Below are 55752 nucleotides of genomic sequence, written 5' to 3'. Positions count from 1 at the left end.
CCGGTCGCGGACAGGAACTGCTCGACCTCGCGGATGTCGGTCGCGAAGATCGACGACGACAGGCCCTGCGGCACGTCGTTCTGCAGCGCGATCGCCTGCTCCAGTGTAGTGTAGCGGAGCACGTAGAGGATCGGCGCGAAGGTTTCCTCTCCCACGCAATCGGCCTGGTGAGTCATCTCAACGAGCGCCGGGCGGGCGTAGAAGGACGCATCGCCGTTCACATCGACGCGGCCGCCGCCGTGGACGCGGCCGCCGGCCGCCCGCGCCGCCTCCAGCGCGCGTTCCATACCGGCGAACGCCTCGCCGTCGATCAGCGGGCCGACCAGAGTGTTCTCCTCCCGCGGATCGCCGACTGCGATCTTCGCATAGACGGCGGCGAGCTTGGGCACGAGCGCATCATAAACGCTCTCGTGCACCAGCAGCCGGCGCAGCGTCGTGCAGCGCTGGCCCGCGGTGCCCATTGCGCCGAACGCGACCGCACGCAGCGTCAGGTCCAGGTCGGCCGACGGTGTCACGATCGAGGCATTGTTGCCGCCCAGCTCGAGAATCGCGCGGCCGAAGCGACGCGCGACACGCTCGCCGACGATCCGTCCCATCCGGGTCGATCCGGTCGCCGAGATCACCGGCACGCGCGGATCGTCGACCAGCGTCTCGCCGATGTAGCGGCCGCCGACGATCAGCGTCGCCAGCCCCTCCGGCGCCTCGTCGCCGAACGCCGCCGCGGCGCGCGCGGCCAGCGCACTGACAGCCAGCGCGGTGAGCGGCGCCTTCTCCGACGGCTTCCAAACCACGCTGTCGCCGCAGACGAAGGCCAGCGCCGCGTTCCAGCTCCACACCGCCACTGGGAAGTTGAACGCAGAGATCACCCCGACCGGGCCGGCCGGATGCCATTGCTCGGTGATCCGGTGGTCGCGGCGTTCCGACGGCAGGCACTGCCCCTGAAGCTGGCGCGACAGGCCGACCGCGAAGTCGCAGATGTCGATCATCTCCTGGACCTCGCCAAGCCCTTCCGACAGGACCTTGCCGACCTCGATCGACACCAGTCGGCCGAGATCGGCCTTGGCGCGGCGCAGCTCCTCGCCAAGCAGGCGGACGAACTCGCCACGACGCGGCGCCGGCACCTGCCGCCAGGTGCGGAACGCCTGTTCGGCACGGGCGATCTCTCGGCCCGCTTCGGCGATGGTGGTTTCGCGGACATGGGCGAGCGTCTCCCCCGTGATCGGCGAGCGGACCGTCAGCGACCCGCCATCCAGCCACGACGGATCGACACCGAGATTGGCGAGGAGAGCGCGAGTTTCAGTCGCGAGATCTTGGGTCATGGGCGTTCCTTTGCAATGTCGATCATTGGGTGTCCGAAGATTAGAAGCGTGTGGCGATCGCATGGGCAATCTGCGCCCCCGCCTCATAGAAGGCGCCCTTCAGGGCGCGGAACGGAGCTGCCCGTACCGCGGTTTGCGGCAATGCGAGCTCGTCCAGGCCCACTTCGCCCAGCGCGATCCTCGCGAGATCGCGTCCGAAGCTGGTGCCCGGCGCGATGCCGCGCCCGTTGTAGCCGCTGATCGACACGATGTTCCGGTGGAGTGCATGCAGGCGCGGCAAGGCGTCGTCGGTCATGCCGATCGTGCCGTACCAGGCGAAGTCGAATTCGATGCGGCCAAGCGCGGGAAACAAGCGTGCCAGCTCTCGCCGCGCCCACCGCGCGTGCACGCGCGTCCCGCCGGAGCGCAGCGCGCCGACGCTGCCGAACACTAGGCGGCCGGCGGCGTCCAGGCGGAACGACGAGAGGATAGACTTCGTGTCCCATGCCCCCTGACGCTCGGGCAGGATCACGGCGCGAAGATCCAGCGGCAGCGGCGCCGTCGCAAGGTTGAAATAGGGCAGCGGCACCTGCTCGCGGGCCAGTGTGCGCCAGGGCCCCGTGGAATAGGCATCGGTCGCGACGATCACCCGCGGCGCGGTGACGCTGCCGCCGGGCGTCGTGATCCGCCACCTGTCGTCGAGGTCTTCGAAGGCGAGCGCCGGCGATCGCGTATGAATTTCGGCGCCGTGGCGGATCGCCGCTGCCGCCAGTCCACGCGCATAGGCCAGTGGCTGGATCGTGCCGGCGCGGTGATCGAGGAGCACCGCCGGAAATGCGTCGCTGCCGGTCAACCGCGCGGCCTCGCGCCCTTTGAGCAACTCGACGGGGGCGCCGCGGCGACGCCACTGGCGCGCGCGTTCGGCCAGATCGGCGGCACCATGCCGGCCCGCGGCGCAGTGCAGCGTACCCGCGCGAACTGCCTCGCACGCGATGTCGTGGCGGGCGATCAGGTCGAATACCAGCCCGGGACCCTCGCCCAATTGCCGCACCAAACGCTCGCCGCGATCCTCGCCCATCGCCTCCAGCACGGTGTCGGGCATCACCCACAGGCCGGCGTTCACCAGGCCGACGTTGCGGCCGGCTCCGCCGAAGCCGATCTCCGCAGCATCCAGAATTACGGGCCTGGCGCCGGCAAGCGCCAGGTGCAGCGCCGCCGAACAGCCGGTATAGCCCGCACCGACGATAACGACGTCGGCGCGGATCGCGCCGGACAGGGGGGACGTCGCCGGCCCGGCGGGGGCCGAGGCCTCCCACAAGCCATGACTGCTCTGATCCCCGATCATTCCTGCCCCGCCTTTACCGCATGCATCATGCGGAATAGGAATATTGTCGATCCAGCCGTAGGTTGGCAAATGATGCTTTCGAGAGAGTTGGTTCCAATCTGGAATGACATGAGCACACCGCGCCGATTCTATCCGCCGACATCGCTGCTCCGCGCCTTCGAGGCCGCGGCGCGCAGCCAGAGCTTCACGCTCGCGGCACGCGAACTCAACCTGACGCAAAGCGCGGTCAGCCGCCAGATCGGGGCGCTGGAGGACATGCTCGGCGCCGCGCTGTTCCATCGTGAGAAGCAGAAGGTGCGACTAACCCTGGCGGGCGCAGCCTATGCGCGCGAGATCCGCGAAGCGCTGACCCGCATCTCCAGCGCGACGCTGGGCTTCCGCGCGAACCCGACCAGCGGATCGCTTCATCTTGCCGTGCTGCCGCTCTTCGCCGCGCGCTGGCTGGCGCCCCGGCTGCCGGCGTTCGCGGCCGCCCACCCCGACATCACCGTCAATCTGACGACACGCCTGACACCGTTCGACTTCCGCGCCGACACGGTCGACGCGGCGATCCACTTCGGCCAATCCGACTGGCCAGGCGCGGACGCCGCCCGGCTGATGACCGAAACAGTCCTGCCGGTCTGCACGCCTCTGCTCAAGGCTAGGCTCGGCCTCGCGACGCCGGCCGATCTCGCCGCCGCGCCGCTGTTGCACCTGACCTCGCGGCCGGACGCCTGGGAACGCTGGTTCGGCGCGATGGCGATCGATGCCGGCCAGGTGCGCGGCATGCTGCTGGATCAGTTCACCCTTGTCCTCGAAGTCGCGCGCGCCGGACTTGGCGTTGCTCTGCTGCCGGGCTTCCTGATCGCGCCGGAACTGGCATCGGGCGAACTGGTCGAGGTGGTGGATGCGCCGGCGACCGGCGCCGACGCCTACCATTTCGTATGGCCGCATACGCATCAGGCGCATCGTCCGCTCGAGTTTTTTCGCAGTTGGATTATCGCCGAGGCGCGACGTTCGACCGATCCGCGGCCGCCGTTAACCTCGAACTAGTGCACGCGAGCTTCCTGTGAGCAGCACATGTGCGATTGCCGGCAAAGCCCGTTCGCCGGGCGGTGAGGCCGCGCTATCGACCGCACGTAGCGAAAAAAGTGCCAATTTTCTGACTGGTCAGCCCCGTCTAAGGACCGGCGCCTTTGGAGCTTCATCCACCGTTAATTGGAAGATGTCCGGGCGTGCGTAGTGCCCGGCAACGTCGAAATCGTATTTGCCGCGCGCCACTTCACCAAGATCGATGTCGGCATAGAGAATGGTTTCGCCAGAAAAGTCTGGTCCTGCGATGATCAGTCCATGCGGATTCACGATCACGCTTCCGCCGCGCATGAGCACGATTGTAGGATCGTCACCCAATGCACATTCGTAGTCGTCTGGGAAGGCTCCGCGCGTGATATGCTGGCAAGCGCTCAATACATAGCAGCGCCCCTCCAGAGCGATGTGCTGCATGCTTGATGCCCAAGTATCGCGATCGTCGGCGGTCGGTGCGCAATAAATGCTGACTCCCTTGTCGTACATCGCCAAACGCATTGCCGGCATATAGTTTTCCCAGCAGATCACGGCGCCTATCCGCCCCAGCGAGCTTTCAAAAACCGGCATCGTTGAGCCGTCCCCGAAGCCCCATATCAGGCGCTCCGCAGCGGTGGGCATCAATTTGCGATGCTTGCCTATGCATCCCGTCGCTCCATCAAAGAACAATGCGGTGCAGTAGAGCGTGCCGCCAGCACGTTCGAGGCATCCAAGGACGATGAACATGCCCGTGTCGGATGCCGCCTCGGCGATCAAGGCAAGCTCGGGTCCGTCCAGATCAACCGCGCCTTGAAAATAATCTCGAAAAGCGTCCCGGCCCTCCGGGCGGCGCAGCCCTACCGGCGCACCAAAAGATGCACCTTTAGGATATCCGCCGATAAACACCTCCGGGAAGACGGCAAGCTGTGCGCCGGCCTCCGCGGCCTCGCGTATGAGTGCAGCCGCTTTCACGGCCGACGCCATAGCGTCGAACGGAACTGACGCCGCCTGAACAACGGCGGCTTTGTAACCAGTCATCGAATCTTCCTTTTGGGCCGCAGTGGACGGGCGGGCAATACGGTGGCTTCGAGCGTTGTCCTAAGCTTTCGAGCGAGAACGGGTGCGGTATGCTAAAGGCAGCCTTGCCGTTCAAATAAAAAGATCAAGTCCGAGCCGCGGTCCTGACCGTGATGGAGGGACTGGTCGTTTTTTGGGTGCGCAGCACTGCTGTGCACGTTCACCAAGCCGACCAGCCCTTCTCAAGCAGAAATGCCATCTTGGAGACTCGTCACGCTGGCGAAGACGATCAGGACGGCCATGATTGAATGCGAAAGCCTCCCAATCCGTCTCATACGACCCAGATATATTGATAGTCTGAAAGATTATTCAGAAGAATTATATATTATTTCAGATTGTGGCGTCGGTCGGCGCTGCGGGAAAATCAGAACACGTAACCCGGTGCCATTCGGTGTCCTTGGCCGTGAAGCCGCTCGCATCCTTGTAGGTCTTGCCTTCGGAATCGCGCTTCGGGCGGCTGGTGCCAAGGCTGAAGCTGGCGATGTCCGTTCCGCTTTCGGTCGAGCGGAGAACGGGGTCGGCGCCGAGATTGCCGACGAGAAGGACGATGTTGGTCATGGACTGTCTCCTGCATTTGCGCCGCCGGGACCATCCCGACGACAGCCCGCAGTCGGCGAGGCGGAAGCGGCGGGACGCACCGCAGGGGAACCCCGGCCCAGGCTGGCGCGGGCAGCCCGAAGGGCCACACGGGCCTTGCGGCCGCGGGTTGCGGGCCGCCGCGGCGGAGCCAGAAGGGGCCCACGCATGCCGGGCTGCAACACCAGCTGGGCCGAACGGACCGGTTCGGCTTTTTCTCTCTGCGCGTCGCCGCCGAGCGAGCAAGGCCGCGGCGCTCATGTCGTCAGCACCGGTGGCCCCGCCAGTAGCGATCCCACCGCGCCGCCATGCCGCTGTCGACCATGGCGCAAGACAGGTCGACACCTTCGGCGGTGGCGCACCAGGCCGCCGTCCGGCTTCCCCGCCCGTTGCCGTCCGAGCGGCATGTCAGTGGTGCGCCGCGGACGAGAACATGGCCCTCACGGCTCCTGCCGACCGGCTGTCCCAACAGGCTGGCGAGGTGATCGCGCGCCGCCTGAGCCGGGGCTCGAGGGCACGGATGGCCGTCTCTGCAACTTCCGTCCATTTCCCGCGCCGCAATGCCGGCGAGCCGTATCCTGGGGCCTTCTGCGCACCAGATCGGACCGTCGCCGTCCCACACGCGGACCGGCGTGCACGTGAAGGTCGATCCGGCGGCGACGATCTGGAGTGCAAGCAGCAGGGTCATCCGACTATGTTATCGGACACAGCCGGGTAGCCGAAATTGTCACGGCCTCCTGTCCCTGGAGGGTGTCGTAGACGCAGATCCGGTTCATGCCGTCGATATGGTCGCGCTGGAGGAATCGCGCCGCCGGTGGGTTTCCTATTCCAAGCATCGGCGCCGGCTCCCGCGGAGGCATCCTGGACTGGTTCTCTTCGACCGCGTCGGCCAGCCTGCGCTGGATCCGTGCCACATCCTGGGCCTGAAATTGCCTCTGCACGCATTCGGCGTGCTCCGTCGTCCCCTCGACGAAGCCGAACTGCGTGCACTCGTTCTTCGCAGTCTGGATCCAGTGTTTCGCGCATCCCGCGATCGGAATCGCCAGCGCGACAAGCAGAAGCTGTGCTTTCATATGCCTTCCCCTGCGGAGCAGGCTGACGCAATTCCCGCCCCGTGTCGAGACGCAGCGCCGGTTTGGCTCTCTCGGAGCCGGCTCGTCAGGGTGAAGGAAGCGCCTGCGCCCGTATGCCCCACCGCCTACGCGTCCGTAGCTTGTTGGCTTCCTGGATCCTGTACGCGCGGGCAGCCTCGTACCGGTCGAGCTCGGCCCATGTGACCGGCAGCGCCGGCGCATCCCGCTTCGGGCGAGGGCATGATGGTCGTGGAAGTGCGCTGATTGCCACAGATCGGCAAAGAAGACCGGATCCTCGCCGAGAAAAATCTAGCGTCCCGCGGTCTGGCTCTGCGTCGTCCTTAGGTCGCAGCCGTCCACGTTGATCGTTTTCCGTCGCGCGTCGTCTCACCTCTCCAAGTCCGATGATCTGCTCAGCCACGAATCGCGCGAGCTCCTGGCGGGCGCGCTTCCGCCGCCCTCACGGGCTTATCCGATCATGGAACTCTTGCGCCCAGCCAGCTGGCCAGGTTGAGCACATATTGCCGGGTGTGGATGATCGCGACCGGGTCCCTGACGAGCCCATCGCCTGGAGGCTCCGAGACAAAGCTCGGGCATCCCGCACGAACGTCCCAATTGTAGTCGGCGAAATGGTGGAACGTACTCTGGGCGATCGCACGGCCTCCGCCAGGCCCAGCCTCGAACGCGACCGCGATGTTGAAGGGATGGCCAGTCGCCTTGCTGCGTCCGGTTGCGATGACACGGGCATCCGAGCTCTCTGGCGCGCGCACGCCGCCCTCGTGCGGATGGGCCGGCAGGAAACGGATCATTCGATCGGGCGAGGCCGGGAAGAGCAGCACCGGGTGGACGGGGCTCACGGCTTCGATCTCCTGATAGTCGCCATTGGCGCCCGAATGGAAGTTCGGCCAGGAGATCTCGCGGGTATAGGGGTCATCGCGCATGCGTTGCGCCAGATCCGGCTCGTTGCGGGAATGGAAGAAATGCGCGGCGCCAACACCGCCAAGGGTACAGATGGACGATCCCAGATCCATGTGGTCGCGTGTCACCATGAGGCCACCGCCCGACTGCCGGAAGCGCGAGATCGCCTCACAATCCTGCGGCGTAAGCCCGTCGCCGGTGTCGACGGCAAACAACCAGAGCTGGTCGAAGTCGCTGTCGTCCAACGTGGACAGCACCGGGTCAGGCGCGTCAGGCGGGCTGCGGTCCCGTGCAGTCACATCGTACAGCTTGCAGCCATCCGCTCCGCGAACATCCGCGAGAAGTTCGGCAAGCCTGCCGAACCGTGCGACCGACCAGTCATCTTCCGTCGGAACGATCGTGGTCTGCAGCAGGATCCTGATCCGGGCACGGTGCATCTCTTCATCCTTGTGCGGCCTGGTGTTCGAGCAAGCCGGACAGGTTGGGTGCTCGCCTGCCACTTTGTTGGCCGTAAGGGGAAACCGGAAAAACCCTCACGTTCACCATCTCTGTCGCGTCCGATTAACACGGCTTGCGACCCGAATATGATCCCGCCTTCCTCCGCAATAAATCACACCTTGGGATGCCAGTTCTCGGCCAAGGGCAGACCCCACCTCTTCCTCAGCCCAGGGGCGCCCGTCGCGGGGCTCGCGCGCTCTACAATATCGCCACTATTATGATGGCCTGCTGACCTTTCTCGGTCGGGCAGGTGTCTCAGGCTTCCTGAAGCCGCAACATAGGGACAGAGTGATTTCGGCCGATCGTCCGGACAAACTATTCGACCGCCTCTGATTCTACACGCCTCCGCAGAGCTCAGGTTGGCTTGGGCGCCAGTGAGGCCGGCGGCCTCGAGGCCGACCACTGCCAGTGCCGACTTATCCCCAGGTCCATGGCCGGCCAGCCATTGGCGTGCGCATCCGGCTCTTCGGACAATCGCCATAGGCTCCTTCAGCAACGATCCTGCAGCTGTTCGCAAAGACGGGAGCAAGCCGCACAATGGGAATTCTGACAAACAAGATCGCCTTGGTCACCGGAGGCACGAGCGGAATCGGGCTCGCCATCGCCGAGACATTTGCCGGCGAAGGCGCGCAGGTCATCGTCACGGGACGGCGCCAGAGCGCGATTGACGCTGCGGTCGCACGGATCGGGCACGGCGCGATCGGCCTGCAGGGGGATGTCGCCGACCCGGCCCATCATGAGGCAGTGGCGCTCGAGATCGACCAACGTTTCGGCGGGCTCGACATCTATATCGCCAATGCCGGGGTCAACACGATCCGGCCGTCGGCGAACGTTCCGGAAAGCGAATATGACGTGCAGTTCGCGGTCAACACACGCGGTACGTTCTTCGGCGTGCAGAAGATGGGGTCGATCTTGCGCGACGGCGGCGCGATCGTCGTCACCGGATCGCTGGCAAGCGCCAAGGTGCTCGACGGCCATACCGTCTATGCCGGCACGAAGGCGGCGCTCGGGGCCTTCGTGCGCAGCTGGGCGATCGAGTTCGCACCGCGCGGCATCAGGGTCAACATGCTGAGTCCGGGACCGACCGAAACCGAGATCCTCGAGAAACTTGGCGTAACCCCCGAGCAGCGTCCCGCCTTCGAAGCGGCCATGGCGGCGGCGATTCCGCTTGGCCGGATGGGAAGGCCGGAGGAGCTCGCCACTGCGGCCCTCTTCCTCGCGTCCGATGCGGCCAGCTTCGTCACGGGCATCAACCTGCCGGTCGACGGCGGCATGGCATTGCGGTGACGCGCGCCCTGACGATCGCCGTCCTCGGCGGCACCGGGCTCGTCGGCAGGATGCTCGCGGAAAGACTGGATCAACTGGGACATGAGGTCGTCGTCGCGGCGAGGTCGACGGGTGTCGATCTCGTATCCGGGGAAGGGCTCCAGCGGGCGTTGATGGGCGCCGACGTGGTCGTCGACGTCTCCAATCCCGGCTATACCAATGCCGACGAGATGCGGCGCTTCTTCGAGGGCTCTAGTGCCAATCTCCTTCGGCGGGAACGCGAAGCCGGAATTGCTCATCATGTCGCGCTGTCCGCGGTCGGGGCCGCGCGGTTCCACAGCGGCTATTTCCTTGCCAAGAAGGCGCAGGAGAAGATGGTGCGCGCCTCCGCGCTCCCCTTCACCATCCTGCGCTCGACGCCCTTCTTCGAATTCATCTATGCGATCGTAGACGCCAATGGGAATGGCGATGACATCCGCCTGCCGCCGGCCGCGGTCCAGCCGGTGGCTGCCAGCGACATCGCCGACATGCTCGCACGCATCGCGCTGTCGGAACCGGCAAACGGAGTTGTCGAGATCGGCGGCCCCGATATCGCCACTCTGCCGACGCTGGCAGCGCTGGTCCTGACCGCGAACGAGGATCCCCGGCGCGTCGTGACGGATGTGAACGCGCCGTTCTTCGGGGCGCGGATCGGCGGGGGATCGCTGATCTGCTGCGCCCGTCCGCCGTCCGCGCCGACGCATTTCGAGGACTGGCTGCGGCAGTCCCTCGCAGTCTAGCAGGCGTCAGGCTGTCTCGCCGATCCTGACCAGAGTTTCCTCGTCGGCCAAATTGTCGAACCAGATCGCGAGCACCGTGCGCATCATCGGTTCGTTGGTCGCTTCCGCAAACAGGGTCAGCGATGCTTGCAGCTTCCTGGCGTCGACCCTCCCGAACATTCCGTCAGGACTGGTGTCCACCAGCCGCGGCAGGGACTCGACGCATTCGCGATAGCGATTGCCGAGCAAGGGGAAGGCGAGCAAGGCGCGCGCCTCGTCGAGGCTGACAATGGCAAACCGGCTTGCAAGGTCTTCGCCTGTCATGCGCGGGAATATGAAGTCCATATAGGGCGTGCACATCGCACCCCGCCGAAGCATGGCAAGCGCGTCCTCATAGACATCCTCCTGCGCGTCCAGGAAACGCTGCAGATCATATTCGTCGGTCATCCCAGGCTCCGAAACAAAGTTTGCCCGTGTCGGGCACGAGACCATCTTCTGCATCGGGGAGCGGGACGCATCTGTACGCGGGGAGATCGCGCCCATCCCGAAGGGGGAGGCTCCCGGTTCGGACCGTGGGCCATGCACGGCACGAGGCGACGCTCACCTATACCTGTGGCCAGGCTGACAGAGGCCTTGGCTGAATAGGCATCAGCGTCCGCCTTTCCCATCCTGCCTGGTACGAAAACGCGAACGGAGGAACAGAATATGCGCGCGCTCATCCAGCTCCTCGTGGCGGCCGTCCTTTCCCTTGCGACGACCGCGAACGCCCAGGCCTCGGCTTCGTCGGACCAGCCCACCATCGTCCTGGTGCACGGCGCCTTCGCCGAATCGTCCAGTTGGAACGATGTGATCACCTCGCTGAAGGGCAAGGGCCATCGCGTTATCGCGGCGGCAAATCCGCTCCGTAGCGTCAGCGGAGACTCGGCGGAGATCGCTTCGATCGTGCGGGCGATCGAAGGGCCGGTCATCCTCGTCGGCCATTCCTATGGCGGGGTCGTCATCACCGAGGCGGCCGAGGGCGCCGCCAATGTGAGGGCGCTCGTCTATGTCGCGGCCTTCCTCCCGGAGCCCGGAGAGTCGAGCCTCGGTTTGTCCACGCAACTCCCCGGCAGCACCCTGGGCGCGGCGCTGATGTCGGTCGCGCTGCCCGGCGGAGGCCAGGATCTCTATATCCGTCCCGAACAGTTCCACGCGCAGTTCGCCGCCGATGTTGCGCCGGCGCGCGCGGCCTTGATGGCGGCGACCCAGCGGCCCGTGACCCAGGCTGCACTCGTCGAGCCGTCGCGCCACGCGACATGGCGGTCCTTGCCCACCTACATGATCTACGGCTCGGCGGACCGCAACATTCCCCCCGCCGTCATGAGGTTCATGGCGGAGCGCGCCGGCTCGCGGCGGACCGTCGTGATCGAGGGGGCGTCCCACGCCTTGATGCTGTCCCACGCGGAGGAGGTCGCCAGGCTGATCGAGGAGGCGGCACAGGCGCGATGAGCGCCGCGCTTGACGGCATGCAAATCGGGAGGAACCGCGATGACCTTTCCCTGGGCGAAGCGCTATCAGCCAAAGCATCCGCTGATGCGCTGGCTGGACGAGAGGCTGCCGATCCCGCGCTTCGTGTTCGGCGCGACCGGAGCGGGCTACCCCGTGCCGCGCAATCTCAACTATTTCTGGAACTTCGGGGTGCTCAACGGCGCGGCGCTGGCTCTCCAGATCGTGACCGGGATCGTGCTCGCCATGCACTATACCGCGACCACGGCGACCGCATTCGCCAGCGTCGAGCACATCATGCGCGACGTCAATTTCGGATGGTTCATCCGCTACGCGCATATGAACGGCGCGTCGCTCTTCTTCGTTTCGATCTACATCCACATGTTCCGCGGCCTCTATTACGGCTCCTACAAGGCGCCGCGCGAGATGGTCTGGATGCTGGGGCTGGTCATCCTTCTCCTGCTGATGGCGACGGCATTTCTGGGCTATGTGCTGCCGTGGGGGCAGATGAGCTTCTGGGGCGCCAAGGTGATCACCGGCCTGTTCGGCGCCATTCCGCTGGTGGGCGAACCCATCCAGACTTGGCTGCTCGGCGGCTACGCGCCCGACCAGGCGACCCTCAACCGCTTCTTCGCGCTCCACTATCTGCTGCCCTTCGTGATCGCGGGCGTCGCCATCCTCCACGTCTGGGCAATCCATATCCCGGGTTCCAACAATCCGCTTGGGATCGATGTAAGGAGCCCGCAGGACACGGTGCCCTTCCATCCCTACTACACCGCCAAGGACGGCTTCAGCGTGGGCGTCGCGCTGACGCTCTTCTCGGTCCTGCTCTTCTTTTATCCCAACGCGCTGGGGCATCCGGACAATTACGTCCCGGCCAACCCGCTCTCGACGCCGGCGCATATCGTGCCCGAATGGTATTTCTGGCCGTTCTATGCGATCCTGCGCGCCTTCACCGTCGACTTCATCCTCCCGGCCAAGCTGTGGGGCGTGCTGGCGATGTTCAGCTCTATCCTGCTGCTCTTCTTCCTGCCCTGGCTCGACACGTCACGCGTGCGGTCGGGCAACTACCGCCCGCTGTTCAGGAAGTTCTACTGGTTCGGCCTCGTGCCATGCGTACTCGTGCTGGGCTATTGCGGCGGCGCCCCGGCGGAAGAACCATGGGTAATGATCTCTCAGGCCGCGACGATCTATTACTTCGCGCATTTTCTGATCATCCTTCCCCTCATCGCCAAGTTCGAAAAGCCGCTTGACCTGCCAAACTCGATCACGGCCTCGGTCCTCGGCCACAGGTGAGGACCGCTCCTAGAGTTCGATGATCCCACGCCGCGCCGCCACCGTCACTGCGTGGGTACGATCGGCGACGTCGAGCTTGGCGAAGATGTTCTTGAGGTGCGCCTTGATCGTTTCCTCCGAAAGGGAGAGGGCGCGGGCGATTTCCTTGTTGGCCTTGCCGATCGCGACCAATCGCAACACCGCGGTCTCGCGGTCGCTCAGGGCCTCATCGACGACATGAATCGCGATCTCCGCCGCCACGTCGCCCTGGACATGGCGCCGACCGCGATGGACATTGTGGATGGCATCGAGCATCTCGGTCCGCAGGCCGCTCTTTAGCAGATAGCCGGTCGCCCCTGCCTTCAACGCGCGCACCGCCTGCACGTCCCCGGCATAGGTCGTTAGAACAAGGATGCGGGCATCCGGAAACTCGGTCCGGATAGCCGTGATCGCCTCGACGCCGTTCATGACCGGCATCTGGAGATCCATCAGCGTCACGTCCGGGCGGAGCTCGCGGAAGCGATCAACCGCCTCGGCGCCGTCACGCGCCTCGCCGACCACGATCATGTCCGGGCGATCCTCCAGGACCGAGGCGACGCCCTCGCGCAGCACCGGGTGATCGTCGACGATGAGGATCCGGATCGGCGTTGAGCCCTTGTCAGGCATGGCTCGGTTCCTTCAACCAACGAAACAGCGATGGAAACAGGCGCTTGGCCGGAGCATAATCGGCGAAGGCCAGGCGGCCCGGCAGGGTGACCGTTACAGCGGAGCCCAGGCCGGGCGCGGTGTCGAGCGAAAGGGTGCCGCCGATACGCTCCGCTCTCTCGCGCATACCAGTCAGGCCGAAATGGCCGGGCCTGTGCCCCTGCGCCAGCACATCCTCGGCGATGCCGATTCCATCATCGCGCACTTCGACACCGAGCTCGCGGACGCCGAACCGGATCGTGATCTCCACGGACTTTGCGGCGGCATGACGGACAACGTTGAACAATGCCTCGTCGGCAATCCGGCCCAGTTCCACCGAAACGAGCGGATGAACCGGCCGCGGCCTGCCTTCGACGACGATGCGCACCGGTACCTCAGGATCAAAGCCGACCTCCGCAGCGCGTTGACCAAGCAACTTCGGCAGGTCGCTCGAGCCCTCGGCGACCCTGAGGTCCTGCACACGATCTCGTCCCTCCGCGATCACCTCATCGGCGCGCTTCAGCGCGGCCTCGAGATGAGCTCTGGAATCTGCGCCGACAGGCATTCGATTGGCCACCGACTGGAACCTCAGCACCAACCCTTGGACGCTCTGAAGCAATGTATCGTGCAGCTCGCGAGCGATGCGCTCGCGCTCGCCAAGGCGCTCCTCGAGCCGGCTGCGGATCGCGGCTGTGACTCGGGCCACGCGCAGTCGATAGGCGAACCAGAGCAGAAACAGCGCGGCAAGAACGCACAGCGCAACGAACCACCGCGATTGCAGGAAGGTTGGCGGGATCACGAACTCGACGGTGGCACTTTCTTCATTCCAGACGCCGTTCTCGTTGGCGCCGATCAGGCGGAAGCGATACGTGCCCGGAGCCAGGTTGGTGTAGAATGCCTGGCGGCGCGTGCCCGCCTCGATCCAGTCCGCATCCTGACCCTCGATCCGGTAGCGCGCGCGTGCCGCGCGCGGGTTCGAAAAGCTCAGGACGGCAAAATCGATCTGGATGTTCGATGTGCCCGCCGGCAGCGTCACGCTCGTCGGGTCGCGGTACACCCTGTCGGCCGTGAGGGCGCTGACCGAGACCGAAGGGGGTGCCCGACTTCGCGTCACCTCGGCCGGATTCAGCCACAATGTTCCGGTCTGGGTGGCGATCCAGAGCCTCCCGTCGCCGCCGCGGACGATCGCGCGCCGGCTGTGCGTGTGCGGTCGGCTCCTCAGCCCGTGGGCTGGGCCGAACAGCTGCATCGGCGGAACATATCCCCGCCTGGCAAAGGCACGTTCCAGCTCCGCCGTCGAAACGCGCAGGATTCCTGCGGGACTTGCGAGCCAACTCTCGCCGGCGGGCGTCTGGACCATGCCGTTCACGCCGCTGAACAACGGCACGGTGCGGGCCGAGATGGTTTGCAATCTTCCGCCCCGCAATCTGGCCAGGCCGAATCGGCCGGCGATAAACAGCGTGTCACCTGCTACGGGGTAGAGCGTTGTGGCATTGGGCTCGTAGCTGCCGAAAGGAATCGGGACCGAGCTGCGCCGCCGGCCATCGAGCCGGCTCAAGATGCGGTCGTTCCATTGGACGAGGATGCGCCCATGGCCATCGGTCGCCATCGACTTGGGTACGAACGCGCCGCCCGCCGATCCGAACATCCGTTGCCAGCGGCCGCCCCTGTAGCGGGCCATCCCGCCCAGTGAGGCCGTGACCCAATAGTGCCCCTCAGCATCGAACGCGCAATCGTAGATCGTGACGTCGACGGGCGCCCGTTGCGGGAGGCGGCGCAGCCTGCCGTCCCGCCAAACCACGACCTCCTTGTCGTCCGTTCCAATCCAGATTGCTCCGTCGGGAGCTTCGCAAAGGGTGCGTGGCTCGACGGGAGTCCTGAAGATTGGCTCGGGATCGCCGCCGGGCCTAACCCGATAGACGCTCGATGCCTGTCCGATATAGACCGTGCCATCCGACGCCTGCAGGAGCAGATCGCCAAAGGCTGCCGTGTCCGTAAGCTGCGGCTCGAAGCGCAAGGTGGCTGGCCAGAATCGGTCGAGGCCGTTGGCGGTGGCCGCCCAGACATTGCCTTCGGCATCCTGGAATATCTGCGCCACGATGTTCGATGAGAGGCCTTCCCGGGAAGTGAGGCGCTCGACCCGGGACATGGCTTCGGCCGGGGAGGCGGCGCCCCGCGGATCAGGCTGCGCCACGCGCTCCAGTCCGTCGTAATACGTGGCGATCCACAGGTTTCCCTCGCGATCGAATACCGGCCAGCCGCGGATCTGGCCCGTATCGGTGCGGTAGGGATGGCGCAGCTTCGGAGGGTTCCCGCGCCCGCCCGGGCCCGTAATGGGATAGGTGCCGCGCCGCTCCGTCAGCCAGATCCGCTCCTCCGGATCCAAAGAGAGCCGACCTAGGGTGCCAAGCTCGCGACGAACGAACTCGAACCGACGGGCACCCGGCGCGAGCCGCGCGACAGAGCCGGTAAATGATAGCCAGACCACCCCCTCGCGCGTGACGACCATGCTGAAGGGATTGTCGAGCGGCGCGCCCGCTTCCGTTCCGAACGACGTCCATTCGCCATTGCGAAACCGCATGAGCGGCAGTCCTATTCCCTCGGTCAGCACCCAGACGGTCCCGTCGCGGGATTCATGCATCGCGCTGATACGGTGCGGCGCCGGCGGCGCTCGCAGGAACCGAAGCTGCCCGCCGCGGTATACCGCAAACCGCCTGGAGCGTTCGAAGTTGGTCCAGACTTCGCCGTTGCGCCTGACGAGAAGCGCCGACGGCGCACCATGGGCAACAAGATCGATCGCGGTGCTGATCGCCTCGAAGCGCAAGCCATCGAAGCGGAAGATTCCGGCCGCGGTCGCGATCCAAAGATAGCCGCGACGGTCCTGAGCGAGGGCCGTGACCGGCCGCGGCGCGTCGCTTTCCTCGCTCCAGCGTTGATGCGTGTAGTGGCCCAGGCGACGCCCCCGATCGGCAGCCGGTGCGATGATCGGTTGCAGCACTATTGCCGCAACGAGAAGCGCCCTGATCAGCCGCATCGCCGGTCCCGCGATCCCCCTTGAAGCCTCCGACCACCCACAAGCCCGGGTCGCCCCTTCGCCGCGGGCGGGCGCGAATGCTACCCCCGAATGGGTGATCGGAACATCCCCAGACCGGAGGCTGGCCGCGGGCAGCCGGGCCGCTATCGCCTCCGAGATGATTTCACGTTATCCGGATGGCGCCGCCGGCGCCGCCCTGCTGCTGCTGCGATTCTCGCTCGCGTTGATCGTCTATGCTGCCATTGTCCGCATCTGGCCGGCGCCGGCAAGCTGGTGGCCGGCGGCCATTCCGTCGGCCGCTCTCGCTCTCGCGCTGGCGACCGGGTTCGCCACTCGGGCGGCGGCGCTGCTCCTGCTGGTGATGCTGCTCGCCAATCTGTTTGTCACCAGGGGCGAGATACTCACCTTCATTGCCGCGTGCAGCGGCGCAACCGCAGCGCTCGTCCTCGCTGGACCCGGCGCCTACTCGATCGACGCCCATCGCTTCGGTCGGCGGGTAATTCGCCTGGACGCGCGCTCACCTGATCGGGGAGGCCATGGCTAACCGACTTCGGGATAGCGCGGCGGTGCCCCTCATGAGATCCTCACCATCCCGCTTCCACTCGCAGGAGGTCGCATCATGTATCATGGATCGCAATCGATGAGCCGTGGGGAACAGCCCTGGTTCGCCTCGGCGGGCCATGTCGGCATTGCGCAGTCCGCAGCAGCGGACGAGCACGAGCACCCGATCGTACTGGTCGTCGATGACGATGTTGCGGTGCGCCGGGCCCTCATCGAACTCATGGAGTCGGTGGGACTGGAAGCGGCGGGCTTTGCGTCGGCACGCGAGTTGATGGAGGTCAATCTTCCGGACCGTCCCGGCTGCCTCGTGCTCGACGTGCGCATGCCGGGCGGGAGCGGCCTGGACCTGCAGCAACAGCTGGCCCTTCAAGGCTTCGCGAAGCCCGTCGTCTTCCTCACCGGCCACGGCGACATTCCCATGTCGGTTCAGGCCATGAAGGGCGGCGCCATTGACTTCCTCACCAAGCCCGTGCGCGATCAGACCCTCCTCGACGCGGTGATGATGGGGATCGAACGCGACACCGCGCAGCGGCGCGAGAGCCGCGTGATTCACCGCCTCATCGAGGACCATTCGACGCTGACATCACGGGAGCGTCAAGTGATGCGATCGGTCGCGCTGGGCCGTCTCAACAAGCAGATCGCCTATGATCTCGGGATCAGCGTGGTGACGGTGAAGCTCCACCGGAGCAGTGTCATGCGCAAGATGCGGGCGAAGACGATCGGGGACCTCATTCGCGCATGGGAGCTGCTTCCGCCGCAGATACGGGAGAGTGGAGCGACCTAGACCATGGTATGGTTACATTCCCCCCTTGATTCAGCGACGTTCGAGTCCGGCCATGCTGGCTGCTTCGTCGAGGGCTCGTTGCTTGTCCAATCCGCCACTGATCGCGATCGTGGATGACGACCAAGCCGTTCGCGAAGCGCTTTACGACCTCTTGCAGGTCGAAGGCCTGACGGCGCGAACCTTCGACAGCGCCGCCGCCTTCATTACCGCATGGCGCAGCCGCGAATTCGACTGCCTCATCACGGATGTGCGGATGCCGGGGATGGACGGCATGGCCCTTCAGCAGCATTTGCGCGCCTCCGGCTCCGCCATGCCGGTGATTTTCCTCACCTCGTCGACGAACGAGGCGACGCGCACCAGGGCGATGCTGGAGGGCGCCAGCGCCTGGTTCTCCAAGCCTGCAGCCGACGATGCGCTGCTCAACGCCGTGAAATGCGTGCTGGACCCTCAAGGGAGGAACTTGCCGGAGGCCTGACATGGGGATCATGCTGCCCTCTTCTCCGCCGCACCCGCTCCCCGGACGGGAGCCCGTGTCGAGCAAAACCGAGCTCGAAACATGTGACGGCGCATGCTGGGCGCTCGACATTTCGGGCGTCCGGGCTCTGATCGCCGCGATCGCTTCGGGGGCTGGCCCGTGCGACTGGGTACGGCGACTCCTGACGGGGACCCTGATCGCGGACGTCAACCAGCGCACGGTTCACCTGGTAGGACCCTATGACGGACGGGACTGCATGATCGGCCGGCCGGTGGCCGCATTCTGGCCGGCCGAGGCGCGTGAGGCGTTGGCGGAACTGATCATGGCGGCCGTGGCCAATCATCCCGCCGGCTCGCCGACACGGCGGGAGATCACTTCGCTGATCTTTTCAGATCCGGTGCTGAGCGCGTGGACACCCGTGGACGGCAGCCGCTCCGACGTCGTCTTCCTGTCGGTTACCGGCGCCCCGACCGACGAGCGCTCACTGTGGACGCTTTGTGCGAGTGACGAACGCTATCGCAGCCTCATCCACTATCTGCCCATTGCGCTTCTGCAGGTGGACTCTACCGCGATGACCGCGATCTTCGAGGAACTCCGGTGCAAGGGCATCACGGACATCGCGGCCTATCTCGACGAGGCGCCCGACCTGCCCATCCATTCGAGGAAAATCGTCAAGGTAACCGACGCAAACCGGAATGCCGTGCACCTCTTCGGCGTCAGCAGCGCCGACGAGCTGATCGGCCCGGTCGATTTTCTGTTCCGAGCCTCGCCGGGGACGGCCAATCGGGTGATCACGGCCCATTTCGAGGGCCGGCGCACTTATACCGAGCTGATGAAGGTGCTGACCCACGACGGGCGGCTCCGCGACATCGAGCTGTCGGTGACCTATCCAACCGCGCCCCAGCGGCTCGACGTGACGCTGCTCAGCCTCGACGACGTTACAGACCGCCTGCGCACCGAAGCGCAATTGCGCCAGCTCCAGACCGATTATATCCGCGCGGCCCGGATCTCGACGCTCGGCGAGCTCGCCACGTCGATCGCGCATGAGGTCAATCAGCCGCTCTCCGCGATCGTCACCAACGCCGAAACCAGCCTAAGGTGGCTCTCGCGCGCTGATCCGAACCTGGCCAAGGTGGGTCAGCTCATCGGACGAATCGCAGAGAGCGCCCGGCACGCCAGCGAGATCGTGCAGCGCATCCGCGGGATGGCCGCGCCCCGCGCGCCGGAATGCGCCCCGCTCGACCTGAACCAGGTCGTGGAGGAGGCGCTGCTGTTCGTCCGCCACGAATTCGATGCACGCGCGATCGGTTTGTCGCTCGACCTCGGCGCTTGTCTTCCGGGCATCTTGGGGGATCGAGTCCAGCTTCAGCAGGTGATCGTGAACCTCCTCGTCAACAGCATCCAGGCGATGAGCCAGAACAGCGCCCCGAACGCTGGGGTTGCGATCGCCACCATGGTCGGTGCCGACGGCGCAGTGCGGTTCGTGATCCATGACGGCGGACCCGGGATCGCGCCGGAGAACCTTGATCGCGTGTTCACCGGATTCTTCACCACGAAGGATGAGGGCGTTGGGATCGGACTTGCCATCTGCCAATCGATCATTGCGGCGCATGGCGGAACGATCACCGCGTCCAATCACCCGAACGGGGGCGCGCTCTTCCAATTCAGTTTGCCTCCCGCTGCGGGGAAGTGACCCGGCGCGTCCGGCGGCCCGCTCGAGCCGCCGGACGTTCATCCCGTCAACTCTGCAGGAAGGCAAGGAGATCGGCGTTGAACTGGTCGGCATGCGTTGCGGTAAGGCCGTGCGGCGCGCCCGCATAATAGATTGTCCGCGCGCCTTTGATGAGCTTGGCCGACCTGTACGCGGTATCCCTGATCGGCACGATCTGGTCGTCGTCGCCATGGACGACGAGCGTCGGCACGTCGAACTTCTCGAGGTCCTGGGTGAAGTCGGTCGCGGAGAAGGCCTTGATGCAGTCATAGGCATTCTTGAGGCCCGCTTGCATGCTCATCAGCCAGAACTCGTCGAGCAGGCTCTGCGGGACCTGCGCGCCGGGCCGGTTCGCGCCGTAAAAGGGAACCGCGAAATCCCGGTAGAATTGCGAGCGGTTGGCGGCGATGTCGCGGCGGAGGCCGTCGAAGACCTCGATCGGCAGCCCCTCGGGATTGGTCGCGGTCCTGAGCATGATCGGTGGTACCGCACCAAGCAGCACCGCCTTGGCGACGCGGCCGGTGCCGTGCCGACCAATGAAGCGAGCGACCTCGCCGCCTCCGGTCGAATGGCCGACCATCGTCGCATCCTTGAGGTCCAGCGCTTCGAACAAGGCGGCGAGATCGTCGGCATAGCCGTCCATGTCGTTCCGCGCCGCGGTCTGTGCGGACCGGCCGTGACCGCGCCGGTCGTGCGCCACGACGCGGAAGCCGTTCTGCGCCAGGAACTGCATCTGGTTGCCCCAGGCGTCCGAGTTCAGAGGCCAACCGTGCGAAAGGGTAACTACCGGGCCTTCGCCCCAGTCCTTGTAGTAGAGTTCGTGTCCGTCGCTAGTGCTAATCGTCGGCATTGTCTGGCTCCTGAGCTGGAGGGGAGCGCCGGGGCTCAGCGCCGCCTGGCGGCCTCCTTAGCTATGGGCGAGCTGCTCCAGGTGCGATCGGCCGCTGGGCTATTTTGGGGCAGGCGGGGGGCCAGGGCGCGCCGGCCGCGGGGTTGATCGCCCAACTCGCTCGGCAAGGTTGTCGGCTTCGACCGACCGGGGTCGCCAAGGCCAACGGACCATGCCGACCTGTACCGAGGACGAGGGTGGCTGCGTCCCGGGCGCACATCCGCTGCCCTAGCGCACGATGGCGGCCGGTATGCGTTCGAGCAATCCTCCCTCTCATTGCTGAACCAGCGGGCGCCGCGGCGCACCGTCCAACGACGAGGTGAATTCATGAAGATCGTGGTGATCGGCGGAACCGGTCTGATCGGATCCAAGGTAGTCGAGCTCCTGAGCCGGAGCGGCCATGAGGCGCTCGCCGCCGCCCCCAATACCGGCGTCAACACGATCACGGGCGAAGGCCTTGCTGCGGCGCTTCGAGGCGCCGAGGTGGTGATCGATGTCGCCAATTCACCGTCATTCGAGGCGCAGGCGGCGATGGACTTCTTTCGGACCGCCGGCCTCAACCTCACTGCCGCGGAGCAGGAAGCCGGCGTCAAGCATCATCTGGCGCTCTCCGTCGTGGGCACGGAGCGGCTTCAGGACAGCGGCTATTTCCGCGCCAAGCTTTCGCAGGAGCGGCTGATCCAGGCTTCGCCCATCCCTTACACGATCATCCACGCCACCCAATTCTTCGAATTCCTGCGCGGCATCGCCCAGTCGGGAACCGAAGGCGACACCGTCCGCCTGCCGCACGCGCATTTCCAGCCGATGGCGGCGCAGGACGTCGCGGCCGCCGTTGCCGATGCCGCACTGGCATCACCCGTGAACGGCACGATCGAGGTGGCCGGGCCCGCCGTCTTCCGCATCGACGAACTCGTCGCCCGCGTGCTGGAATTCGACATGGATCCGCGCCGGGTGATCGCCGATCGGCAAGCGCCCTACTTCGGGGTCAGGCTGGACGAGAATTCGCTGATGCCGGGCCCTTCCGCCCGCCTCGGCACGACCGACTTCGGCTGGTGGCTCGTCAACGTCCCGCCGCCGCCTTCATGGAGGTGAGTCCACCGCCCGTCACCGCAGCAAAGGAGTCGAAGATGCTGAAGCGGACCTGCCTTGTCACGGCTGCAATTCTGGGGCTCGGCGCCTTGGCGAACGGCACCTTCATGCTGGTGTCGCCCGCCGCCTGGTATGTCTCTGTACCGGGCGTCACGACCACCGGCCCGTTCAACCAGCACTTCATCCGCGATATCGGCATTATCTTCCTGTTCCTCGGCGCTGCGTTCCTGGCGGGCGCCGCGCGGCCGACCTTTCGCGTCATGCTCTGGGGCGGGGCGACGCTCTGGCTCACCTGCCACGCCCTCTTCCATTTCTGGGAGGTCGCGGTCGGCATTTGCGGCCCGACGGCGCTCATCCGCGATTTTCCCGCGGTCACGCTGCCCGCGGTCCTCGGCGCGCTGCTGACGCTCTGGGCCGCCGTCGACACACGTTCCAGCCGCGTCCGCGCCGCGCAAATCGCCTTTGCCTACAATCGTACACGCTGAGGAGACCATTGATGACCCCCCGCATGAACTTCTTTCAGGCCGCTCCGGAAGGCGCAAAGGCAATGATGGCCGTCGAGGCAAGCATCGAGCAGAGCGGCATCGAGCACGGCCTGCTCGAGCTGGTGCGCCTGCGCGCCTCGCAGATCAACGGCTGCGCCTTTTGCATCCACATGCACGTCAATGACGCGTTGAAGCATGGCGAAAATGACATGCGCATTCACCTGCTGGCCGGCTGGCGCGACTCCCCGCTGTTCACCGTTCGCGAACGCGCCGCCCTCGGCTGGACGGAAGTCGTGACGCGGGTCGCCAAGACCCATGCGCCGGACGAGGCCTATGCCGAGTTGCAGAGCCAGTTCAGCGGCAAGGAGATTGCCTATCTCACGTTGCTGATTGGGGCGATCAACCTTTGGAACCGGGTGCAGATCGGCCTCCGCGCCGTCCATCCGATCGGGGAGCCGGCGGCCGCAGCCGCCTGACCGCCGGCGGATGCGGGGCTTGCGACCCCACCCTTGAGGCGCGCCCCGCATCCGTTCGCGAGGAGGACGATATGACGTTCGATCAGGCTCCCGCCGGTCCGGCGATGGCCCATCGCCCGCCCGGGCGCGACGATGAAGTTGCCGGACACCAACCCACGGACCATGGTTCGCAGTCCAAGGCCGGGACCGTCCACGACCTTGGCAACTTTATCCAGCTCGCCTCCTCCGCAGTCGCCATACTGAGCCGCAGCCCCGACCTGCGCGGCGGGAATCTGGCGTCGCTGGTCGCCAGCGCAAAGATGTCATTGGACAGGGCCGGCGCCCTGGTCAGGCAGGCGCTCGGCCACGCTTGGCAACGATCCGAAGCTTCGCCGACCGCGAGTCTGGCCGACTGCGTGGCGGAGGTCCAGGCGGTGATATGCGGTGTCGGGCCGTCCGACCTGAGTTTCGATGTCCGGCTCGAGCCGGACCTCCCGCGTCTCTCCTGTGACCCGCTGGGCCTGCAGTGCGCGCTGCTCAACCTCGTCTTCAACGCGCGCGATGCCATGGCGGGCCACGGCGTGATCCGGTTGCGAGGGCGACGTGACGCCCGCGAGGCGGTGCCCCTGCTCGAGCTGGAGGTCATCGACACCGGCATCGGGATGACGCCGGAAACCGTCGCACGCGCCTTCGATCCGTTCTTCACGACGAAGTGCGACGGCCTGGGCGGCATCGGCCTCCCGATGGTCGAGCGGTTCGCGAGGGAGTGGGGCGGCGAGATCGTCATCGAAAGCGAACCGGGATTTGGGACGACCGTGACTCTGCGACTGCCTGTCGCCGCCGCACCCGTGCCCTGCCCGCCCACCTCAATCCCAATGGAGTGAAGCCGATGAAACTCTATTATGCACCGGGCGCCTGCAGCCTCGCCAGCCGCATTTCGCTCCATGAAGCCGGCGTACCGGCAAAGTTCGAGCGGGTCGATCTGCGCACCAGGATGACCCAGCAGGGCTATGACTATAACAGCATCAATCCAAAGGGCTATGTTCCGGCCTTGGAGCTCGACGACGGGGAGACCGTCACGGAAAATCTTGCCGTCCTGTCGCTGATCGCAGACCAGCATCCTGCGCTCGGACCAGGTGGGCAGCTCGGACGGACGCGGCTGCTCGAGATGCTCGCCTTCATCTCGACGGAGCTGCACAAGAGTTTCAAGCCCTTCTTCCATCGCGAAGCGAGCAGCGCGGAGCGCGAACGCGCGGCGGAGGCAATCGCCGACCGGCTCACCTACCTGTGTGATCGTATCGGAGCGCTCTATCTGTTCGGTGCGCGGTTCACAGTCGCCGACACATACCTGTTCGTCACGCTGCGATGGGCAATGGCATTCGGTATTCGCGTCCCATTGTCCCTGCTTGGCTATTTCGAGCGGGTCGAAGCTCGCCCCGCCGTGCGCCGCGCGCTCGCTGAGGAAGGACTGGCCGTTGCTCGGCCGCTGCCGCACTCGGAAATCGAGCGGACCGCAACCGCCGCAGCCTAGTCGAGGAGCGCAAGCCCATCATGGCAAGGATCAGAGGCCTGAGGCACCTCGGTGCGCTGCTTTGCCTGGCTGCCGTGGTCGTCTCCCTTTTCGCCTGGAGCTGGGCGCGATCGGATGCTGCAACCACGGACAACGCCTATGTACGCGGCGACATAACCTCGCTCGCGCCGAAGGTCGGCGGCTATGTCACCTCCGTGGAGGTCCAGGACAACCAGCCGGTGCGCGTCGGCGAGGTCCTCTTCCGCATCGACCGACGTGACTATCAGGCAAGGCTCGCGCAGGCTGAGGCGAATGTAGCGGCCGCGAGCGCGCGGCTGGCGAACACCGAGCAGGAGATTCGACTACAGATCAGTTTGATACAACAGGCAGAAGCTCAGCGCAGCGCCGCCCTAGCCGACATGGACCTCGCGCGCGTGACGAACGCTCGGCGACGGGCGCTGATCGACGCCGGCTTCGTCACGCGCGCGCAGGTGGACGAAAGCGATGCGGGCAGGCTGAGGGCGGAAGCCGCCGCGGCGGCCTCGTCCGCGACGGTGCGCGCCCAGAGGCAGAGGATCGACGTGCTCTCCGCACAGCGCGAGGCCGCCGCTGCCGCCGTGGCACAGGCCGAGGCGGCGCGCGAGCTCGCCCAGATCGACCTCGAGAACACGGTGGTACGCGCGCCCATCGCCGGCGTCGTCGGCAACCGCCAGGTTCGGGTCGGGCGGCTGGTCGCCCCCGGCGCGTCGCTGCTCGACATCGTGCCGATCGCGGACTTGTTCGTGGTAGCGAATTTCAAGGAGACGCAGCTACAGCATATCCGACGCGGCCAGACGGCTCGCGTCCGCATCGACAGCTATCCGGACGTGACCTTTGAAGGCGTCATTGACAGCTTCGCCCCCGGCAGCGGCTCGGCTTTCAGCCTCATCCCGACCGATAATGCGACCGGCAATTTCGTGCGGGTGGTCCAGCGCGTTCCAGTCAAGATAAGGCTCCGGCGCAATCCGCTCCTCGGCAGGCTGGTTCCCGGGATGTCTGCTCAGGTCGAGATCGAGCGGAGCCGAGCATCGTGACGATGGCGGTCGCCGGCTCCGCGCGCGGCGAGAGGTCTGTCCTGCACTGGCTGATGATAGCAGGCATCGCACTGGCGGCGCTCACGGAGGCGATCGCGAGTACCGCGCTTTCGCTCGCACGGGGCGATATCCTGGGCGACATCCACGCCACGCCCGACGAGTTCGCCTGGCTCGACATGGGCTATGTGGCACTCAAGCTGGTCGGCTTCGCTGTCGCACCCTGGTTGCTCACCCGTATCGAGCCGCGGGCAGCCCTGCTCGCAGCGACGTCGGTCATGGGCATGGCTTGTGCGTGCGCTGCGGCCACGGCACGGCTCGACCTTCTGATCATCCTGCGCATGATCCAAGGCCTTGCAGGCGCTATCCTACTCGTCAGTGGTCAGGCCATCCTTTTCTTGGGCTGGTCGAAAAGCAGCCAGCCCGTCCTCCAGGCGATCTTCGCCACGACGGCTGTCGTCGCGCCGGCCACTATCGCTCCGGCGTTACAGGGCTGGCTGATCGACAACCAGTCATGGACCTGGATCTTGTTCGGGGTCCTGCCTGTCTCGCTTGCAGCGGTGGGACTGATGCTGATGGGGGAGGCAACGATGGGGCCGTCACCAGCTTTTCGCCCCTTTGATTGGAAAGGACTCACGCTGATAGCGGTCGCGCTGTCCAGCCTCACCTACGTGCTGAGCCAGGGCAGCCGCTGGGACTGGTTCGAGGAAAGCCGCATCATCTGGCTGAGCCTCGTCGCTGGCGCGACCCTGATCCTGCTTGCCTTGTGGCAAAAGCGCGTGGCCGAGCGCGCTCTGCTGGATCTCTCGCCATTCAAGGTCGACGATTTCGCCTTCGCCTTCGTCGTGAGCTTCGTGGCCGGGGCGGTGCTGTTCGGCAGCGCCTTCCTCATCCCAGCCTTTGCCGTGTCGGTTCTCGGTTTCACGCCGACAGATGCCGGCCTGCTGCTCCTGCCCAGCGGCGCGCTGTTCGTCGTCGCGCTCCTGATGGCCGCCTTCGCGATGCGAGCGGGCCGTCTCCCGCCGATCGCCACAGTTCCGTTCGGGATTCTGCTGATCATGATCGCCATGTGGATGCTCTCCGGCGCGAATGGGGAAAGCGGCATGGATAACCTGACGCCCGCCATCCTGCTGCGCGGCCTGGGACTGGGATTCCTGTTCCTTTCGATCACGTTGGTCGCGTTCAACAGGCTTCCGGCACAGCATCTCGCATTCGGCATCGCCCTCTTCAATATTGGTCGTCAGCTCGGCGGACTAATCGGCGTAGCCGGTCTCCAGACGCTGATCGATGGTCGCACCGCAATCAACAAGGCAGTGCTTGGTGCCACCCTCAATCCGGGATCGCCTGCCTTGGCGGAACGGTTGAACGCCACTGCGTCCCTGTTCACAGGTCGCGGGATGGACCCCGAAGCTGCAGCCCGTGCGGCAACGCAGATGCTGGAGAGGATCCTTGTCAGGCAGTCGACGGTGATCGCCTTTGACACCGCCTTCGCCGCCACGGCGCTCGTCTTCGTAGTCGCGGTGCCACTAATGGTCGCCTTCAAACTTCTTCTTGCTCGCATGCGCCCGCACCGCCCTAGCCGCTGAACCAGGGCAGGAGCATGAGACTCGAAGAGGTATGGCCCCAAGCTCGAGCTTCGGCTCCCGAACGGTTTGCCCGCGATCGCGCCAGCAGGGCATGCAGATGCATTTCCGGCGGACGTCTTCGAAGCAATCGCGCCAGCCCCGGCGCCGGAAGTACCACCACAGGGCTGCCGATTCGAACACGGCGACGTGGCTGCATTGCGAACAGGTCAGCTTGACGGTGCGATGGCGGGCGGCAGCGTCGAACAGGTCGCGCAGCGGATAGGCTGACGGAAGATCTTCCACATCTATCCTTCGCCCTCGTTTGCAGCTGCCCAGGTCTGATCGCTCTCCGTGGCTCGTCTCGTCACCTCACCAGACCCAATGATCTCCTCGGCAAGGAATCGCGCCAGTTCGTGGTGGGCGCCGCTCCGCCTGTTGCTGTCGGCGCGCTCGCCTGGACGCGTGTAGAGGTCGCGGAGGGCAGACGGCCGGCGTTCCCCCATTGCTGTCAACCAGGCGACAATGCGACGGGAAAGTGCCTCTTTCGTGACGGTGATCCGCGACTCGCTCATGCGGAACACATACAGAACATTGTCGCATCGCGCGAGCGGGCATGTTGCCATGCACCGGCAATTTCCGTCACGCGTGGCGACTAGGTCGTGAACTCATACAACGCGAATTACCACCTGCGACCCAATGCGCAAGCCGGCCTTAACGCCCCTTCAGTCCATTTCGTATCGAGAGCAACTGGCGCAAGAGCTCCCGCATTGCGACGGCCTTAGTCGGCAAAGTTGCTCCTCGCAAATCGCTCTATTTGCCAGTGGCGGCCTGCGCCTCCAGCTCTGCAATTCGCTCCGAGCAGACGGCGTGGACGGCGCGCCCGAGCTCCTCCACCTGCCTGGCGAGCCAGTCGAGCTCTTCCTCGGAGATGCGGTAGTGCCTCGAATAGCGCGCCTTCACATAAGCGTCCTTCAGCTTCTCGAACATCGCGCGCTCGCGCCGAGTGTCCGACGGCCAGACGTAGGCGAGACGGCGGTCGAGCCGCTCGGCCTGAGTGCGCAAAAAGCCAAGGTTGTGCACATGAGGCGTGTAGAACGTGCAGACGAGCAAGACGCAGTGGTAGAGGAATTCGGTGGCTTGATGCAGATCGAACGCAGTTTCCTTTAGCCGGCCTTGGCTCTGAACATACCGTGCAGTTTCGAGCCGGCCTGCACCACTTGGCATCCACTCCTCGAAATATTCCCGCGCCATCGCCAGCGCCTGGGCGGGCGTCTTCGGCTTGGGCTCGTGCAGTTCGCTGTCGTCGCTCTGGTAGAGGGCGATCCCCTCCTTCGCGACGTCCATGAAGAAGTAGCGCCCATGGGCGAGGCCGTCATTCACCTCCTGGAGGGTGTGGACGATGAAGTTGACCGGCGTGCGCAATGTCTTCGTGATCGAAAGCTCGCGGATCAGCCGCTCCTCGGCCTTCGCCCAATATTCGACGCGGTCGGTCAGGCGCTTGTCGTTGACGATGATGAGCAGGTCATAGTCGGACTGATAGCCCTTGGCGGTGTGCGGCTCGTCGACCCAGGAGCCGCGCGCATAGGAGCCGTAGAGGATGATCTTGAGGATGCGGCCCTTCTTCTTCCACTCCTGGGTGGCGAGCGCCGTCGCCTCTCCGAACTCCTCGAACAGGATCTGCACCACGCGCTCGAGTTCGCGCTGCTTGGCCGGCGGGAGATGATCAAGGTCTGTGCGCATGTCCGTTCATTCCTAGCCATGACAAGCGTCCAAGCACAGCCTCGCCGGACCCGAGGCCGATTGGCTCAGCGCCAGAACCGCCACGACGGTCGCTCCGTTTGGGTGAGTCTCTTGTCCAGCTCATGCAGCGCATCGGCCATATGCCGCTCCACCGCTTCGGCGGAAATGTTCAGCCGAGCCGCGATTTCGGCGTAACTGAGGCGATCGCGCGAGCTCATCAGGAACACCTCGCGCGTGCGCTCGTCCAGCCCGGCCAGAGCCTGTTCGAGCCGCCGCGATCGAACCCGCCTGCCCGTCATGGCCGCACTCCCTCGTCGCCGGCAAAGGCCAGGAGATAATCGGCCGCCCGGCCAGCAAGGCTGGCGGCGCGAAAGATCGCCCGCTCGTCCTCGCGCAGCACGTCGAGCCAAGCCCCGACATAATCGGCGTGGCGCACCGTCGGCCGAATGGAAAGCGAGGCGCAGACGAACGCGCTCGCCATCTCAGCCACAAGCTCCTCGCGGGCGTAGGCCGGCGTGCCGAAGCCGGCCGACTGGTCTCGGTCGAGGCGGCTCGGATGGCCGGTCCAGTGACCAAGCTCGTGAAGCGCTGTGCGGTACCAGTTGATCGGCTCGAAATAAGCTTCTTGTGGCGGCACCTGGATATAATCCACCGCCGGCGCATAGAAGGCCATGTCGCCGCCGATCCGGATATCCGCTCCCGTCGCGGCGATCAGCGCGTCTGCATCAGGAATGGCCTCGCACTCCCCGCGTGGAGTCGGAAGCTCGACAAGCTCCTCCGGCAGGCCCTCGCACTGGTCGACGTTGAACAGGACGAAGCGCTTCAGAAAGGCAACCTGCCGCGCCTCCCGGTCCTCCTCGAAGGCACGCTCCTCCTCGGCGCTCGGCGTGAACCGATCGGCGTAGCAGACGATCGTCCCCTTCTCGCCTTTGGCCACATGGCCGCCCGTCCGCTGCGCCTGCCGATAGGTCAACCAGCGCTGGGAGCGATATCCTCCCCCGACTCCGGCCGCCCACAGGATCAGCACGTTGATCCCCGAATAGCCCCTCCCCGTCACCGCGTTGCGCGGCATCGTGCAGCCGCACCGGGCGCTGTCCCAGGGCTGAACCCAAGGCACCCTGCCCTCCTCAAGCTCGGCGATGATCCGGCCGGTGACTTCCGAATAGAGGCTCTGCCGCTCGACGCGCGCATGCTTCATGACCCTGCTCCTTTCTCTCCTGCGCCGGCTCGCATCCCGCAATGGCGGGGCGGGCGGCGGGAGCGGACCGAAGAGGCCGGCGGACGTGAGGCGGTCGGCACCCGAAGGGCCGAAGCGAAGCGGAGGACCCCGGCACAGCCGGGGTTGCGGGCCGCCCCCGCCGGCCTATCGGGAAGCGGCGCCCGCCCCGCCTCTCCGGGACGCGGCCGAGATCCCGTCGCACTCGCGCGGCAAGCTCCGATGCTATGGAAAGAGGCTCCGCGTGCCGAAAGGCTGGACCGGCGGCGCCGGTCCAGCCGGATGGCCGCTAGGCTGCGGCGCGGGCGGACTGCTTCGGATGCGTGCCCAGCGGCCCGCGCCGGTCGACGACGGCGATGCCCTGCGCCTTCGCCTCGATGACGAGGCGCTCGACGACGCCGCTGCCGGCGAAGACGACGACATAGCGGGGATGGAGCGAGAGCATCTGCGCGTTGCGCCGGAAGCCGGCGCGCCGGCCCAGGCGCCGGTCGAGCCCGAAGGTAACCTGCGGGACCTTGCGCCGCTCGGCCCAGGCGGCGGCCAGCCGGTCGGCGCCCTTGCCGTCGCCGCCATGAACTAGGACCAGGTCGCCGACATGCTCGCGCACCCTGTCGAGCGTCGCCCAGACATTGTCGGCAAAGGTCCTGGCCTCATCGGCGCCCGGAAAGCTGAGCCGGCCGCCGGCGAACAGGACGGGCGTTCCCTCGGGCAGCGCGGCCCGGCGCCGCCCTTCCGAGCGCGCCTGCAGGAAGGCGCGCCCGTCGACCACCGCCGAGGTCAGGCTCGCACAATGGTTGAGCCGGGAGCCGCCGGCGGGGCGCCAGGACGATCCGGTCTCCTCGAGATAGAGTCCCGCGGCGACCTCGCGCAGCCCTTCCAACGCCAGCATCGCCGCCTCTGCGGCGCGCGCCTTCGCGACCTGCGCCTCCAGAGCCGAGGAATGGACTTCCGAGCCGTCGGCGCAGGCGAGAAGGCAGCGTATCTCGTCGGTGGCGCGGTCGACCTGCGCCGCGCGCTTGGCCGCCGCCCGGTGGAAAAGATTGACGAAAGCCCAGCCAATTTCCTCGGCGTCAGCCTCGATGACGGTGCCGGGAAACAGGAGGAAGAGGTCGGACCAGACCGCGGCAAGGGTCTGCGAAACGGCCTCCGGATCGGGGAGGTCGGTGGTGCCTTCGCCGGCCCCGGCCTGGATGGAAAGATGGCCGAGCTCGAGCCGGGCGAGCTGGGCGGCAAATGTGGTGCGCATCGGGCGTCTCCTTCGGGATGAGCGCCGGCGGGTCCGGCGCCGGCAGCCCAAAGACCCGCCAGGTCGCTCCCGGCGCATCGCGCGGCACGCGCGGGGCCACCCCCGGCCGAGACTGGCGCGGGCCGCTCCGCGCAGCGGAGACACACGGGTCGAAGGCCGGCGGGTTGCGCCGGAGCGGCGGCGGGTCAGGGCGCCCTCTGGCGCCTGCCGCGGCGCTGAGCCCATGGGACGGGACGGGTCGAAAAACCCGCCCCTGTCGCAATCGAGGCGGTGGTTGCTGGGTTTCGCGCTCAGCAGCTTCTTCACGCTCATCCATCAAGGGCGGATCTTGTCGGCCGCGATCTTGAGCCGCGCTTCGGCGAATTGGCGATCCGCTATTCGATGCTGATCATCGTCTTCACGGCCGTCGCCGCCGCCGCCATGTTCTGGATCGCCGGCAATTGGGTCGACCAGGACCATCGACGCGCCGCCGGGGCGTGACCCTGGCGGCGGATGATCGATCCGGCGGCACCTGGCCCGCGGGCCGACCAGTCCGGGCGAGCGCTCCTCTTCGAGCGCTGTTCGGCCCCCCAACACCGATTTCTCGTTCATCTACGCCACGGTGCGGCGGACGGCACCATGTCGGTCTCGCCCAGTCCGTCCCTCAGCCATTCCCTGTGGAGCGGTCCACCCGATCTGCTCCGGCACGGCCTGGACGGGTCACCTGATCCTGGTGAACCAGCAGACGCGGACGCCTGCCCTGGCTCAGCACGGGTCGGGGACGGCAGGAAACCGGGCGGCGATCCGTTCCGACAGCCACGCCATGTTCGCCAATCTCCTGTGAGCTTTCGCCATCCGTCCGAAGCGGGAAGCTGGCGATCCCTCAGTGAGGCACCTCGGCTAGGCGCGCAGGTCGGGGTCGATCGCGGCGGATCGTGGGGAGTGCCTGCATTTCCCGTTGGGCAATCCCTGTGGCCACTTTTCACGAAGTCCGGGGCCGCCCCCGGCCGGTGCTGAGCGGGACGACCGGCAAGCGGGCCGGCCGATGCGGAAGTCGGCGCCGTTCGCGGGCCCACTTCTCGAGGCCTTTGAACGGCTTCTCGCCCTCCACTCCATTGGCGCTCCCTCTTCTCTCCCGGGGCTTCGCCACAATCGCCATCGCAAGAGGCGCGCGCGGCGGCCGGGCGGGATCTCGCCCGGGAGAATGGCTGATGACGGGCCGGCGGGGCGAAGCTGCGGGATTGCCGCTCCGAACGCCCCCCGCTGCATCTCCGCTAGCGCGTGGGGCACCCGCTTGCGGCAGCGCGCAGGACGTCGTTCCAGTCGGCGCCCGGACGGCGCGGATAGCGGACCTCCACCACAAGATGCCCGAAGACCTTGCGGGCAAGCGCCTCTGCGCGGCGGCCGCCGGCATCATGGTCGAGAAAGAGGACGAGCTCGGTGACGGCAGGCGGCAGCGCCACCAGCCTGAACCGCTCGGTGCCGAGCGTCGCCCAGCAGGGCAGCCCGAACAGAGCGGAAGCCGACAGAGCGGTTTCAATTCCCTCGGCAAGCCCCAGCCGGGACGCCACGCCGCCCAGGCGGACGGCGCCGGAGCCGAACCGGCCGAGTCCGCAACGAGGCTCCCCGATCGACGCAAGGCGGTCGCTTGCGATGTCCAGAAACGTCCTGTGCACCGCCACCAGGCCGTCGTCGGCGCGCACCGCCGCGACGAGCGCCGGGCGGAACACGGTGAGCGGGCGAGGCCCATGGGGCGTCCGCGGGTGGTAGCGCAGCTCCGGCGACTCGGCCGCGATTCCCCGGCTCGCGAGATAGCGCTCGGCAGGCGTACCGGCGATGGGATGTGCGCGGCTCCACAATCGAATGGCGGCGTTTCGCGATGCGGCGCCGCCAGCCCGTTGGTGCGCAGGTGGCTCCGGCCCGGCCGGCCGCCCGCGCGTCTCGGGGAGAGGATGACCGGCCGTCCTGAGCGCCCTCAAAATGTCCGTCGACCGGCAGCCCGCGAAACAGTGGACGAGAAGGCTCGTGCGCCCAACCCGCACGCTGAGCGACGGCCGGCGATCGTCATGCGCGGGGCAGCGGCACATGCCGCCGCGCCCGGTCCATCGTCCACCGAGGCGCTCGACCAGCGAGCGACCCTCCTCTTCCAGGCTGGCAGGTGCGCGGCGGTCCGTCATCATCCCTCTCCTCGAGTCCACCCGCGCCCCGCCGCCTCTCCTCCCCGACGGATCGCTCAGTCGTCGTCCGAGCGGCGCAGGACGACGAACAAGGCCGCGGAAGGATCGGCCGGTGCCAGTGGCTCGAGGCCGGCTCCGCCGGCGTGCGAACTCGCCCGCACCGCGAACAACGCCCCCGCGGGCGCAGGCTTGCGCTTCGTCACCGGCATGGCTGAGCCGGTGCCGGCAAGGGCGTCCAGATAGGCGATCGTCTCGCGCGGCAGCCGCCGGCCCGTGGCGAGATACTGCGCATAGCGAGCCGGCCCCGCATTATAGGCCGCGAACAGCCCGGGATAGCCGAACCGGTCGTACATCATGCGCAGATAGGCCGTCCCGGCGACAATGTTGTCGCGCGGGTGGTGCGGATCGGCACCCAGGCCGAGCAACCCCCGCATCTCTCGCCAGGTGCCCGGCATGAGCTGCATCAGCCCCATCGCGCCCGCGCGGCTGACGATCGGGCGCCCCCGCAGCATCGTCCGCCCCCCGCTCTCGGCGCGGATGACGCGCCGGATCCATTCTTCGGGAATGCCGAACCGGGCCGACGCTTCCGCAATGAATGGCGACCACCGGGCGAGCGAAGCGGCTTCAACCGGTGCGGCCCAAAGCAGGGCCCCCGCGAGGAGCCCGGCCCTCAATCCGGCCATATCAGCGTCGCGCGGCCCAAGACATGCTCGCGCCGCGTGATCCCGAAATAGCGGCCGTCGAACGCTTCGGCCACGCTCGGTGCCAGCAGGAAGAGTCCCCCTTCGGGGATCGTCGCGCAGCCGGTCCACCAAGGCATCGGCCGTCCGGACCGGTCGTGCGCGGGCCGCATCGTCTCCAGCCGCCCGTTGACGAACACGGCCTCGCCGGCCGCGCAGACCCGATCGCCGGCTGTCGCCGCGACGCGCTTCACCAACGGCACGTTGGCCGGGAGGTAGTGGCGCTCGGCACCGAGCCTGCGAGCGGCGTCGGGAGGCCAGGCGGCCACCATGTCTCCCGCCGCGACGCCGGCCGTGGGCCCGATGACGTACAGCCCGAGCGGGCTGCTCGCGCTCGCATTCCACAGGAGGAGCGTCCCGGGCGGCCACACGATCGTCCCGAGCGACGCGGTGGCCGCTGCGGCGCCCGCCGCCGCGGCGAGCATGCGCAGACGGGTCATGCGGCGGACGCGGCGATGGCGGCGCAGCTCCTCGCCCCAGCGAAAGAGCGGCAGCGCGCGATGCTCAGGCATGGCCGCCGCCGGCATCGGTGACGCCCTTCGACCAGTCGTCCAGATCGTCGATATGGTAGCGGACATAGCGGCTGTGGCGCCGGAACCGCGGTCCCTTCCCGCAGGCGCGCATCGCCTGAAGCTTGCGGGGGGACAGGCCCAGATAGAAGGCCGCCTGCTCCGTCGACAGGAACGGGCTTCCCTTCTTGGCGCGCGCCGCGCGGGCGATCTCGTCGTCCATGAAACCCTCCTTGGCCTTGACGGCGCCAAGCCCGCCGCCCGTGCCGCAAGCCATGGCGTCGTTCGCGCTTGCGGCAGAGGCTCGAAAAAGGACGACGCCGGAAACGAGCCCCGGCGCCCGCCCGTTCGCTGGATGTTCTCATTCGATGGCGCTATTCTGGAGGCAACGAATCATTGTCGGGACAGGGGGACTGCTTTCATGACCGTCATGGAGGAAGTGCGGGCGCTGATCGCGCGGCTATCGCCTGTTGCCGTGTGCGATGACTGCATCGCCGAGCGATTGAACCTGTCGGTCCGGCAGCACGCCAACCACAAGAGCCGCGAACTTGCGGGCATTGGCGGCTTCGAGCGCAGGCTAGGCGAATGCGGCCTGTGCGGCAAGGACAAGCTGGTGATCCGGCGCGTCTAGCCGGCGGATCCGCCGAAAGATCTTGATGCAGGCCAACGACATGAGAAGCCGTTGCCGCCGGGTGTGAACTTGATGGCGAATTGGGCGCCGGCCCGGCTCCGATCGGTTCATTGGGTGGTGGCCAATGAATGGTGCCGGGACAGGCAACTGGCGGCAGGTTTGGCTGACGAGAAAGCTGGTAGCCGCTTCCTGCGAAGCCCTGGGCCGGCGCAGTAGCACAAGACACGGACTACAGACGTGCTCTCGCAGGTCGCCGCCCAGAGAGCCTATCTGTTGTTTCGGCCCGAGGCTGCCTTTGGCGCTGGAGCCGAAAGCCGTTATTATAAAGATGTCGGTGAAGGCAATCGCCCGGTCCCACCCGCGTGCAACCGGAAGGGCGCTGTTCGGGCGAGCCGAAGCCGAACGTAAGCGGCAGAATGGCTTCAGAGCCTGATTTGCCGACTAATCGCCCTGACGCTGTTCCTCGCAGCGAATTCGGCCTCGTGCCTTTGAGCTCGATATGGCCATGATCATGAAGATGCCGATGCCGATGCCGGCGATGATGCTTTTGATGACGATGCCGATCACGGTGCCGAGCACCACACCAATTGCGATGGCGGTGCCAGAAAGTCCGAACTTGCCTTCCATGGAATCCACCTGACGGGCGAGGGAAAGACTCGTCAACATTTGGGCGTTGCGCTCAGGACCGTCCGGGGCGCGCCTGGGACAGGCGGCGGGAATCGGCGGCGTACCGGCAAGTGGGAAGTGACCGCCTCCCGGCCAGAACGATGGCCCCGACAGTCTCCATTTCAGGCGGGTTCCAGTTTGCCCTCATATGCAACTATCTGCCCTATCAGCGGAGTGCCAGTAGCCGGAATGTCTGCTCAGGGTTGCAATCGGACTGGCAACTCTCCGGCCGAATACCAACCAGTCCGACGTTCGCTGCTGTGGGCATGAGCCTCCCTGCGCCCGACAGACGAGCGCCTGGAATCCGGCTTAGCCGGCTGCCTGTACGCCTATTGTGCCATTGAGAAACTGGCGTAGCTTGGGCCGATGTTGCTACGTCATCTCCGTCTGTTCGGGGTAGGTCTTGCCCTGATTTCGCTTCAAGCCGGCAGCGCCAATGCCGCAGAGGATGCCAGCCTTGCCGCGCGGGCGCTCAGCGAAGCGAGTTCCATGCCTGCGGGCCGAGCTCGCGACAATGTGCTACTCACGGTTTCACGCAATCTTCGACATGCGGATCGTGAGCGCGCCATCGAAGCCGCAGCAGCCATGTCAGAAGACTACGAGCTGCGTACCTTCGATCGTGGCCCGGACAGGCTGACACGCCAGATAGTGGCGTATCACAGAGAGCGCCAGGATGCCGCGGCCGCATGTACTGGCTTCATAGAATTATTGAGGCCAGGGAGCGCAAGTGCCGCGGACGAACTACGTATCCGCGAATGCTTCTTCATGGACGCGCCCCCGGGCATTGACCCACCGCCTCTTCCGCGTTTCCCTCATCTTCTTGCGGCTGCGGATGCGCTTCAGCCCGGCCCGACCAAGGCGGAGCTCTTGTACATGGCAACATGGGGATCCGTGCCCGACCGGCCCGCTGGAGGCGCCCTCGTAGCTGTGCGCCGGCTGAGGGCCCTGATACCGCTCCTGGAGGCCGACACGCAGGCGGAAGCGGCGAACTGGCTCGAGACGACCTCAATCGACCTGATCGAGGAAAAACCGGACGCAGCGATCGATCGCGTCAGGCAAGCCTTGGCTCAACGACCGTCACCCGCTGCCAGTGTGGCCGAGCAACCGTCAACGCAAGCGCAGGGATTGATCGCCGACTTGCTGCGCGCCGGAGACATGGACCGAGCCGTGGAGGTGACGGCTTTGCTTCCCGCCTCCGATGACTGCTCCGCGGTCGATGGGGGACTAACCGGCGTCTTCTTCTGGGTCGTTCCCCTACAGGATGAGTCAGTCATCGCCGCCTACATGGCTCATCTTCAGGAATCCGGCCTTTTGGACCGCCTCTGCCCCAGAGGGTTGGATGATGAGCTCGCAGCAATGGTCTGGCTCAAGGCAGGCGACGTTGCCAAGGCGCTGGAAGCGGCTGCCGCCACTGGTAAGCCGCTCGTGTTGGCCAGCACGCGTGTTGAAGCAGTCGAACGCCGCCTGCGATCTGGAGATGTGCTGGGCGCCCGCTCCATTCTGCAGGCGGCGGCCGCCGCGCCGGCATCCTTGGACGCAGTCAAACCGTTCGAGCGGGTTGCCGCGGCCAGAGTACGAGTCCGCCTTATTCACCTGTTGGCCAAGGTCGGAGAAGTCAGGACGGCCGAGCGGCTGGCGTCCTCCTTCCCGGGGCCCGGCTGGCGCAGTCTGGCCTATTCGGTCATCTTTGCCACAGTGAACCGCGACCACGCGGGTCCGGGCTGGAGCGGTCCGAATCTGGACCTCCAGGAAGTGCCGGCCGACGATTGAGTGCCCATTGTGCAGGGCGACAACCGGATCAGGAGGTTCTCGTCGCCCTTCTGACGCATAATGACGAGCGGGCCATGCCGTCTCTGCGAGCGCTGGAGCATGGGTTCAAGAACTAGCTCCTCAAGTGCGAACGAACCTCTTATCGTTCAACATGTGCAGGAGGAGCTGTTGCAGAGGCGATTTCCCGCGCAGACCCGCGACCGCCTTCCTATCGACGACGTTCCGCTGGTAGGCGAAGATGCACGGGCTCGGAACGGTGGCTAGGGCGCATACGGTGTGGGCCGCTGAGTTCAGGGGGCCGGCCACGAGCTCTCAGTTTCACCAACCCTATGGCTTGACAATGGTGACCGAAGCGGGGCTTGGACCAGCGTTTCAGGCGATGAGCCGACCCCCATAAGGGTCGCAATTGCGGTTCCATGTGCTCCCCCAGCACGGCGACGCATTTCTTATGGCCCGGACTGAGTCCGACACCTTCATGCCGGCCGTGACATCTGGGCGGCCGGACAAGAGATGTGAACATGTCGATCATTCGCTCACGATACGGCTGCGAAGCCTCCTCATAGCAGAAATCGGTCATCGCAGCAGCGAACATTGGCCGCCGCTCGCCATTCGCCGCGCCCCGCGCACCAGCCGCTGGACACGTGACCTGATGCTGGGCGCATTGACGCGCCAGCGCACGCCTGCGGCCTCGGTGCTGAGCAGCTCCCCGGCGATCTCGCGCTGGCTTGCGCCGCAGACGAGCGCGTCGTGGGCGCGAAGCATCTGGATCCAGCGGTGCGCGCGCGCCTCGAGAGGGTGGAGCAGCTGCGAAAAGCGACCGCTCCGCCACAGCGCAAGCAGCCGCCGCAACGCCAGCAGGGGCCCGTCGACGTCGCTGAAGCCGTGCAGCTCGTAACGAAGAAGCGCCGGACCGCGCAGGAGCGTGCCGGCGATGACGTCCATCCGCACGGCCCGATAGCCGTCGGACAGCAACAGGTGCTCGGGTCCCTGCGCCTGGACGATCGTCGCGAGACGATCGAGGCGCGCCAGGTCGAACCGGTCATCGTCCGCCCCGCCCGGATCGATCCTGGCCTCGAGGATTCGGGGCAGCACTCCCCTGGTCCAGACGGGCCGGGCGAAGGGCACGGGTGCGTCCGGGGCCTCGAAGGCATGAAGTCCGAATGGCGCGGCCCGAGGGTCGGCTGCGACGATCGTTGCCGGCCGATCCGTGCGCACCGGCGCCGCCGCTTTTGCCGCCCGGCGATAGGCCGGGTTCCTCCGCAGCCATTCCCACGCGAAGCCGGTACGGCTCGCCCTCAGCAGCCGTGCATAAGCCGCCGCGTCCCGCCAGTCGGGCAGGCCCTCCGGAGGACGGCCCATTGCGCGCCGCGCGCGGCCTCAGCCGCGGCGGCAGGAACAGTCGGGGCTGATCGGTACCTGCACGATGCCTGGTCTCCTGCCTGCGATCAGCAGAGCAGGCGGAGCGGCACTCGCACCATTCACCCGGATGGGGGGATTGCCTCGTCGAACGAAATGAGCGCGTCGCGAAGGCCGTGCACGGCGAGCTGGGTGCGGGTCGCCGCGTCATATGCGCGTCGCGCGCTCTTTACATATTGGCGAGCCGTCTCGACGCCGAGCCCGAGAATGCGGGAAATTTCCCAGTCGGTCTTGCCGGCGGCGACGAGCCTCAGGCATTCGAGCTGGCGCCGGCTCAGGCGCGGGGGACGGCTGCAAGCCGGATAGCCGTGGATCCGCCGCGCGGCCCGGAAACCGTGCGCGCCGATCGTCTCGGCGCAGCGCAGCCTCGCCCATGGCAGGTCGGCCCCGGGGCGCACCGCGAAGGAGCAGGAACCACCCGGCTCGCCCGGCACGTTCACCGGCACCGTGAACCCTGCGCCGATGCCGAACCGGACGCTTCGCTCCAGCACGTCGCGCTGCGCTGGCCCGAGCGGCACCAGCTCTCCCAGCTCGGACCAGACGAAGCCCGTATTGGTGCGCTGGCTCGCCAGATGCACCGGGTCGGCACCGATCAGGCGACGCGCCGAAAGCTCCTCCTCCCAGCCGTCCGGATAGGTATCGATCCGGATAAGACCGGTGCGGCGACGCGACAGGCTCGAATGGTGGAGAAGCGCGAAATAGCTGAAGCCAAGCTCGCGGGCGACGTCGTCGAGCAAAGCGGCAAGCTCGGCGTCCGAGCCGCATTGCGAGAGCATGCACACAGATTGGTCGACAAGTCGCGAGTATGGCATCGGCGCCGTTCCCGTCGTCGCAAGACAGCGCCCGCCAGGCTCACGAAGTTCGCCGCAGCCCGTGGCAAGCGCACTTTTCGTCACCAGATGTGCACCAGAAGAAGTTGACAGAGAGTCTACAGGATTGATTCGCAAGCCGGGGCCCCGCGTGAACTAATAATCAGCATATATTGTCGCAGACACTCCGACACTGTTGGCCTGGCGACGTTATACAGCTAGGCTCGACAGGCTGATGGTGACTGCGGGACCTGCCGCCTGAGAAACGGCCGTTTCCGCGAAGAGGACAGGCGCGGAGGCGCGAGGCGACTTGGAACGCCTCTCCGCGCCAGTGCACGGCCATGGTCAAGTTCGAGCGTGCGGAGCTGTTCCTGCGCGACCTCGCCGGGCTCTCCAGCGAAGGCCAGCTTTCCGACGCGCTGGCGGAGATCTCGCGCGAGATGGGATTTCATCATTTCGCGCTCACCCACCACGTCGACGTCCGGCGATCGGCCCGGACGGCGATACGTCTCCACAATTACCCGGCGGACTGGGCGCAATATTATGACGAGAACCGCCTCGGCCTTTCCGATCCCGTCCACCGGGCAAGCCACGTCACCAGTGTCGGCTTCACCTGGTCCCAGATCCCGCAGCTGATCGCGCTCACCCGGCGCGACCACGACATATTGGCCCGCGGCGTGGACCAGGGGATCGGCGACGGCTTCACCGTGCCGGCGCACGTGCCGGGCGAGTCCAACGGATCCTGCTCCTTCGCCAATCCCGTCAATTGGCCGATACAATCAGACGACCTCCCGCTCGCGCAGCTGGTCGGCTCGTTCGCGTTCGAGGCGGCACGGCGGCTGTGGCGGCTGCGTTCGCCCGGGGAGCTGACCGGCGAGCCGCTGACCGACCGGCAGCGCGAGTGCATCATCTGGGTCGCACGCGGCAAGACCGACTGGGAGATCAGCCGCATCCTCGGCATCAGCCATGAGACGGTGATCCGGCACCTCAAGCAGGCGCGCGAGCGCTACGGAGTCACCAAGCGGACGATGTTGGCGGTGCACGCACTGTTCGACGGCTCGATCAGCTTCTTCGACATCTTCCGGCGCTGATCCCCCGTCGCCCGCGACTCGCTGGCAATACCCATTTCTGGGAATATCGGACGCCCGCTGCCGAAGCGAAGCTGACCCATGTCATCCATGAGGAGAAGGACATGGTCACCATTGCCGAGCGGGTTCGTCACCCATTCGAGTCGCGCGCGCTTCGCGCGATGTTCGCCGCCCGAAAGCAGGTCTTCGTCGACCTCCTCAGATGGGACGTGCCGGTCATCGACGGTCGCTACGAGGTCGATCAATATGACGACGAGCATGCGCACTACATCATCCTGACGGACGACGAGGGCGAGCATCTCGGCTCGGCGCGCCTGCTTCAGACGATCCGGCCGCACATCCTCGACACTCTGTTCCCCGAGCTTTGCGACATATCCCCGCCGGCGCGGCCGGATGCGCTGGAGATCACGCGCTTCTGCCTCGACCGCCGCCTTGCGGCGTCCGAACGGCTGGAGATACGCAACCGGCTCGTCTCGGCTCTGGTCGACCATGCGCTGGCAAGCTCGATCCGGACCTATTGCGGCGTGGCCGAGCTCGGCTGGCTCCAGCAGATCCTCGCCTTCGGCTGGCGATGCCGCCCGCTCGGCCTGCCTCGTCGGGTGGACGGCAAGCTCCTCGGCGCGTTCGCCATCGACATCGCCGCGGACACGCCGGCGCTGCTCGAGGCGAGCGGCCTCTACCGACCCGAGCCGCTCCAGGCGGCACGCACGCCCGAGCTCGTCTAAGGAGCCACGCCATGCCTGCCATCGATGATCTCCAGCTTTCCATCCGCAGCTGGGCCGAGCGCCTCCATGGCGACGGCTATTGCGTCATTCCCGATCTGGTGCCGCCGGAGACGATCAGGGCACTGGACGACGATCTCGCGCCCGACTTCGCCGCGACGCCTTTCTGCCGGGGCCGCTTCTATGGCGAGCGCACCAAGCGGTTCGGCCGCCTGCTCGCGCGGTCCCGCCATGCCGCGGCGCTGGTCCAGAACGAACTCGTCCTGGGCGTCGCCGAACGGCTGCTCTCGCCGTGGTGCGACGCGATCCAGCTCAACCTCACCCAGGCGATCGCGGTCCATCCCGGAGCGCTCGCCCAGATGCCCCACCGCGACCAGGACATGTGGCGGGGCGAGACTGGCGAGAAGGAATATCTCGTCAACGTGATGTGGCCGTTCACTCGCTACACGCGCGAAAATGGGGCCACCCGGCTCTGGCCGGAAAGTCACGGGTTCAGGGCGCACTATCCGGTCGCCGAGGCATCGGAACAGGTTCCCGAGGTCGAGCCGGGTTCGGCCCTGCTCTTCCTGGGCTCCACCCTGCACGCGGCCGGCGCCAATGCGAGCGGCGAGGTGCGGCGCGGCATGATCGTCGGCTACAGCCTCGGCTGGCTCAAGAGCTACGAGAACCAGTTCCTCGCCTATCCGCCGGCGATCGCCCGCACCTTCTCTCCCGAGCTTGCGGCGCTGATCGGCTATCGGCAGCACCGGCCGAACCTCGGGAATTTCGAGGGCTGCTGCCCGTCCATCCTCCTGCAGGACGCGACGCCGCAGCATCCAGGCGCGGTCGACGCGCTGCGGCCCGACCAGGTGCTGGCGGTCGACGAACATGCGCAGCTGCAGCTTGCGCCGCAGTCCGCATGAGCACGCAAGCCAGGCGCGGGGCGGCGCGATGAACCCGGGGCCCACGTTCGAGCGCGTCTATCTGGCGGTAAAGGAGCAGCTGGTGAGCGGCCGCTTCGCACCGGGGCAGCATCTCGAGCCGGCCGCGCTCGGCGACGAGCTTCTTTCGAGCATCACGCCGGTGCGGGACGCGCTCCACCGCCTGGTCGGCGAGAGGCTCGCCGAGGCCCCCGGCCACAACGGCTTCCGGGCGCCGCTGCTGACGGAATCGGCGCTTCGTCACCTCTATCGCTGGAGCGCCGACCTGGCCCTCGTCGCGCTGCGATCCCTTCGCCGCTCGCGCCCTCCCGCCGACCTGCCCCTCATCGCAGACCCATGCGGCCCCGCGCCCGATCAGCTTCCACGCGCTGCCTCGAACCTGTTCGCCGGGTTGGCGCAGCTTGCCGGAAGTCCCGAGCTCGAGGTTGCGACTATCAACGCCAATGAACGCCTCTTTGCGGCGCGCAAGGCCGAGCCGGACGTCCTTGACGACGTGGCGGACGAGCTCGGGGCGCTGACGCGGCAGCTTCGCCGTAGCGACCTGCCCGCCGCGCGGCGCGGCGTGGCACGCTACTGCCGGCGCCGATGCAAGGCCGTACCCCGGATCCTGGAGGCGATGCGGTCCTGACTTCACGGTGGCAGGATCGGCCCGGCAAGATCCATGCGGCACCACCTTCGCCCTGCGCTGAAGGCAGGCCAGTGCGCCCCTCAAAGCTCTCCCGAGCTCGGCGGACCCCACGGCATGCCGCACCGCGCTATGCCGCCCCGAGCGTCCCGACCGCTTCTCTGGATCAGTGCCTGCCTGGAAGAGCCGGGCTCAGCAGGCCGACCCCCTAGGCTCCGAACGCGTTGTCCAGCGATCTCCCAGCGATGTAACGATAAGTCATTTCTCAAATGCTCGCAGAAATCAAATTGTGTGGCAGTCGCTGATAGCCTTACTGGCAAATATTGCGCGGTTGACCACGCCAGAAAGCCCTGGCGGGGTACCTTTGAAGTTCACGATTCTCTTATATCGACCGCCAGCAAGTGTGATAAAGTATATTGTCGGGACTATTCTAACAGATCCTAGGTGTTGAACCCCGTCAAATCCAATTATCGTTTGAGTATCAGTAAGGAGATGGTCGTCGGGATAGGAGAGCTCTCTGCAGTGGCGATCAGGCTCGCGACCGTCGCACCGAACTTCCTGCCTCTGCTCAACCCTGTTGCTAGAATAGTCTATAATCGCTGTGCCGGCGCTCGCCTCACACATTCGATACAGCTCGTAGGACTGGTCGATTGCTTGCCAGATCGAGAGTGCGATAGCCGAGATGGCCAGCCCCGAAACGAATGCAGTTACTGTCTTTCGATCCATGGTATTCCCCCGTCATCATTGCGCGCGTCACGGCACAGCCGCACGATTTTCCGTCTCCCGCTCAACGCGAGATGGTCGCGTTGCACATAGTCTGAGGAGTCGTTCCCGCGCTTCCGGCGAGCCTGGAGCTGCGGCCTCATGTCCAATCGGAATGACACGGCCATAGCGCTCGCCCCCTACTGCCGGTGAATAGACGTAGCGGCTGCGCCGGTCGGTATGCGCTTCCCGCTGGGCGGCCAGCACCTCGTTCTCTCCAACGCCACCGGCAAGGAACCAGCCGCAGGTGCCGTTGGCCAGGGCGGGAAGCGGCAGCCGCGCCTGGCCGGACCGCTCGGTGAGAACCACTTTCGTCCGCACCTCCGGCTGTCGCCGTGCAAGCCTTAGCATGTCGTCCGGCCCGACTGCGCGGGAATGACCCAGCTCGTGGCGCAGCTGACCCACGTCGACCGAGATACGGTGAACAGCGAGCAGCGTCGCAAAGGCAAGCAAGCCGGAATTGGCGTGGTCGGCCACAGGAATCAGTTCAGAAACAATGCCCAATTATTCAGCTTGTCGCATTTTTGTTTTGGATGCGAGCTGCAATAGGCAGCGGTGACACGGCGGGCCTACCGGATACGCCCGAGGACCGAAGACAAAGAGACGACCCGCGCCTGGAGACCCCAAGCCGCGCTGTTAGCCGACTGCCTTATGGTCTCCGCCGACAAGCCCTGATGTCGCTTCGCCCAAGTTTTTCGTGCCGCGACGATTTGCGCAGCCAACCGAAGTCAGGGCCAGGATGCTTCGTCAGCAAACGAGCGAACAAGGCAAAGCGTGGCACTTGGCCACCTGCCGACGCCAGCGGCCACGCTCAGGTGAAATAAGTGCTCGGGAACGCAGATTGTTCCTGGCGCGTATCAATAGCGGATCCGGTCGAACGGATGCTCTGCAACCGAACATGCGGAACACCGCAGGTTAGACAGTTTGAAGTTCTCCGCTATGGCGCTCTGGCGCAGTAACTCTCCCCCTTGCAATTGGAAATCCCCCATGGCCGAACAGCAACAAGTACAACCAGAATTGAACGCGGTGGAGCTCGCAACCGAGCTGACCATCGCCTGGCTCGGCAACCAGAACAACCGGGTGCAGGCCGACGAGGTACCGGAGTTTCTGAAAACCATGCACGCCACCGTGACGGCGCTGGCAAACGGATCTTCCCGAGACGATTCCGAGAGCAGCAAGCCGGCACAGACGTTCACTCCGGCCGTGTCGGTTCGCAAATCGCTTGCCTCGAAGGACCACATCATCTCGATGATCGACGGCAAGCCATACAAGACGCTGCGCCGTCATCTTTCCACCCATGGTCTGACGCCCGAGCAATATCGCGAGCGCTATAATCTCAAGTCCGATTATCCGATGGTCGCGGCGAATTATTCGGAAGCCCGGCGCAACATGGCGAAGAAAATCGGTCTCGGCCAGAAGGGTCGCCGCACCAAGGCGGAAGCGAGCGCCTCGGCTCCAGCAAAGCCCGCTCGCGCACCGCGCCGGCGCGCTGCCAAGTCCTGATAGTCGAGAGTCGCGCGGCGCAAACTTCGTTCAGGCGGCGAACTTCGCCTCGAGTTCGGCATGGCTCCGCGGTGAGATTCCATTGCCGCCTCCCAGGCCAGTCTGCGCACGGTTGAACCGGCCAGGAATCTGAAGCACAGTCCCCACGCAGCCCGACCATGCCGGCACCGGGCTGCCGGTCTTTCACCGCCAGGCATCAAGCGCGCCTGACCCTGAAGGTCAGGCGACATTCTTCCAGGCAATCGCCCGGCGCGGGACACGATCTCGTGCGACCCTATCATGTCGTCCGCGCCGCCGCCTGAATCGGTGGACGACGAGAACAATGATCCCTGCCGCAACCACCCATCGGAGACGTCCGGGGCGGAACGGCGGCGCGTCGAGCTGCTCTACCGGGAGCAGGCGGCACGGCTCCGCCGCCAGGTCGGTTCCCGCCTCCGTTGCAGCGAGGAGGCACGCGATCTCGTCCAAGACGCCTTCGCCCGGCTCCTGCGCGCCGGAGCCGGACAGGGGCTGCGCCGGCCCGAGGCGTTCCTGGGCAGGATCGTTCGCAACCTCCTGATCGACCGGTCCCGCCGCCTTCGCACGCGGGCCGTGCAGGTGCCGCTCGAGGACGCACCCGAGCTCAGCGCACCGCCTGGACAATATGAAGACATGGAGCTCGAGGACATGCGTTCGCGCTACCGTGCGGCTGTCGCGACTCTCCCGCCACGCATGCGGCAGGTATTCGTCCTCCACCGGATCGAAGGTCTCGGCTACAAGACGATTGCCGAACGGCTTGGTATCAGCGTCCGCACGGTCGAGTGGCACATGGCCGAGGCGATCGTGCGGATCGGGAGCGAACTGGACAAGCGATGAGTGCGCCTGTCGATCGGGAGGTGGAACGCGACCCGCTGATGCGCGAGGCAGCTACCTGGTTCGCGCGCATGCGAGGCCCGGACGCCGAATCCCATCGCGAGGCGTTCCAAGCGTGGATCGCTCGGGGCGCCCTACACCGTAGCGCCTACAACCGCGCCGCCGAAATATTCGCGATGGGCAAGCTGCTGGCCGACGAGCAGCGACCCGCAGGGGACCCCGCGCCAACCGCCAGATCTCGGCGCTCGCAGCTCGTCGCGGGCCTGGTGGGCCTGCTGCTGCTGGCTGCGGCGGCGGGCTGGCTGGCGACCCGCGCCGCCTCCTCTCCCGGGCAGCAGCCGGCAATTGCAAGCCGCGCCGGCGGTGCAGACCAGATCCTCGTAACCGGCCCGGATCAAGAGCGCCGCGTGCGCCTCGCCGACGGATCGACCCTCCTGCTCGGCGCCGGGACCCGCCTCCAGGTCCGACTGAACTCCGCTGCACGCGACCTGCGCCTGGTGAGCGGCCTCGCCCGCTTCGAGGTTGCCGCCGACCACCGTCCGTTCAACGTCGAGGCCGGGGGCGGACGAATCACGGCCCGAGGGACGATATTCGATATCGCCGTCGACGCCGCCCAGCGCGTGACGGTGCATCTCGTCGAGGGTGTGGTCGACGTGACGCTCCCGGCCGCCCAGGCGTCTAGCGGAAACGCACCGGACGTCCGCCGGCTGGCTGCCGGCGAGCGTGTCTCGTTCGGCGCGCAGACCGGCACGGCCGGAACGGGCGCCGAACTGCCCGTTTCACCCGGCGCGCGGCCAGTGGATGGCGACATCCGCGAGTTCGGACCCGTCCGGCTCGCCGACCTCATCGCCGAGGCCAACCGGGGCACGGCGAGGCCCATCCATCTCTCGAATGCAGCTCTCGGCGATCGCCGCGTTTCCGGACGGTTCAGGCTCGGCAACACCGAGCGCCTCGCCGACAGGCTCGCCATCCTGCTCGGCCTGAAGGTCGACCGAAGCGACCCGGAGCGGATCGTCCTCACCGCTCGATGAGATTTATTTTCCGGCGGACCCCGTAGTCCCCCGCCCCGCTGCGTCAAACCTCCCGAAGCCGGCCAGAACCCGAGCCGGCGGGGGAGGAGAGACAGGATGAAAACCAAAGGTGCGCTTCGCGCCGGCTGCCTCGTGGCGGCGGCATTGACCAGCGGAATCTCGGCGCCGGCGGCGCTCATGGCACAGGCCCAGCTTCGAGCCGATTATGACCTGCCGGCGCAGGATCTTGCCGAGGCGCTGCGATCCATCGCGCGGACCTCGGGAGGCGAGGTGATCTTCGTTGCCGAAGCCGTCCAGGGGCGGCGGTCACCTCCCCTTCAAGGCCGGTTCACGCTCGCTGAAGCCGTGAGGACCGTGGTCGCCGGGACCGGCCTCGTCGTCGAGACGCACGAAGGCGCGATGCTGGTCCGCGCGCCCACGAGCGCACCGAAAGCGGCCGCCTCCGGCGCGAAAGAAGTCGGAATCACGGTGACCGGCACCCGCATCCGCGGCACTCAATCACCTTCCCCGGTCATCGTGATGACGCGCCGCGAGCTCGAGGAAGCGGGCGCCAGCGGCCTCGCCGATTTCACCCGCATCCTTCCCCAGAACTTCTCCGGCGGCCAGAATCCCGGCGTCGCCGGCGGTGGCGACCAGGGCGGGCAGAGCAATATCAACAATTCGGCGACGTTGAATCTCAGGGGTTTAGGCCCCGATGCGACGCTGACGCTCGTGAACGGGCACCGCATCGCCTATGACGCCCTCAACCAGGGCGTCGACATCTCCGCCATTCCGCTCGCGGCCGTCGAGCGGATCGAGGTGATCGCCGACGGCGCCTCGGCGCTCTACGGCTCTGACGCCGTCGGCGGCGTCGCCAACATCATCTTGAGGCGCCGCTATGACGGTCTGCAGGTCGGCGCCCGGCTGGGAGGCTCCACCGCGGGCGGCAACGTCCAGCAGCAGTATAGCATGGTCGGCGGCGCCGACTGGTCGTCCGGCGGCTTCATGGCCGCCTACGATCATGGCCGCACGACACCGATCCTGGCGGCGGACCGCGAATATGCTTCCAGCCTCGATGGGTCGCAAACGCTGATCCAGCGCAGCATTCGCCATGCCCTCGTCCTTGCCGGGCAGCAGGCTCTCACCGGCGGCATGACGCTCGAGCTGGACGCCTTCTTCAACCGGCGTCGCTCCCTCAAGCAGACCCCCTTCTTCGCCGACCGCGACGTGCTCACCGACGGCCTCGTCAACCGGCCCCTCGTTCGCTCCTGGGCAGTCACGCCGACGCTTCGCCTCGCGCTGCCGCATGGCTGGGAAGCCTCGATCAGCGCGACGCGCGCCGTCAGCCGCACCGACATCGATTCCCGTCGCTACACCGCCAGCGTGGAGGTCCCCCAGCGCCTCATCTACGAGAACCGCACGACCGGGATCGAGGCCAATGCCGAAGGTCCGCTGTTCCGCCTGCCCGGCGGCGCCGCTCGGCTTGCGGTCGGCGGCGGCTATCGAAGCGTGCTGCTCGACGTCAACGTGGCCCAGAGCGTCGACGGGACGGTCGTGACGACGCGCGACTTCACCGACTCGCGCGGCGTCCAGTTCGCCTATGGCGAGCTGTCCTTGCCACTGGTCGCCCCGGAGTTCGGGCTGCCCTTAATACACCGACTGACCGTCAGCGCCGCCGTCCGCTACGAGCGGCACGAGGGCATAGACGAAGTGGCGACGCCCAAGCTGGGCCTCGTCTATCAGCCGCATCAGGACGTGACGCTGCGTGCCTCATGGGGCGAGTCCTTCAAGGTTCCGACCCTCGACCAAGTCAACCTCGTTCCCGAAGGCGCGCTGCTGCCCGGACGCCTGTTCTCACCGCAGCCCCAACCGCCGATCCCGGCCGGCGAGACCGTGCTGCTCCTGCTCGGGGGTGGCGAGGGGCTGCGGGCGGAGCGCGCCACCACTTGGTCGACCACCGTCGAGCTTCGTCCGCGCTTCGCCGAGGGACTGCGCGTCGAGGCGACCTATTTCGACATCGACTATCGCGACCGCATCGCAAGTCCGGTCATTGGCTTTCTCGCCGGCCTCGGCAATCCGATCTACCGAGACCTCATTACCTTCGATCCGGCGCCGGAACTCGTGGAGTCGATCGTCGCCGGGCTGCCACTCGGCCTTGACAACATCACAGGCCAACCTTTCGACCCCGTCCTGGTCGGCGCGATCTTCGACAGCTCGATCCGCAACGCCGCGCGCGAGCGGGCCCGCGGCGTCGACGTTGCGATGGACTACGACCTGGACCTTTCGGCAGGCCAGCGCCTGCTGCTCAGCGGCTCGGCAAGCTATCTCGAGAGCGCTCGCCAGCTCATCGAGGGCCAGCCCTTCGCCGAACGGGCGGGCCGGATCTTCAACCCGCCCCACTGGCGCGCCCGCTTCGGCGGCACCTGGCGGAGCGAGCGCGCCAGCTTCACCGCGTTCCTGAACTATACCGGTCCAGTGCTGGACGATCGCCGGGCACCGCTGCAGCGGATCGCTCCGTTCGTCACCGTCGACATGAGCGCGAGCCTGCGCGGCTTTGCGGACAGCGGTCCTCTCAGCGGTTTCGAACTGCGCCTCAACGTCCTCAACCTGCTCGACGAGAGGCCGGACCTCATCCGAAACCCCAATCCGGGGTCGGTGCCCTACGATTCCACCAATCAGTCGCCGGTGGGGCGCTTCATCGGACTTTCGCTGACGAGGAGCTGGTGATGCGCCGTATCGCCCTCGGCCTCGCACTGGCCGGCCTCGCGCCTTCGGCCACTCTCGCGGCCGGCCCGGAGGCCGCCAATTGCGCCGATCTCTTGCCATCGCCGGATGCAGCCGCGGCCGCGACGAGGTCGCTCACGCCGGAAGACCTGGTGCGGCTGCGCGACATTGGCCCGGCAGGTCCCACGACGCCCGACGCGCGGCTGATGACCTTGTCGCCGGACGGACGGCGTCTCGCCTTTCAGTTGCGTCGAGCCGACCCGCACCGCAACAGTTATTGCCTGGCGATGCTCGTCATGGAGGTTCGCCCGGGCGCACGCCCGGTCATCGTCGATCGAGGCGGGGAGCTCATCCGGATCGCTCGCGCATTCCGCGGCAAGGCCGGATTCCAGACCGGGATCCCTCGCGCGATCACGCCCCACTGGTCGCCGGACGGGCAATGGATCGCCTTCCTGAAGCGAGTCGGCGGCAACACCCAGATCTGGCGCGCACGGGCCGATGGGCGCGGCAGCGAGCCACTGTTCGCCGGAATGGATGACGTGGAGGACCTCCGGATCGGGCCGCACGGCCGGACAATCATCTTCACGACGCGGCCGGCCCTGCGCGCCGCCCGAGCACGCATCGAGCAGGAAGGGCGTTCCGGCTTCCATTATGATGAACGCTACGCGCCCGTGGCGAGCAACCGGCCGTTCCCCGCGGCGCCCGTCCCGACGGCCACGCATGTCCTCGACCTCGCGACCGGGGCGGTGCGAGCCGCAAGCGCCAGCGAGTCCACACTCCTCGAAGCCCGGGCGCCACAGGACGTTCTATGGACCTCGGCCGCGCCTAGCCAGGACCGGCGCGCCTGGACCGAGCAGCCCAATCCGTTCGCGCCGCAAACCGCGCGGCTCTTCGTCCAGACCGGCAACGCCGCTCCGGTCGAGTGCCGCGCTCCGGCCTGCGCCGGCGCCAGCCGGCCCTGGTGGACGCCCGACGGGCAACATGTGCGCTACTTCCGGCGCGAGGGCTGGGCGGCGAGCCTGACAGCAATCTACCAATGGACCCCCGCGAGCGGCACGGTGCGCCGCCTCCACCTGACCGGCGACTGGCTGGTCGAATGCGTGCCTTCCGGCACCGCCCTGATCTGCCTGCGCGAGGGCGCGGTCGAGCCGCGGCGGCTGGAGCGGCTCGACGCCGACACCGGACGACGCGAACTCCTGTTCGACCCAAATCCCGAATTTGCACGGCTGACGCTCGGGCGGGTCGAGCGCCTGCGCTGGCGCAACGCCGCCGGATCGGAGACGGTGGGCGACCTCGTCTACCCGGTCGGCTACCGCCCCGGGCGGCGCTACCCGCTTGTCGTCGTCCAATATGAGACGCACGGCTTTCTGCGCGGCGGCACTGGGGACGAATATCCGATCCAGGCCTTCGCCAACCGCGGCTATGCCGTGCTCAGCCTTGCCCGACCCCGGCTCGTGGGCCTGGCACGTGGGCTTACCGACAAGGTCGAGGTCGAGCGCGCCAACCTGGCGGGGTTCGCAGACCGGCGCAGCGTTCATTCCGCGCTCGAACTGGGTCTGCAGCATCTGATCGAACGCGGCATCGCCGATTATGATCGGCTGGGGGTCACCGGAGTCAGCGACGGCGCGACCACCGCCACTTTCGCGCTCATCAACGGCACGCCCTTCAAGGTGGCCGCACTGAGCCATTGCTGTATCGACACGATGCTGCCCACCAGGGTTGGGCCCGCCGCCGCGAGCTATTTCCGAGCCTCCGGCTATCCGCCGACAATCGAGCCGGCGGAAGACTTCTGGCGACCCATCTCGGTGTCCCGCAACGCGCGCCGGATCCGCACGCCGATCCTGCTCCAGGTCGCCGACACTGAGCTGATGAGCGCCCTGCAAAGCTTCACGGCGCTGCGGGAGGCACGCTCCCCCGCCGACATGTACGTCTTCCCGGACGAGACCCATATCAAGTGGCAGCCGGCGCATCGGCTCGCCGTCTACCGGCGGGCGCTGGACTGGTTCGACTATTGGCTGCGCGGCATCCGCCCTGAGAGCGCAGAACGGCAGGCAGAGCTCCGGCATTGGGAAGTGCTCAGGGCCGGCGCCGGCTTGCCGCCGACGGACTGAGCCGGGACGTCCAGCTGTCGAGCCACGCTTCCACCGCGAGCAGCTCGAGGATACGCATTCGCGCCTCGCCGCCCTGCGCGACGCCGCCGCGGAGCGCCTCTTCGAGCGCTGCGCGGTCGAGCATGGCCTGGCCGATCAGCCGACCGTCGAGCAGGCGCTCGCGGATCCTCCCGCGATAATGGTCGAGGAGTTGGGCAGCAAAGCTGTCCGGACTGCCCTTGGTGCGGCGACGTACGACCACCTCCGGCAGATCCCGCGCGAAGGCTTGCCGCGCCACCGCGCGGTCGACACCCCCCGCCCGCCACATCCAGGACGGAATGGCGAGGCACGTCTCCATCACCGGCTGAGACAGCAGCGGGTTGAGCACGGGCGCCAGACGGCTCCTTGGCGGCTCGAGGTTGCGCTGGACCCTCAGCAGGGTCGCGACATGCGCGGCCTTGCCGGGGAGGCATGTCGGGGGAGCCTCGAGCCACGGATGCCCAAACGCGCTCGCGGGAATCCGCGCCAGCAGGTCGGGCGCGAGGAAGGCCGGTTTGTAGCGCCACCGGTAGCCGGGCCGCGACCAGGCCAGCCGTAGGGCGGCCGTGGCGGCTTGCGAGACGCTGCAGCCAGTTTGCCGGCATACGTCACCAAGCGTGTGGAGCACGCCGCGACCCAAGCCTTCGGCCAGCATTCGATCGGCGATCGCCGCGGCCGACTGCGAGTAGGCGAAGACCTGGTCGCCGCCATTGCCCGTCACGAAGGCGTCCGCCGCCACCTTGCGGGCCAACTCGCCATGCGCCCGTTCGTAGGCGAGAGCATGGGTGAAGCCGAACGGCCGCGGCAGATGGGCCGCGAGCGGCGCCTCGATGTCCACATCCTCGAGCCGCAGCCGCGCCTCGACGAGCTCGAGCCCGAGGTGCCGGCACAGCTGGCGCGCATAGTCGCGTTCGTCGGCCAGTGGATCGTCGGCATAAGTGGTGAGGCACACCGCGGCGCCGGCTTCGGCCAGGCAGGCGGCGACGATCGAGGAATCCAGCCCTCCCGAGAGGCTGACCAGCGGCCGACGACGGTCGCCGGTCCAGGCCCGCACAGTCTGGCGCACGACCCGCCGAAGCCGCTCCGCCAGCTCCTCGAGGGCGTTGACCGTTCCGTTATCGACATGGTCCCAGGGCGACCAGGCCATCAACTGGCGGTCGGCGTCGCCGGGAAACGCGACGGCAAAGCCGGGCAGAAGCTCCCGGATCCCTGTGAGGATCGTCTCCGGGGATGGCAGGCCGGCGCCGAACAGGTGCCTTCCGAGCGCCGTCCAATCGAGCGCGGGCCGAAGGTCACCCGCCATTATCAGCAGGTCGACATCGGAGGCCAACAGCACGGCCGGGCCGGTGAACGCCATGTAGCAGGGCAAGGCCGCCGAAGGGTCGCGCAGGACGCGCACGGTGTCGCCGCTCCGCAGCGCGGCAACATAGCCGCCCCAGAACCCGCGGAGCAGGCCTGCTCCGCCGCCGCCGCAAGCGGTCGCATCCTCCGCATCGTCGAGACGGTCCAGCCTCCGGGCCGGACCATGCCGCGCGAAAAGACTTCCGATGACCACGCTGCCACCGTCGAGCGCCAAGTGCGGGCATGCCGGGTCGGTCAGCACGGCCAGCGGGAAGGCCCTGACCCCACATGCGAGCCCGGTCCGGGCCTCCAGCTCGGCCACGAGTTCCTCCCACCCAGAAGGGTGGCGCCCTACGGCCAGAAGGTAGGTCGGCCTCACCCGACCACCCGAACGGGGGTGAAGAGCCGGGCCTGCTCCACTCCGCCGATCAGCATGCTGGGGCCGGACTGCACCCAGCAATGCGCCGAGAAGGGCTGGAGCCTCACGCCGAAGACAAGGCGCGGGAAGAGGTCTCGCCGGTGGCAAGCCCGCATCATGGCGACGGCACGCACGAGGCACCGGTCCGCGGCCGGGAAGACGAAGCTCGTCTTGGCAAAGGCAGCGGCGATCCGGCCCAGCCGGGAATCCCGATCCCGCTGGTCCCCCGCGCGGCCGCGGCCGCACGCCTCGATTTCGGCGACGATGTCGGCGAGGCGTCGGGTCCGTAGGGAGAGCATCGTTCCAAGCTCTGCGGCACAGGCGCCCGCAAGGTCGTGCCAAGACGGCCCCTCGCCCGTGCAATCGACGAGGTCATGGGTCGGGACCTCAATGGAAGTCGGCGGCGCGAAACCTTCCGCTTGGACCGAAGGCTCGATCACGCCGAAGGCGGCAAGAGGCTCGAACGAGGAGTCCCACTCTATTCCACCCTCAAGACGAGACAATGCCACGAACGCCTTCTCGCGCCCCGCGGGCAGGCAGAAATAGTGGTCCGCGGCAAGATCGAGGAAAACGACCTTGTCGCCGCACAGCCCGTAGGAAAGGCCTTGCCGCAGCCGAGCATACATGAGTGAGAAAAGGAGGCGCGCGCCCGCGGACGCGCGCCTGCCCCAGAGATCAGTCGTCCGAAAGGCCGAGGGCCGGCAGCTCGCCGCCCTCATTGTCGGACGAGATCACGCCGTTGCCCTTGGTATCGACGCTGGCGACGCCGAGCTCGATCAGCTCCTCGTGAACATATTCGCGATTCATGGCATTACTCCTCTTGGTTGGACGTCATGGCCATGACCAAGGAAGCATAGGTGAGAACCGATCAAATAACCAACTTACAATTGCGATATATTTAGGCCTCCCCGCCGTGGATTCATCCACGATGTCTGATGCAGCGGATTTTCGGCTTTTACCGTCGCATGGGTGACGAGCGATAGCACGTTTCGAGTACGTTATCGACGTTGCGGCCTCGTCATTTCGTTCGTCGAGAACAAAGCCATAAAGCCGGGTGTTGAGAACATCCTTGGCGATGCGCCGCCGCCTTTGGCCGGTAGGCTTGGACATGCGCGGCGGCCACCCGGCCGCATCCGTCAAAGGATATTCATCATCATTCTTGATTGAAAGAGCACAGTTACGACGACTTCTTGTGATGGGAAAAGGCATTCCCGGGTGACCGGAGGCGTTACCTGACGAATCGTCCGCAGATCTCTGGGTCCTGAAGACCCGGACTGGCGGGCCCTTACGGGAGAGCCGCCCGATCCAGGGGCGCTTGGGCGCGAGGACGATCAGCATTCATGGGCGTCCCCAAAAGCGCTGACATCGCGCGACAGTCCCGACCGCAGCAACAAGCAGCTCAGGTCTTTGCCGTTGCTGCGCCGGCGGAAGGCGGCGAACGGCATATAGCTGGTGGCAACCTACAGGAAGGTGAGCGTCTCGCCCTCGCCAGCGAGAGGAGCGCAGCCGTAGACTGCTCGGCCGAAGCGCCCGAATACGGATGGCAGACCTGGCATGTTTCGCCGCGCTCTCGCGCGAAAATAGCGGAAAGCCCTGATCCGGATCTGCCGGACGCCAGTCGGGCGAGGGTCGGATCCCGGGCGAGGAAGCGCGCCAACGTTTCCTGATGGCCATGAAATACGGGGGCGCCGAGCCGGCGCCCCCGCCCCTTCTACGTCCCTGCGCCGGGTGGGGGGCCGGCGCAGGGACGGTCGGGAACCTCAGAACCTCATCCGGAAGCCGGCATTGGCGCGAAGGACGTTGCTGTCGCCGAAATTGGACAGAGCGGTGTCGGCCG

General features: G+C 66.6%; 53 protein-coding genes (1 of these 53 only partly in view). 27 read left to right on the top strand and 26 right to left on the bottom strand.

Annotated elements, in window-relative coordinates; translation table 11 throughout:
* Nucleotides 1–1319, bottom strand: partial view of an aldehyde dehydrogenase family protein gene (locus EKM57_RS18010; protein ID WP_129793923.1) — the 5' portion only. Its footprint begins 199 nt before the window's first position; only the first 1319 of its 1518 coding nucleotides appear in the window; its start codon is at nt 1317–1319; its stop codon lies off the left edge, out of view.
* Between the two features lie 40 nt (nt 1320–1359).
* Entirely contained in the window at nt 1360–2643 is a 1284-nt protein-coding gene (locus EKM57_RS18005) for an FAD-binding oxidoreductase (protein ID WP_129793922.1), read from the bottom strand.
* Between EKM57_RS18005 and EKM57_RS18000 the strand changes: the two genes are divergently transcribed.
* Nucleotides 2620–3675, top strand: coding sequence for a LysR substrate-binding domain-containing protein (locus tag EKM57_RS18000; RefSeq protein WP_243451128.1), 1056 nt, complete (start codon nt 2620–2622; stop codon nt 3673–3675). The two genes, EKM57_RS18005 and EKM57_RS18000, sit on opposite strands and share 24 nt — an antisense overlap.
* Nucleotides 3676–3792: 117 nt before the next feature.
* Here the strand turns inward: EKM57_RS18000 and EKM57_RS17995 are convergent, their stop codons facing one another.
* From EKM57_RS17995 to EKM57_RS17975, 5 genes are all read right to left on the bottom strand, one after another.
* Nucleotides 3793–4722, bottom strand: coding sequence for a carbon-nitrogen hydrolase family protein (locus EKM57_RS17995; protein ID WP_129793921.1), 930 nt, complete (start codon nt 4720–4722; stop codon nt 3793–3795).
* A gap of 369 nt (nt 4723–5091) precedes the next feature.
* Complete coding sequence (locus EKM57_RS17990) at nt 5092–5319, bottom strand: single-stranded DNA-binding protein (protein WP_129793920.1); 228 nt, start codon at nt 5317–5319, stop codon at nt 5092–5094.
* Between the two features lie 283 nt (nt 5320–5602).
* On the bottom strand, nt 5603–6025 hold the full coding sequence (locus tag EKM57_RS17985) for a thermonuclease family protein (RefSeq protein WP_129793919.1): 423 nt from the start codon (nt 6023–6025) through the stop codon (nt 5603–5605).
* Nucleotides 6026–6029: 4 nt separating this feature from the next.
* The gene (locus EKM57_RS17980; protein WP_129793918.1) at nt 6030–6410 is read right to left on the bottom strand and encodes a hypothetical protein; all 381 of its coding nucleotides are present in this window, start codon (nt 6408–6410) and stop codon (nt 6030–6032) included.
* 476 nt (nt 6411–6886) lie between these two features.
* Nucleotides 6887–7765 (bottom strand): hypothetical protein, encoded by an 879-nt coding sequence (locus EKM57_RS17975; protein WP_129793917.1) that lies wholly within the window; start codon nt 7763–7765, stop codon nt 6887–6889.
* A gap of 598 nt (nt 7766–8363) precedes the next feature.
* On the opposite strand from EKM57_RS17975, the gene EKM57_RS17970 reads away from it, so the two are divergent.
* Nucleotides 8364–9113, top strand: a complete 750-nt coding sequence (locus EKM57_RS17970; RefSeq protein ID WP_129793916.1) for an SDR family NAD(P)-dependent oxidoreductase — start codon at nt 8364–8366, stop codon at nt 9111–9113.
* Nucleotides 9110–9871 carry an SDR family oxidoreductase gene (locus EKM57_RS17965; protein WP_129793915.1) on the top strand — a complete coding sequence of 254 codons (762 nt, stop codon included), beginning with the start codon at nt 9110–9112 and terminating at the stop codon, nt 9869–9871. The genes EKM57_RS17970 and EKM57_RS17965 overlap by 4 nt, the downstream gene beginning before the upstream one ends.
* A 6-nt stretch (nt 9872–9877) precedes the next feature.
* Here the strand turns inward: EKM57_RS17965 and EKM57_RS17960 are convergent, their stop codons facing one another.
* Nucleotides 9878–10297: a DUF1810 domain-containing protein gene (locus tag EKM57_RS17960; RefSeq protein WP_129793914.1), complete on the bottom strand. Its 420-nt coding sequence runs from the start codon at nt 10295–10297 to the stop codon at nt 9878–9880.
* A 258-nt stretch (nt 10298–10555) separates the two neighbouring features.
* On the opposite strand from EKM57_RS17960, the gene EKM57_RS17955 reads away from it, so the two are divergent.
* Nucleotides 10556–11338, top strand: coding sequence for an alpha/beta fold hydrolase (locus EKM57_RS17955; RefSeq protein ID WP_129793913.1), 783 nt, complete (start codon nt 10556–10558; stop codon nt 11336–11338).
* Between the two features lie 39 nt (nt 11339–11377).
* Complete coding sequence (locus EKM57_RS17950; protein ID WP_129793912.1) at nt 11378–12631, top strand: cytochrome b N-terminal domain-containing protein; 1254 nt, start codon at nt 11378–11380, stop codon at nt 12629–12631.
* 9 nt (nt 12632–12640) lie between these two features.
* Here EKM57_RS17950 and EKM57_RS17945 read toward each other — a convergent pair whose 3' ends face one another.
* A complete protein-coding gene (locus EKM57_RS17945) occupies nt 12641–13276 on the bottom strand; it encodes a response regulator transcription factor (protein ID WP_129793911.1) in 636 nt (211 codons plus the stop codon).
* On the bottom strand, nt 13269–16328 hold the full coding sequence (locus EKM57_RS17940) for a sensor histidine kinase (RefSeq protein WP_129793910.1): 3060 nt from the start codon (nt 16326–16328) through the stop codon (nt 13269–13271). Before EKM57_RS17940 ends, EKM57_RS17945 begins: the two co-directional genes overlap by 8 nt.
* Nucleotides 16329–16485: 157 nt before the next feature.
* On the opposite strand from EKM57_RS17940, the gene EKM57_RS17935 reads away from it, so the two are divergent.
* The 4 genes from EKM57_RS17935 to EKM57_RS17920 all read left to right on the top strand — a co-directional run bounded on the left by EKM57_RS17935 (nt 16486) and on the right by EKM57_RS17920 (nt 19841).
* On the top strand, nt 16486–16872 hold the full coding sequence (locus tag EKM57_RS17935) for a hypothetical protein (RefSeq protein WP_129793909.1): 387 nt from the start codon (nt 16486–16488) through the stop codon (nt 16870–16872).
* 96 nt (nt 16873–16968) lie between these two features.
* Nucleotides 16969–17673: a response regulator transcription factor gene (locus tag EKM57_RS17930; protein ID WP_129793908.1), complete on the top strand. Its 705-nt coding sequence runs from the start codon at nt 16969–16971 to the stop codon at nt 17671–17673.
* Between the two features lie 52 nt (nt 17674–17725).
* Nucleotides 17726–18148, top strand: coding sequence for a response regulator transcription factor (locus EKM57_RS17925; RefSeq protein WP_129793907.1), 423 nt, complete (start codon nt 17726–17728; stop codon nt 18146–18148).
* A gap of 55 nt (nt 18149–18203) precedes the next feature.
* Nucleotides 18204–19841, top strand: coding sequence for an ATP-binding protein (locus EKM57_RS17920; protein ID WP_165357535.1), 1638 nt, complete (start codon nt 18204–18206; stop codon nt 19839–19841).
* Nucleotides 19842–19887: 46 nt separating this feature from the next.
* On the opposite strand, the gene EKM57_RS17915 is transcribed toward EKM57_RS17920, so the two are convergent.
* On the bottom strand, nt 19888–20709 hold the full coding sequence (locus tag EKM57_RS17915) for an alpha/beta fold hydrolase (RefSeq protein ID WP_129793905.1): 822 nt from the start codon (nt 20707–20709) through the stop codon (nt 19888–19890).
* Between the two features lie 366 nt (nt 20710–21075).
* On the opposite strand from EKM57_RS17915, the gene EKM57_RS17910 reads away from it, so the two are divergent.
* From EKM57_RS17910 to EKM57_RS17880, 7 genes are all read left to right on the top strand, one after another.
* Nucleotides 21076–21840, top strand: a complete 765-nt coding sequence (locus tag EKM57_RS17910) for an SDR family oxidoreductase (RefSeq protein WP_129793904.1) — start codon at nt 21076–21078, stop codon at nt 21838–21840.
* Nucleotides 21841–21875: 35 nt separating this feature from the next.
* Entirely contained in the window at nt 21876–22322 is a 447-nt protein-coding gene (locus EKM57_RS17905) for a hypothetical protein (protein WP_129793903.1), read from the top strand.
* An 11-nt stretch (nt 22323–22333) separates the two neighbouring features.
* Nucleotides 22334–22798, top strand: coding sequence for a carboxymuconolactone decarboxylase family protein (locus EKM57_RS17900; protein WP_129793902.1), 465 nt, complete (start codon nt 22334–22336; stop codon nt 22796–22798).
* A gap of 71 nt (nt 22799–22869) precedes the next feature.
* Nucleotides 22870–23661, top strand: a complete 792-nt coding sequence (locus EKM57_RS17895; RefSeq protein WP_129793901.1) for a sensor histidine kinase — start codon at nt 22870–22872, stop codon at nt 23659–23661.
* A 5-nt stretch (nt 23662–23666) separates the two neighbouring features.
* The gene (locus tag EKM57_RS17890; RefSeq protein ID WP_129793900.1) at nt 23667–24308 is read left to right on the top strand and encodes a glutathione S-transferase N-terminal domain-containing protein; all 642 of its coding nucleotides are present in this window, start codon (nt 23667–23669) and stop codon (nt 24306–24308) included.
* Nucleotides 24309–24328: 20 nt separating this feature from the next.
* The gene (locus tag EKM57_RS17885) at nt 24329–25360 is read left to right on the top strand and encodes an HlyD family secretion protein (protein WP_129793899.1); all 1032 of its coding nucleotides are present in this window, start codon (nt 24329–24331) and stop codon (nt 25358–25360) included.
* Between the two features lie 2 nt (nt 25361–25362).
* Entirely contained in the window at nt 25363–26943 is a 1581-nt protein-coding gene (locus tag EKM57_RS17880; RefSeq protein ID WP_129793898.1) for an MFS transporter, read from the top strand.
* 789 nt (nt 26944–27732) lie between these two features.
* Here EKM57_RS17880 and EKM57_RS17875 read toward each other — a convergent pair.
* From EKM57_RS17875 to EKM57_RS17835, 8 genes are all read right to left on the bottom strand, one after another.
* A complete protein-coding gene (locus EKM57_RS17875; RefSeq protein WP_129793897.1) occupies nt 27733–28662 on the bottom strand; it encodes a HEPN domain-containing protein in 930 nt (309 codons plus the stop codon).
* Nucleotides 28663–28727: 65 nt separating this feature from the next.
* Nucleotides 28728–28961 (bottom strand): sigma-70 family RNA polymerase sigma factor, encoded by a 234-nt coding sequence (locus tag EKM57_RS17870; RefSeq protein WP_129793896.1) that lies wholly within the window; start codon nt 28959–28961, stop codon nt 28728–28730.
* Nucleotides 28958–29860 carry an ArdC family protein gene (locus EKM57_RS17865; RefSeq protein ID WP_129793895.1) on the bottom strand — a complete coding sequence of 301 codons (903 nt, stop codon included), beginning with the start codon at nt 29858–29860 and terminating at the stop codon, nt 28958–28960. Before EKM57_RS17865 ends, EKM57_RS17870 begins: the two co-directional genes overlap by 4 nt.
* A 307-nt stretch (nt 29861–30167) precedes the next feature.
* Entirely contained in the window at nt 30168–31124 is a 957-nt protein-coding gene (locus EKM57_RS17860) for a DUF2493 domain-containing protein (RefSeq protein WP_129793894.1), read from the bottom strand.
* Between the two features lie 1253 nt (nt 31125–32377).
* Nucleotides 32378–33280: a toprim domain-containing protein gene (locus EKM57_RS17850; RefSeq protein ID WP_243451127.1), complete on the bottom strand. Its 903-nt coding sequence runs from the start codon at nt 33278–33280 to the stop codon at nt 32378–32380.
* A 56-nt stretch (nt 33281–33336) separates the two neighbouring features.
* Nucleotides 33337–33963, bottom strand: coding sequence for a lytic transglycosylase domain-containing protein (locus EKM57_RS17845; protein ID WP_129793892.1), 627 nt, complete (start codon nt 33961–33963; stop codon nt 33337–33339).
* A complete protein-coding gene (locus EKM57_RS17840; RefSeq protein WP_129793891.1) occupies nt 33951–34532 on the bottom strand; it encodes a S26 family signal peptidase in 582 nt (193 codons plus the stop codon). Before EKM57_RS17840 ends, EKM57_RS17845 begins: the two co-directional genes overlap by 13 nt.
* Nucleotides 34525–34752 (bottom strand): helix-turn-helix domain-containing protein, encoded by a 228-nt coding sequence (locus EKM57_RS17835; RefSeq protein WP_129793890.1) that lies wholly within the window; start codon nt 34750–34752, stop codon nt 34525–34527. Before EKM57_RS17835 ends, EKM57_RS17840 begins: the two co-directional genes overlap by 8 nt.
* 198 nt (nt 34753–34950) lie before the next feature.
* Here EKM57_RS17835 and EKM57_RS17830 point away from each other — a divergent pair, with 198 nt between their 5' ends.
* Nucleotides 34951–35160 carry a hypothetical protein gene (locus EKM57_RS17830; protein ID WP_129793889.1) on the top strand — a complete coding sequence of 70 codons (210 nt, stop codon included), beginning with the start codon at nt 34951–34953 and terminating at the stop codon, nt 35158–35160.
* A 441-nt stretch (nt 35161–35601) separates the two neighbouring features.
* Here EKM57_RS17830 and EKM57_RS17825 read toward each other — a convergent pair whose 3' ends face one another.
* Nucleotides 35602–35787, bottom strand: a complete 186-nt coding sequence (locus EKM57_RS17825) for a hypothetical protein (RefSeq protein WP_129793888.1) — start codon at nt 35785–35787, stop codon at nt 35602–35604.
* 405 nt (nt 35788–36192) lie between these two features.
* Here EKM57_RS17825 and EKM57_RS17820 point away from each other — a divergent pair, with 405 nt between their 5' ends.
* Nucleotides 36193–37596 carry a hypothetical protein gene (locus EKM57_RS17820; protein ID WP_129793887.1) on the top strand — a complete coding sequence of 468 codons (1404 nt, stop codon included), beginning with the start codon at nt 36193–36195 and terminating at the stop codon, nt 37594–37596.
* A gap of 573 nt (nt 37597–38169) precedes the next feature.
* Here the strand turns inward: EKM57_RS17820 and EKM57_RS17815 are convergent.
* Both EKM57_RS17815 and EKM57_RS17810 read right to left on the bottom strand, forming a co-directional pair.
* Nucleotides 38170–38955: a DNA -binding domain-containing protein gene (locus EKM57_RS17815; RefSeq protein ID WP_129793886.1), complete on the bottom strand. Its 786-nt coding sequence runs from the start codon at nt 38953–38955 to the stop codon at nt 38170–38172.
* Nucleotides 38956–39074: 119 nt separating this feature from the next.
* The gene (locus tag EKM57_RS17810) at nt 39075–39788 is read right to left on the bottom strand and encodes a LuxR family transcriptional regulator (RefSeq protein WP_206185491.1); all 714 of its coding nucleotides are present in this window, start codon (nt 39786–39788) and stop codon (nt 39075–39077) included.
* Nucleotides 39789–40162: 374 nt separating this feature from the next.
* On the opposite strand from EKM57_RS17810, the gene EKM57_RS17805 reads away from it, so the two are divergent.
* The 4 genes from EKM57_RS17805 (at nt 40163) to EKM57_RS17790 (ending at nt 43179) form a co-directional block, all read left to right on the top strand.
* Nucleotides 40163–40912: a LuxR family transcriptional regulator gene (locus EKM57_RS17805; RefSeq protein WP_129793884.1), complete on the top strand. Its 750-nt coding sequence runs from the start codon at nt 40163–40165 to the stop codon at nt 40910–40912.
* Nucleotides 40913–41013: 101 nt separating this feature from the next.
* Entirely contained in the window at nt 41014–41634 is a 621-nt protein-coding gene (locus tag EKM57_RS17800; protein ID WP_129793883.1) for an acyl-homoserine-lactone synthase, read from the top strand.
* Nucleotides 41635–41645: 11 nt separating this feature from the next.
* A complete protein-coding gene (locus tag EKM57_RS17795) occupies nt 41646–42533 on the top strand; it encodes a phytanoyl-CoA dioxygenase family protein (protein WP_129793882.1) in 888 nt (295 codons plus the stop codon).
* A gap of 28 nt (nt 42534–42561) precedes the next feature.
* A complete protein-coding gene (locus tag EKM57_RS17790) occupies nt 42562–43179 on the top strand; it encodes a GntR family transcriptional regulator (RefSeq protein WP_165357534.1) in 618 nt (205 codons plus the stop codon).
* A 750-nt stretch (nt 43180–43929) separates the two neighbouring features.
* Here EKM57_RS17790 and EKM57_RS17785 read toward each other — a convergent pair.
* Nucleotides 43930–44442, bottom strand: coding sequence for a cysteine peptidase family C39 domain-containing protein (locus tag EKM57_RS17785; RefSeq protein WP_129793880.1), 513 nt, complete (start codon nt 44440–44442; stop codon nt 43930–43932).
* 483 nt (nt 44443–44925) lie between these two features.
* Between EKM57_RS17785 and EKM57_RS17780 the strand changes: the two genes are divergently transcribed.
* The 5 genes from EKM57_RS17780 (at nt 44926) to EKM57_RS17760 (ending at nt 52138) form a co-directional block, all read left to right on the top strand.
* Nucleotides 44926–45441, top strand: coding sequence for a MucR family transcriptional regulator (locus EKM57_RS17780; RefSeq protein WP_129793879.1), 516 nt, complete (start codon nt 44926–44928; stop codon nt 45439–45441).
* 279 nt (nt 45442–45720) lie between these two features.
* Nucleotides 45721–46296: an RNA polymerase sigma factor gene (locus tag EKM57_RS17775; protein WP_129793878.1), complete on the top strand. Its 576-nt coding sequence runs from the start codon at nt 45721–45723 to the stop codon at nt 46294–46296.
* Nucleotides 46293–47324, top strand: coding sequence for a FecR domain-containing protein (locus tag EKM57_RS17770; RefSeq protein ID WP_129793877.1), 1032 nt, complete (start codon nt 46293–46295; stop codon nt 47322–47324). Before EKM57_RS17775 ends, EKM57_RS17770 begins: the two co-directional genes overlap by 4 nt.
* A gap of 96 nt (nt 47325–47420) precedes the next feature.
* Nucleotides 47421–50030, top strand: coding sequence for a TonB-dependent receptor (locus EKM57_RS17765; RefSeq protein WP_129793876.1), 2610 nt, complete (start codon nt 47421–47423; stop codon nt 50028–50030).
* On the top strand, nt 50030–52138 hold the full coding sequence (locus tag EKM57_RS17760) for an Atxe2 family lasso peptide isopeptidase (RefSeq protein WP_129793875.1): 2109 nt from the start codon (nt 50030–50032) through the stop codon (nt 52136–52138). The genes EKM57_RS17765 and EKM57_RS17760 overlap by 1 nt, the downstream gene beginning before the upstream one ends.
* On the opposite strand, the gene EKM57_RS17755 is transcribed toward EKM57_RS17760, so the two are convergent.
* From EKM57_RS17755 to EKM57_RS17745, 3 genes are read right to left on the bottom strand one after another with little or no spacing between them, the layout of a single operon-like run.
* The gene (locus EKM57_RS17755; RefSeq protein ID WP_129793874.1) at nt 52104–53819 is read right to left on the bottom strand and encodes an asparagine synthase C-terminal domain-containing protein; all 1716 of its coding nucleotides are present in this window, start codon (nt 53817–53819) and stop codon (nt 52104–52106) included. The two genes, EKM57_RS17760 and EKM57_RS17755, sit on opposite strands and share 35 nt — an antisense overlap.
* 53 nt (nt 53820–53872) lie before the next feature.
* Nucleotides 53873–54541, bottom strand: coding sequence for a lasso peptide biosynthesis B2 protein (locus tag EKM57_RS17750; RefSeq protein ID WP_165357533.1), 669 nt, complete (start codon nt 54539–54541; stop codon nt 53873–53875).
* A 49-nt stretch (nt 54542–54590) separates the two neighbouring features.
* Nucleotides 54591–54722 (bottom strand): benenodin family lasso peptide, encoded by a 132-nt coding sequence (locus tag EKM57_RS17745; protein ID WP_129793872.1) that lies wholly within the window; start codon nt 54720–54722, stop codon nt 54591–54593.
* Between the last annotated feature and the right edge of the window lie 1030 nt (nt 54723–55752).

The organism is Sphingosinicella sp. CPCC 101087, assembly GCF_004151485.1.
GTDB lineage: Bacteria > Pseudomonadota > Alphaproteobacteria > Sphingomonadales > Sphingomonadaceae > Allosphingosinicella.
This window is presented reverse-complemented; position numbering and strand designations above follow the sequence as displayed.

Bases quoted from the DNA above. Each gene is read 5' to 3' on its own strand.
- EKM57_RS18000 (WP_243451128.1), top strand. From the start codon at position 2,620: ATGACTGCTCTGATCCCCGATCATTCCTGCCCCGCCTTTACCGCATGC.
- EKM57_RS18005 (WP_129793922.1), bottom strand. From the start codon at position 2,643: ATGATCGGGGATCAGAGCAGTCATGGCTTGTGGGAGGCCTCGGCCCCC.
- EKM57_RS17995 (WP_129793921.1), bottom strand. From the start codon at position 4,722: ATGACTGGTTACAAAGCCGCCGTTGTTCAGGCGGCGTCAGTTCCGTTC.
- EKM57_RS17990 (WP_129793920.1), bottom strand. From the start codon at position 5,319: ATGACCAACATCGTCCTTCTCGTCGGCAATCTCGGCGCCGACCCCGTT.
- EKM57_RS17985 (WP_129793919.1), bottom strand. From the start codon at position 6,025: ATGACCCTGCTGCTTGCACTCCAGATCGTCGCCGCCGGATCGACCTTC.
- EKM57_RS17980 (WP_129793918.1), bottom strand. From the start codon at position 6,410: ATGAAAGCACAGCTTCTGCTTGTCGCGCTGGCGATTCCGATCGCGGGA.
- EKM57_RS17975 (WP_129793917.1), bottom strand. From the start codon at position 7,765: ATGCACCGTGCCCGGATCAGGATCCTGCTGCAGACCACGATCGTTCCG.
- EKM57_RS17970 (WP_129793916.1), top strand. From the start codon at position 8,364: ATGGGAATTCTGACAAACAAGATCGCCTTGGTCACCGGAGGCACGAGC.
- EKM57_RS17960 (WP_129793914.1), bottom strand. From the start codon at position 10,297: ATGACCGACGAATATGATCTGCAGCGTTTCCTGGACGCGCAGGAGGAT.
- EKM57_RS17955 (WP_129793913.1), top strand. From the start codon at position 10,556: ATGCGCGCGCTCATCCAGCTCCTCGTGGCGGCCGTCCTTTCCCTTGCG.
- EKM57_RS17950 (WP_129793912.1), top strand. From the start codon at position 11,378: ATGACCTTTCCCTGGGCGAAGCGCTATCAGCCAAAGCATCCGCTGATG.
- EKM57_RS17945 (WP_129793911.1), bottom strand. From the start codon at position 13,276: ATGCCTGACAAGGGCTCAACGCCGATCCGGATCCTCATCGTCGACGAT.
- EKM57_RS17940 (WP_129793910.1), bottom strand. From the start codon at position 16,328: ATGCGGCTGATCAGGGCGCTTCTCGTTGCGGCAATAGTGCTGCAACCG.
- EKM57_RS17935 (WP_129793909.1), top strand. From the start codon at position 16,486: ATGATTTCACGTTATCCGGATGGCGCCGCCGGCGCCGCCCTGCTGCTG.
- EKM57_RS17930 (WP_129793908.1), top strand. From the start codon at position 16,969: ATGAGCCGTGGGGAACAGCCCTGGTTCGCCTCGGCGGGCCATGTCGGC.
- EKM57_RS17925 (WP_129793907.1), top strand. From the start codon at position 17,726: ATGCTGGCTGCTTCGTCGAGGGCTCGTTGCTTGTCCAATCCGCCACTG.
- EKM57_RS17915 (WP_129793905.1), bottom strand. From the start codon at position 20,709: ATGCCGACGATTAGCACTAGCGACGGACACGAACTCTACTACAAGGAC.
- EKM57_RS17910 (WP_129793904.1), top strand. From the start codon at position 21,076: ATGAAGATCGTGGTGATCGGCGGAACCGGTCTGATCGGATCCAAGGTA.
- EKM57_RS17905 (WP_129793903.1), top strand. From the start codon at position 21,876: ATGCTGAAGCGGACCTGCCTTGTCACGGCTGCAATTCTGGGGCTCGGC.
- EKM57_RS17900 (WP_129793902.1), top strand. From the start codon at position 22,334: ATGACCCCCCGCATGAACTTCTTTCAGGCCGCTCCGGAAGGCGCAAAG.
- EKM57_RS17895 (WP_129793901.1), top strand. From the start codon at position 22,870: ATGACGTTCGATCAGGCTCCCGCCGGTCCGGCGATGGCCCATCGCCCG.
- EKM57_RS17890 (WP_129793900.1), top strand. From the start codon at position 23,667: ATGAAACTCTATTATGCACCGGGCGCCTGCAGCCTCGCCAGCCGCATT.
- EKM57_RS17885 (WP_129793899.1), top strand. From the start codon at position 24,329: ATGGCAAGGATCAGAGGCCTGAGGCACCTCGGTGCGCTGCTTTGCCTG.
- EKM57_RS17880 (WP_129793898.1), top strand. From the start codon at position 25,363: ATGGCGGTCGCCGGCTCCGCGCGCGGCGAGAGGTCTGTCCTGCACTGG.
- EKM57_RS17875 (WP_129793897.1), bottom strand. From the start codon at position 28,662: ATGCGCACAGACCTTGATCATCTCCCGCCGGCCAAGCAGCGCGAACTC.
- EKM57_RS17870 (WP_129793896.1), bottom strand. From the start codon at position 28,961: ATGACGGGCAGGCGGGTTCGATCGCGGCGGCTCGAACAGGCTCTGGCC.
- EKM57_RS17865 (WP_129793895.1), bottom strand. From the start codon at position 29,860: ATGAAGCATGCGCGCGTCGAGCGGCAGAGCCTCTATTCGGAAGTCACC.
- EKM57_RS17860 (WP_129793894.1), bottom strand. From the start codon at position 31,124: ATGCGCACCACATTTGCCGCCCAGCTCGCCCGGCTCGAGCTCGGCCAT.
- EKM57_RS17850 (WP_243451127.1), bottom strand. From the start codon at position 33,280: ATGACGGACCGCCGCGCACCTGCCAGCCTGGAAGAGGAGGGTCGCTCG.
- EKM57_RS17845 (WP_129793892.1), bottom strand. From the start codon at position 33,963: ATGGCCGGATTGAGGGCCGGGCTCCTCGCGGGGGCCCTGCTTTGGGCC.
- EKM57_RS17840 (WP_129793891.1), bottom strand. From the start codon at position 34,532: ATGCCTGAGCATCGCGCGCTGCCGCTCTTTCGCTGGGGCGAGGAGCTG.
- EKM57_RS17835 (WP_129793890.1), bottom strand. From the start codon at position 34,752: ATGGACGACGAGATCGCCCGCGCGGCGCGCGCCAAGAAGGGAAGCCCG.
- EKM57_RS17830 (WP_129793889.1), top strand. From the start codon at position 34,951: ATGACCGTCATGGAGGAAGTGCGGGCGCTGATCGCGCGGCTATCGCCT.
- EKM57_RS17825 (WP_129793888.1), bottom strand. From the start codon at position 35,787: ATGGAAGGCAAGTTCGGACTTTCTGGCACCGCCATCGCAATTGGTGTG.
- EKM57_RS17820 (WP_129793887.1), top strand. From the start codon at position 36,193: ATGTTGCTACGTCATCTCCGTCTGTTCGGGGTAGGTCTTGCCCTGATT.
- EKM57_RS17815 (WP_129793886.1), bottom strand. From the start codon at position 38,955: ATGGGCCGTCCTCCGGAGGGCCTGCCCGACTGGCGGGACGCGGCGGCT.
- EKM57_RS17810 (WP_206185491.1), bottom strand. From the start codon at position 39,788: ATGCTCTCGCAATGCGGCTCGGACGCCGAGCTTGCCGCTTTGCTCGAC.
- EKM57_RS17805 (WP_129793884.1), top strand. From the start codon at position 40,163: ATGGTCAAGTTCGAGCGTGCGGAGCTGTTCCTGCGCGACCTCGCCGGG.
- EKM57_RS17800 (WP_129793883.1), top strand. From the start codon at position 41,014: ATGGTCACCATTGCCGAGCGGGTTCGTCACCCATTCGAGTCGCGCGCG.
- EKM57_RS17795 (WP_129793882.1), top strand. From the start codon at position 41,646: ATGCCTGCCATCGATGATCTCCAGCTTTCCATCCGCAGCTGGGCCGAG.
- EKM57_RS17790 (WP_165357534.1), top strand. From the start codon at position 42,562: ATGAACCCGGGGCCCACGTTCGAGCGCGTCTATCTGGCGGTAAAGGAG.
- EKM57_RS17780 (WP_129793879.1), top strand. From the start codon at position 44,926: ATGGCCGAACAGCAACAAGTACAACCAGAATTGAACGCGGTGGAGCTC.
- EKM57_RS17775 (WP_129793878.1), top strand. From the start codon at position 45,721: ATGTCGTCCGCGCCGCCGCCTGAATCGGTGGACGACGAGAACAATGAT.
- EKM57_RS17770 (WP_129793877.1), top strand. From the start codon at position 46,293: ATGAGTGCGCCTGTCGATCGGGAGGTGGAACGCGACCCGCTGATGCGC.
- EKM57_RS17765 (WP_129793876.1), top strand. From the start codon at position 47,421: ATGAAAACCAAAGGTGCGCTTCGCGCCGGCTGCCTCGTGGCGGCGGCA.
- EKM57_RS17760 (WP_129793875.1), top strand. From the start codon at position 50,030: ATGCGCCGTATCGCCCTCGGCCTCGCACTGGCCGGCCTCGCGCCTTCG.
- EKM57_RS17750 (WP_165357533.1), bottom strand. From the start codon at position 54,541: ATGTATGCTCGGCTGCGGCAAGGCCTTTCCTACGGGCTGTGCGGCGAC.
- EKM57_RS17745 (WP_129793872.1), bottom strand. From the start codon at position 54,722: ATGAATCGCGAATATGTTCACGAGGAGCTGATCGAGCTCGGCGTCGCC.